Annotated in this window: 51 protein-coding genes and 2 pseudogenes (2 of these 53 running past the window's edge); 38 read left to right on the top strand and 15 right to left on the bottom strand. The window is 67.3% G+C overall.

Annotation, left to right across the window (positions count from 1 at the left end; all coding sequences use genetic code 11):
• A protein-coding gene (locus tag RYH79_RS16965; protein WP_370901802.1) for an arsenic resistance protein crosses the window boundary here: on the bottom strand, positions 1-545 show its 5' portion. The gene continues 451 nt to the left of window position 1, outside the view; 545 of the gene's 996 nt are visible here — the first part of the coding sequence; its start codon is at positions 543-545; its stop codon lies off the left edge, out of view.
• A gap of 166 nt (positions 546-711) precedes the next feature.
• On the opposite strand from RYH79_RS16965, the gene RYH79_RS16960 reads away from it, so the two are divergent.
• The gene (locus RYH79_RS16960; protein ID WP_370901533.1) at positions 712-894 is read left to right on the top strand and encodes a DUF8073 family membrane protein; all 183 of its coding nucleotides are present in this window, start codon (positions 712-714) and stop codon (positions 892-894) included.
• 70 nt (positions 895-964) lie between these two features.
• Here RYH79_RS16960 and RYH79_RS16955 read toward each other — a convergent pair whose 3' ends face one another.
• Positions 965-1,360: a helix-turn-helix domain-containing protein gene (locus RYH79_RS16955; protein WP_370901531.1), complete on the bottom strand. Its 396-nt coding sequence runs from the start codon at positions 1,358-1,360 to the stop codon at positions 965-967.
• A gap of 191 nt (positions 1,361-1,551) precedes the next feature.
• On the opposite strand from RYH79_RS16955, the gene RYH79_RS16950 reads away from it, so the two are divergent.
• From RYH79_RS16950 to RYH79_RS16920, 7 genes are all read left to right on the top strand, one after another.
• Complete coding sequence (locus tag RYH79_RS16950) at positions 1,552-2,988, top strand: cytochrome ubiquinol oxidase subunit I (RefSeq protein WP_370901529.1); 1,437 nt, start codon at positions 1,552-1,554, stop codon at positions 2,986-2,988.
• Positions 2,981-3,976, top strand: a complete 996-nt coding sequence (gene cydB / locus RYH79_RS16945) for a cytochrome d ubiquinol oxidase subunit II (RefSeq protein ID WP_370901527.1) — start codon at positions 2,981-2,983, stop codon at positions 3,974-3,976. Before RYH79_RS16950 ends, cydB begins: the two co-directional genes overlap by 8 nt.
• Positions 3,976-4,242, top strand: a complete 267-nt coding sequence (locus tag RYH79_RS16940) for a hypothetical protein (RefSeq protein ID WP_370901525.1) — start codon at positions 3,976-3,978, stop codon at positions 4,240-4,242. Before cydB ends, RYH79_RS16940 begins: the two co-directional genes overlap by 1 nt.
• Positions 4,243-4,244: 2 nt before the next feature.
• Positions 4,245-4,958, top strand: coding sequence for a helix-turn-helix domain-containing protein (locus RYH79_RS16935; RefSeq protein WP_370901523.1), 714 nt, complete (start codon positions 4,245-4,247; stop codon positions 4,956-4,958).
• 195 nt (positions 4,959-5,153) lie between these two features.
• On the top strand, positions 5,154-6,941 hold the full coding sequence (locus RYH79_RS16930; RefSeq protein ID WP_370901521.1) for an L-aspartate oxidase: 1,788 nt from the start codon (positions 5,154-5,156) through the stop codon (positions 6,939-6,941).
• 82 nt (positions 6,942-7,023) lie between these two features.
• Positions 7,024-8,106 (top strand): DUF4367 domain-containing protein, encoded by a 1,083-nt coding sequence (locus tag RYH79_RS16925; RefSeq protein WP_370901519.1) that lies wholly within the window; start codon positions 7,024-7,026, stop codon positions 8,104-8,106.
• A gap of 101 nt (positions 8,107-8,207) precedes the next feature.
• Complete coding sequence (locus tag RYH79_RS16920; protein ID WP_370901517.1) at positions 8,208-9,014, top strand: transcriptional regulator TbsP domain-containing protein; 807 nt, start codon at positions 8,208-8,210, stop codon at positions 9,012-9,014.
• A 154-nt stretch (positions 9,015-9,168) separates the two neighbouring features.
• On the opposite strand, the gene RYH79_RS16915 is transcribed toward RYH79_RS16920, so the two are convergent.
• Positions 9,169-9,747, bottom strand: coding sequence for a hypothetical protein (locus RYH79_RS16915; RefSeq protein ID WP_370901515.1), 579 nt, complete (start codon positions 9,745-9,747; stop codon positions 9,169-9,171).
• Entirely contained in the window at positions 9,744-11,432 is a 1,689-nt protein-coding gene (locus tag RYH79_RS16910; RefSeq protein WP_370901513.1) for a hypothetical protein, read from the bottom strand. Before RYH79_RS16910 ends, RYH79_RS16915 begins: the two co-directional genes overlap by 4 nt.
• Positions 11,433-11,596: 164 nt before the next feature.
• Here RYH79_RS16910 and RYH79_RS16905 point away from each other — a divergent pair, with 164 nt between their 5' ends.
• Entirely contained in the window at positions 11,597-11,956 is a 360-nt protein-coding gene (locus RYH79_RS16905; RefSeq protein ID WP_370901511.1) for a hypothetical protein, read from the top strand.
• A gap of 13 nt (positions 11,957-11,969) precedes the next feature.
• On the opposite strand, the gene RYH79_RS16900 is transcribed toward RYH79_RS16905, so the two are convergent.
• From RYH79_RS16900 to RYH79_RS16890, 3 genes are all read right to left on the bottom strand, one after another.
• A complete protein-coding gene (locus RYH79_RS16900) occupies positions 11,970-12,905 on the bottom strand; it encodes a hypothetical protein (protein ID WP_370901509.1) in 936 nt (311 codons plus the stop codon).
• 179 nt (positions 12,906-13,084) lie between these two features.
• Positions 13,085-13,804, bottom strand: coding sequence for a hypothetical protein (locus tag RYH79_RS16895; protein WP_370901507.1), 720 nt, complete (start codon positions 13,802-13,804; stop codon positions 13,085-13,087).
• 156 nt (positions 13,805-13,960) lie between these two features.
• The gene (locus tag RYH79_RS16890) at positions 13,961-15,385 is read right to left on the bottom strand and encodes an SMC family protein (protein WP_370901505.1); all 1,425 of its coding nucleotides are present in this window, start codon (positions 15,383-15,385) and stop codon (positions 13,961-13,963) included.
• Positions 15,386-15,997: 612 nt separating this feature from the next.
• Between RYH79_RS16890 and RYH79_RS16885 the strand changes: the two genes are divergently transcribed.
• Positions 15,998-16,777 (top strand): hypothetical protein, encoded by a 780-nt coding sequence (locus RYH79_RS16885; RefSeq protein WP_370901503.1) that lies wholly within the window; start codon positions 15,998-16,000, stop codon positions 16,775-16,777.
• A 330-nt stretch (positions 16,778-17,107) separates the two neighbouring features.
• Entirely contained in the window at positions 17,108-17,569 is a 462-nt protein-coding gene (locus tag RYH79_RS16880; RefSeq protein ID WP_370901501.1) for a zinc ribbon domain-containing protein, read from the top strand.
• 4 nt (positions 17,570-17,573) lie between these two features.
• Here the strand turns inward: RYH79_RS16880 and RYH79_RS16875 are convergent, their stop codons facing one another.
• Positions 17,574-18,446: a double zinc ribbon domain-containing protein gene (locus tag RYH79_RS16875; protein ID WP_370901499.1), complete on the bottom strand. Its 873-nt coding sequence runs from the start codon at positions 18,444-18,446 to the stop codon at positions 17,574-17,576.
• Positions 18,443-19,804 carry a DUF4112 domain-containing protein gene (locus RYH79_RS16870; protein WP_370901497.1) on the bottom strand — a complete coding sequence of 454 codons (1,362 nt, stop codon included), beginning with the start codon at positions 19,802-19,804 and terminating at the stop codon, positions 18,443-18,445. Before RYH79_RS16870 ends, RYH79_RS16875 begins: the two co-directional genes overlap by 4 nt.
• Positions 19,805-19,931: 127 nt before the next feature.
• On the opposite strand from RYH79_RS16870, the gene RYH79_RS16865 reads away from it, so the two are divergent.
• From RYH79_RS16865 to RYH79_RS16835, 7 genes are all read left to right on the top strand, one after another.
• On the top strand, positions 19,932-21,026 hold the full coding sequence (locus RYH79_RS16865) for an ABC transporter ATP-binding protein (RefSeq protein WP_370901495.1): 1,095 nt from the start codon (positions 19,932-19,934) through the stop codon (positions 21,024-21,026).
• On the top strand, positions 21,023-21,832 hold the full coding sequence (locus tag RYH79_RS16860; protein ID WP_370901493.1) for an ABC transporter permease: 810 nt from the start codon (positions 21,023-21,025) through the stop codon (positions 21,830-21,832). Before RYH79_RS16865 ends, RYH79_RS16860 begins: the two co-directional genes overlap by 4 nt.
• 117 nt (positions 21,833-21,949) lie before the next feature.
• Positions 21,950-22,477, top strand: coding sequence for a ferritin-like domain-containing protein (locus RYH79_RS16855; protein ID WP_370901491.1), 528 nt, complete (start codon positions 21,950-21,952; stop codon positions 22,475-22,477).
• A complete protein-coding gene (locus tag RYH79_RS16850; protein WP_370901489.1) occupies positions 22,474-23,091 on the top strand; it encodes a metal-dependent transcriptional regulator in 618 nt (205 codons plus the stop codon). Before RYH79_RS16855 ends, RYH79_RS16850 begins: the two co-directional genes overlap by 4 nt.
• A 92-nt stretch (positions 23,092-23,183) precedes the next feature.
• The gene (locus tag RYH79_RS16845) at positions 23,184-24,392 is read left to right on the top strand and encodes a putative manganese transporter (RefSeq protein ID WP_370901487.1); all 1,209 of its coding nucleotides are present in this window, start codon (positions 23,184-23,186) and stop codon (positions 24,390-24,392) included.
• A gap of 179 nt (positions 24,393-24,571) precedes the next feature.
• Positions 24,572-25,723 (top strand): acyl-CoA dehydrogenase family protein, encoded by a 1,152-nt coding sequence (locus RYH79_RS16840; RefSeq protein WP_370901485.1) that lies wholly within the window; start codon positions 24,572-24,574, stop codon positions 25,721-25,723.
• A 150-nt stretch (positions 25,724-25,873) separates the two neighbouring features.
• Positions 25,874-27,979, top strand: coding sequence for an HsdM family class I SAM-dependent methyltransferase (locus tag RYH79_RS16835; protein WP_370901483.1), 2,106 nt, complete (start codon positions 25,874-25,876; stop codon positions 27,977-27,979).
• Positions 27,980-27,986: 7 nt separating this feature from the next.
• Here the strand turns inward: RYH79_RS16835 and RYH79_RS16830 are convergent, their stop codons facing one another.
• Entirely contained in the window at positions 27,987-28,730 is a 744-nt protein-coding gene (locus RYH79_RS16830) for a M48 family metallopeptidase (protein ID WP_370901481.1), read from the bottom strand.
• 55 nt (positions 28,731-28,785) lie between these two features.
• On the opposite strand from RYH79_RS16830, the gene RYH79_RS16825 reads away from it, so the two are divergent.
• The 4 genes from RYH79_RS16825 to RYH79_RS16810 all read left to right on the top strand — a co-directional run bounded on the left by RYH79_RS16825 (position 28,786) and on the right by RYH79_RS16810 (position 34,125).
• Positions 28,786-31,191, top strand: a complete 2,406-nt coding sequence (locus RYH79_RS16825; protein WP_370901479.1) for a sensor histidine kinase — start codon at positions 28,786-28,788, stop codon at positions 31,189-31,191.
• Positions 31,184-32,224, top strand: coding sequence for a hypothetical protein (locus RYH79_RS16820; RefSeq protein WP_370901477.1), 1,041 nt, complete (start codon positions 31,184-31,186; stop codon positions 32,222-32,224). The genes RYH79_RS16825 and RYH79_RS16820 overlap by 8 nt, the downstream gene beginning before the upstream one ends.
• Positions 32,225-32,228: 4 nt before the next feature.
• Positions 32,229-33,071, top strand: a complete 843-nt coding sequence (locus RYH79_RS16815) for a hypothetical protein (protein ID WP_370901475.1) — start codon at positions 32,229-32,231, stop codon at positions 33,069-33,071.
• 262 nt (positions 33,072-33,333) lie between these two features.
• The gene (locus tag RYH79_RS16810; RefSeq protein WP_370901473.1) at positions 33,334-34,125 is read left to right on the top strand and encodes a hypothetical protein; all 792 of its coding nucleotides are present in this window, start codon (positions 33,334-33,336) and stop codon (positions 34,123-34,125) included.
• 28 nt (positions 34,126-34,153) lie between these two features.
• On the opposite strand, the gene RYH79_RS16805 is transcribed toward RYH79_RS16810, so the two are convergent.
• The gene (locus RYH79_RS16805) at positions 34,154-34,825 is read right to left on the bottom strand and encodes a cupin domain-containing protein (protein WP_370901472.1); all 672 of its coding nucleotides are present in this window, start codon (positions 34,823-34,825) and stop codon (positions 34,154-34,156) included.
• Positions 34,826-35,154: 329 nt separating this feature from the next.
• Between RYH79_RS16805 and RYH79_RS16800 the strand changes: the two genes are divergently transcribed.
• Genes RYH79_RS16800 through RYH79_RS16790 form a run of 3 tightly spaced genes read left to right on the top strand, consistent with a single transcriptional unit; the run spans position 35,155 to position 43,507 of the window.
• Positions 35,155-38,898, top strand: a complete 3,744-nt coding sequence (locus tag RYH79_RS16800; protein ID WP_370901471.1) for a PD-(D/E)XK nuclease family protein — start codon at positions 35,155-35,157, stop codon at positions 38,896-38,898.
• Positions 38,895-43,022, top strand: coding sequence for a UvrD-helicase domain-containing protein (locus RYH79_RS16795; RefSeq protein WP_370901469.1), 4,128 nt, complete (start codon positions 38,895-38,897; stop codon positions 43,020-43,022). The genes RYH79_RS16800 and RYH79_RS16795 overlap by 4 nt, the downstream gene beginning before the upstream one ends.
• 38 nt (positions 43,023-43,060) lie before the next feature.
• Entirely contained in the window at positions 43,061-43,507 is a 447-nt protein-coding gene (locus tag RYH79_RS16790) for a hypothetical protein (protein WP_370901467.1), read from the top strand.
• 6 nt (positions 43,508-43,513) lie between these two features.
• On the opposite strand, the gene RYH79_RS16785 is transcribed toward RYH79_RS16790, so the two are convergent.
• The gene (locus RYH79_RS16785; RefSeq protein WP_370901465.1) at positions 43,514-44,221 is read right to left on the bottom strand and encodes a hypothetical protein; all 708 of its coding nucleotides are present in this window, start codon (positions 44,219-44,221) and stop codon (positions 43,514-43,516) included.
• A gap of 95 nt (positions 44,222-44,316) precedes the next feature.
• Between RYH79_RS16785 and RYH79_RS16780 the strand changes: the two genes are divergently transcribed.
• The 4 genes and pseudogenes from RYH79_RS16780 (at position 44,317) to RYH79_RS16765 (ending at position 48,828) form a co-directional block, all read left to right on the top strand.
• On the top strand, positions 44,317-44,766 hold the full coding sequence (locus RYH79_RS16780; RefSeq protein ID WP_370901463.1) for a hypothetical protein: 450 nt from the start codon (positions 44,317-44,319) through the stop codon (positions 44,764-44,766).
• A gap of 409 nt (positions 44,767-45,175) precedes the next feature.
• Positions 45,176-45,496 (top strand): annotated as a pseudogene (locus tag RYH79_RS16775) (cobaltochelatase subunit CobN); the annotation flags it as partial.
• Positions 45,479-46,326 (top strand): annotated as a pseudogene (locus RYH79_RS16770) (hypothetical protein); the annotation flags it as partial. The pseudogenes RYH79_RS16775 and RYH79_RS16770, both read left to right, overlap by 18 nt.
• Before the next feature lie 246 nt (positions 46,327-46,572).
• The gene (locus RYH79_RS16765) at positions 46,573-48,828 is read left to right on the top strand and encodes a Piwi domain-containing protein (protein WP_370901461.1); all 2,256 of its coding nucleotides are present in this window, start codon (positions 46,573-46,575) and stop codon (positions 48,826-48,828) included.
• A 277-nt stretch (positions 48,829-49,105) separates the two neighbouring features.
• On the opposite strand, the gene RYH79_RS16760 is transcribed toward RYH79_RS16765, so the two are convergent.
• Positions 49,106-49,744 carry an HhH-GPD family protein gene (locus tag RYH79_RS16760; protein ID WP_370901459.1) on the bottom strand — a complete coding sequence of 213 codons (639 nt, stop codon included), beginning with the start codon at positions 49,742-49,744 and terminating at the stop codon, positions 49,106-49,108.
• A 418-nt stretch (positions 49,745-50,162) separates the two neighbouring features.
• Here RYH79_RS16760 and RYH79_RS16755 point away from each other — a divergent pair, with 418 nt between their 5' ends.
• The 8 genes from RYH79_RS16755 to RYH79_RS16720 all read left to right on the top strand — a co-directional run bounded on the left by RYH79_RS16755 (position 50,163) and on the right by RYH79_RS16720 (position 55,791).
• Complete coding sequence (locus RYH79_RS16755; RefSeq protein WP_370901457.1) at positions 50,163-50,318, top strand: hypothetical protein; 156 nt, start codon at positions 50,163-50,165, stop codon at positions 50,316-50,318.
• Between the two features lie 27 nt (positions 50,319-50,345).
• Positions 50,346-51,686: a cobyrinic acid a,c-diamide synthase gene (locus tag RYH79_RS16750; protein WP_370901455.1), complete on the top strand. Its 1,341-nt coding sequence runs from the start codon at positions 50,346-50,348 to the stop codon at positions 51,684-51,686.
• 111 nt (positions 51,687-51,797) lie between these two features.
• The gene (locus RYH79_RS16745; protein WP_370901453.1) at positions 51,798-51,968 is read left to right on the top strand and encodes a hypothetical protein; all 171 of its coding nucleotides are present in this window, start codon (positions 51,798-51,800) and stop codon (positions 51,966-51,968) included.
• A 78-nt stretch (positions 51,969-52,046) separates the two neighbouring features.
• The gene (locus RYH79_RS16740; protein WP_370901451.1) at positions 52,047-52,490 is read left to right on the top strand and encodes a DUF7342 family protein; all 444 of its coding nucleotides are present in this window, start codon (positions 52,047-52,049) and stop codon (positions 52,488-52,490) included.
• A 196-nt stretch (positions 52,491-52,686) separates the two neighbouring features.
• Positions 52,687-52,920 (top strand): toxin-antitoxin system TumE family protein, encoded by a 234-nt coding sequence (locus RYH79_RS18085; RefSeq protein WP_489753362.1) that lies wholly within the window; start codon positions 52,687-52,689, stop codon positions 52,918-52,920.
• Positions 52,921-53,027: 107 nt separating this feature from the next.
• On the top strand, positions 53,028-53,408 hold the full coding sequence (locus RYH79_RS16730; protein WP_370901447.1) for a hypothetical protein: 381 nt from the start codon (positions 53,028-53,030) through the stop codon (positions 53,406-53,408).
• 113 nt (positions 53,409-53,521) lie between these two features.
• Positions 53,522-54,952 carry a PQQ-binding-like beta-propeller repeat protein gene (locus RYH79_RS16725; RefSeq protein WP_370901445.1) on the top strand — a complete coding sequence of 477 codons (1,431 nt, stop codon included), beginning with the start codon at positions 53,522-53,524 and terminating at the stop codon, positions 54,950-54,952.
• A complete protein-coding gene (locus RYH79_RS16720; protein WP_370901443.1) occupies positions 54,949-55,791 on the top strand; it encodes a hypothetical protein in 843 nt (280 codons plus the stop codon). The genes RYH79_RS16725 and RYH79_RS16720 overlap by 4 nt, the downstream gene beginning before the upstream one ends.
• 104 nt (positions 55,792-55,895) lie before the next feature.
• Here the strand turns inward: RYH79_RS16720 and RYH79_RS16715 are convergent, their stop codons facing one another.
• Positions 55,896-56,120, bottom strand: coding sequence for a DUF7860 family protein (locus tag RYH79_RS16715; protein WP_370901441.1), 225 nt, complete (start codon positions 56,118-56,120; stop codon positions 55,896-55,898).
• A gap of 280 nt (positions 56,121-56,400) precedes the next feature.
• On the opposite strand from RYH79_RS16715, the gene RYH79_RS16710 reads away from it, so the two are divergent.
• Positions 56,401-56,802 carry a hypothetical protein gene (locus RYH79_RS16710; protein ID WP_370901439.1) on the top strand — a complete coding sequence of 134 codons (402 nt, stop codon included), beginning with the start codon at positions 56,401-56,403 and terminating at the stop codon, positions 56,800-56,802.
• Positions 56,803-56,900: 98 nt separating this feature from the next.
• Here the strand turns inward: RYH79_RS16710 and RYH79_RS16705 are convergent, their stop codons facing one another.
• Positions 56,901-57,671, bottom strand: the end of a protein-coding gene (locus RYH79_RS16705; RefSeq protein ID WP_370901437.1) for a cobyric acid synthase. Its footprint extends 1,044 nt past the window's final position; the window shows 771 of its 1,815 coding nt (coding positions 1,045-1,815); the start codon falls outside the window, past its right edge — the gene reads right to left on this strand; the stop codon is at positions 56,901-56,903.

Below are 57,671 nucleotides of genomic sequence, written 5' to 3'. Positions count from 1 at the left end.
GTCACGACGGCCACGACCATCGGGGCGACGATCACCCGCGCGAGTTGGGCGTACAACCGATCCGGCTGGAACGTGACGCTCCCGGGAACGAGCACAGAGAGATACACTGGCAACACCGCGACGGCGACGAGGAGATTGACGGCCGTCGCCACCACCGCCGCCTCCAGGTCTCCGTCGGCCAACCCCGTCCACGCCGCCGTCATCCCGGAGGTCGGCACGAGCGCGACGAAGTACAGTCCGACGGCGTAGCCCGGCGAGCCGTCGAAGAACAGCCGCGCCAGTCCGACCGCCAGGACCGGCGTGAACAGGAAGTTCATCGACAGACTTCCGCCGACGGGGGCGGCGTGCTCCCGCACGGCCAACACCTCCCGCAGAGAGACGTTGACGAGCATCGGATACACCATCACGAACAGGATCGGTACGACCGCCGCTCGCAACGCCCGGGGGTCGGCCAGCAACTGCCCGGCCGCCAGCCCCGAGGCCAACGACCCGACGACGACGTACACGAGCCGGTTCTTCAGCCCCGTGAGCAGCCGTCGGATCACCGCCCGTCCACCCCAACGTCCCACCTGTCTAGTGTGCATTTTGAATTTTTCACAATACTACTGAACGGCGGGAGGTCAAAAGAGCCGGTCGGGGTTCCCACTCGGCTGGAAGCCACTCGGCACGCGCCAACCGACGACTGAGGTGGGTCACACGACGAGTTCGACCGTGGAAACCAGACACGCAGTGCTCGCTCTCGTCGTCGCAGTGACGGGGGTGATGGCGGTCCGTGGCGCCGTCGCAGCCGCGGCTGGCGACTTCGGGACGGTCGCCCGTCAGGTCGCCGTCGGCGGGATCCTCGCTGTCTTCGGCGTCGCGCTCGTGCGGAACTGGGACACCGTCGGTGCCTGACGACGGCGGTGTCCGGGCCGCTCGACTCTCGTCGCGCCCGGACGGGCGAGAGAGACAGAAGAGAGAGTCGTCACTCCGATCGCTCGGCGGCGGCACCGTCGTACTTCTCTCGGAACTCCGCGATCAGCCCGCCCATCTGGGCGTACCACTCGTTGAGCAGGCGTTGGAACTCGCCGGCCGCCTCCTCCCCGTCGACGGGGGAGAACACGTGGTAGTAGCCGCCGTCGTCGTAGTTGATCTGTTCGCGCTCGACGAGCCCGGTGTCGACGAGGCGACGGACGGAGCGGTACGCCGTCGAGCGTTCGCGGTCGACCGTCTCCGCCACCTGATCGACCGTCAGCGCCGTCTCGGACTCGACGAGCGCGCCGAACACCTCTCGGTCCAGCTCCGTTAGCCCGTACAGACACTCCAGTAACCCCTCACACTCCATCTCCGTCCGGAGCTGATCTGCGACTGGTTCCGACATACCCGAAACTACACTGTTGGCTCCAAAAGACTTGTGCAATTTTCGAAACACTACGATCCGTCGACGAGCGTTGGCGTACGCCAACCGAACAAGCAGGGTCGCGTGCCGCGAACGCCGTCTGAAGTCGTCCGTCGACGAACTGGCCGTTCGACCACTTCCGACCCATCGCCCCCGATCCACCACACGCCACTATGATCGACCCAGTGCTCGGCAGTCGGCTGCAGTTCGCGCTCACGACTATCGTCCACATCGTCTTCCCCGTCGTGAGCATGGGACTCGCACCGTTCTTGATCTACTTCACCGTCCGAGAGATCCGGACCGGCGAGCCGATCTACGAGCAGTTGCGTCGCTTCTGGACCAGAATCTTCGCCGTCTCCTTCGTCGTCGGCACCGTCACCGGAATCGTCCTGGAGTTCGAGTTCGGCACCAACTTCGCCGCGTTCTCCCGGACCGCCGGCGAACTGTTCGGCGGACCGCTGGCGATGGAAGGGATGATGGCGTTCATGCTGGAGGCGACGTTCCTGGGCGTGTTCGTGTTCGGACGCGACCGGGTGTCCGACCGGCTGTACGTCGTCTCCTCGCTCGCGGTCGGCGTCGGCACCTGGCTGTCTGCGGTGTGGATCCTGATCGCCAACTCCTGGATGCAGACCCCGCGGGGGTACGAACTGGCGACCGAGAACGGCCACGAGGTCGTCCACCTCGTCGACCCCATCGCCGCCTATTTCAATCCCCGATTCGGCTACATGTACGTCCACATGCAGAACGCGGCGGTAGAGTCCGTCGCGCTGCTGATGGCCGGAGTCGCCGCCTACTACGTCTACCGTCACCACGTCTGGGGGAACCCCGTCCAGAACGTCGCATTCTGGCAGACGACGCTGAAAGTCGCGCTCGTCGCGCTCCTGCTCACCGCCCCGCTCCAGGTGTTGCACGGCGACATGTACGCCCGCCACGTCGGCGAGACACAGCCGCAGAAGTTCGCCGCGATGGAGGCCGTCTGGGAGACGGAGTCGTACGTTCCGGAGTACCTCGTCGCCGTCCCGACGGACCTCTCGGACGTGACGGACCCCCGCGCCAAGGAGTTGTTCGGACTCGGCATCCCGGGCGGTGCCTCCTGGCTCGCGTCCGGGGGTGATCCGACGGCCGAGATCACCGGGCTCGACGAGTTCGAGACGGAGGCACCGCCCGTGGCGGTCGTCTTCTGGGCGTTTCGCGCGATGGTCGGGCTCGGCTTCTGGTTCGTCCTGCTCGCCTTCTGGGGTGGCTACCGTTGGCTGACGGGCGGACTGTACGAAGACGGGCTGTTACACGCCAGTCTGATGGCCTCCACCGTGTTGGGAGTCGTCGCAGTGGAACTCGGCTGGGTCGTCACGGAGGTGGGACGCCAGCCGTGGGTGATCCAGGGCGTGATGAAGACCACCGAGGGCGTCACGCCGGGACTGACGCCGACAGAGGCGACGATCACTCTCGCCGGATTCGTCGTCGTCTACGCCGGGCTGTTGTCGCTTTACACCTACGTCGTCGTTCGGATCGTCCGGGCTGGCCCGCCCGGCACGGAGGAGTTGTCGTCCCCGGCCGTCGATCACGACCGTCCGGTGGAGCCACCGGCGGGGGTGGCGAGCGATGACTGACCTCTACGGGCTCGCCGACGGTCCCCTGTTCGGGCTGCCGTTACCGGAGCTGTGGTTCGGACTCGTGTTCGCCATGCTGGCGACGTTCCTGTTCCTGGACGGGTTCGACTTCGGCGCCGGTGTCGTGTTCGGACTCGTCGGCGACGACGAGACGGCCCGCGAGACGGTGTTGTCGGCCGTCGGCCCGTTTTGGGACGGCAACGAGGTGTGGCTCGTCGTGTTCGGCGGTGCCCTGTTCGCCGTGTTCCCGGCCGCGTACGCCTCCCTGTTCGGGCGGCACTACCTCCTCCTGTTCGGGGTGTTGGCGGCGCTGATCGCCCGCGGGCTCGCCCCCGAGATGTACGAGCAACGCCACGACGACCGCTGGCAGCGGTGGTGGGGGCACGCGTTCGTCGCCGGCAGCGTCGCCGCGCCGGCGCTGTTGGGCGTGTTCGTCGGCGACTGGGTCGCCGGCACGGGCTCGTTCTCGCCAGCCGGACTCGTCGCCGGCCCGACTGTCGTCGCGCTGACGATCGTCTCCGGCGTCGCCTTCCTCCGGGTGAAGACCAGGGGAGCGCTCCGAGACCGGCTCCGCCCGTGGGGTGAGCGTGCGCTGCTCGCGTACCTCGTCGGCGTCGGCGCTACGCTCGTGGCGCTGGCGACGACCGCCGGGCGCGCCGACGCCGTCGTCTCGCCGACGGTCGCGGGGTCGGTGGTCGTTTCGCTGGCGCTTGCGGCGGGCTACGTCGTCGCGCTCCGGCGTGACCGCGACCACGCCGCGCTCGTGGCCGCCGCCGGACTCACCGTCGGCCTCGTCACCGTCGTCGCGTCGTCGTTGTACCCCACTATCGACCCCGCCAGCGGGCTGACGGTGTCCGAGGCCGCCGTGTCGACGCTGCCGTTGAACCTGACGAGCCTGGGCGCGGCGCTCCTGTTGCCGCTCGTGGCGACGTACTTCGTCGTGTTGTACTCGGCGTTCGCCGGCCCGGCCAGAGCGGAGGGGTACTGATGGTCCGCGTTCTCTCGCGGGCGATCGTCACCTGGGTGGAGTTGGTGGTCGTCGGCTTCGCCGGCGCCGCGCTCGGTAGCGCGACGAGCGGCCCACCACAACTCGTCGTCTATCTCGCCACCACGCTCGTGTCTGTAAGCGTCCTGTTGTACAACGTCGACCGGCTCGTCGCCGCCCGGGTGGCGAACGCCGGCGGCGACGAAAGAGCGGAGACGGAAGCGCGGAGCGACGACGGAACCGATACCCATCGTGACGGTGTGGTGTGACTGTGCGCGAGTACGTCTTCCAGATCGAGTCCGACTCCGGTGCCGACGACTACGTCGACGCCTTCCGGGCAGAGCGGTCGCTACACGCCGAGGCGCTGTACGTCCCGTTGGACGAGTCACGGGTCTGGCGACTGGAGCGCGTCGAGGGCGATCCCGCGGCGCTGAGCGGCCTCCAGCCGTTGTTGCTCGACGAGGAGACTGACCGTGAGTCGGTGGGCGAGCGGCGCTGTGACGCCGACCGGGCACACAGTCTGTTGACCGAGCGGGCCCGCCAACGGATCGTGTTCTCGTACCTCGACGGCGTCGAGCACTGCGACACGGTGCCGTCGCTGGCGAACCGCTACACCTCCGGCGGGCTGTTCCTCCGACACAGCCAGCGTGGCGCGACGGCAGAGTGGCGCGTGTTCCTCCAAGACGACCAGAAGGTGGGGCTGCTGTACGACACCCTCACTGGTCGCCTGGCCGACGACCGTACGTTCTCGTTCGAACGGTTCTGCGAGGTGGAGTCGTTCCAGCCGGGGCTACTCGGGACGGAACAGCTCCCGACGGAACAGTACGAGACGCTGGCGCTGGCGGCCGACCACGGATACTTCGAGACTCCCCGCGAGGTGACGGTCGGCGAACTCGCCGAAGAGACGGGCGAGCCGCGCTCGACCGTCTCCTACCGACTCCGTCGGGCCGTCGCGGCCGTCGTCGAACGGTTCCTCGACGCCTGACCGTCCCCAGCTCACCGTCGAACGGTTCCTCGACGCCTGACCGTCCCCAGCTCACCGTCGAACGGTTCCTCGACGCCCGACCGCCCTCGGTTCGCCGCCGGCGTACGACCGACTGTCGGTGTGTGAGTGAGGCGCCGACTCGGGCACACTCACACACGCGACCCCATTTATATTCGTTCGGCACGTAGACGTAACGTGAAGAGACAGAGGGAGCCCGGTGACGCGGTGTCGTACCAGACGGAGTCGGTCGGCGTGCTCGTGATCGGGGCGGGCGCGGCGGGCGCGAGAGCGGCCATCGAGTCGGTCCGGCGGGGGGTGGACACGTCGGATCTGCTCGTTCTCGGGAAGCGTGGTCACGGCGACGCTCACACGACGTGGGCGCGTGGTGGCGTCAACGGCGCGCTCGGCACCCGCGACCCGGAGGACAGCCCGGCCATCCACGCCGCGGACACGCTGAAGGAGGGACACTTCCTCAACGACCCCGCGAAGGTGGAGACGGTGGCCTGGGAGATGCCGGGTCACCTCCGCGAGCTGGACGACTGGGGGATGGCGTTCTCCCGGACGGACGACGGCGAGATCGACCAACGCTACTTCGGCGCACAGTCGTTCCGCCGGACCGCCTTCGCCGGCGACCACACCGGGGAGTCGTTGCTCGACACGCTCGTCGCCCGTGCCCGTGAGTTGGAGGTCCCCTACCGCGAGAATCTGACGGTGACGAAGCTCGTCGCCGACGGCGACAGAGTCTACGGTGCCGTCGCAGTCGACCTGGACGACGGGAGCGTCCACCTGATCGGTGCCTCGGAGGTCGTGCTCGCGGCAGGTGGCTACGCGGCGATCTACGACCGTCACACCTCCCGCGACGACGAGAACACCGGCGACGGCCCGGCGCTGGCGCTGGACGCCGGCGCGGCCGTCACGGACACGGAGTTCGTCCAGTTCCACCCGACCGGGATGGCCGTCGACGAGTCCGACCCGGAGTGGGAGCCCTGGCGCGGCCGGCTCGTCACGGAGGCCGTCCGCGGCGAGGGTGGTCGACTGTACAACGCCGAGGGCGAGCGGTTCATGGAGCGGTACTCTCCCGACCAGATGGAGTTGGACGCCCGCGACGTGGTCGCTCGCGCCATCGCACAGGAGGTGCGCGAGGGCCGCGGCACGGAGAACGACGGTGTCTACCTCGACATCTCCCACCGGGACGCCGACTTCGTCCGGGAACGGCTCCCCCGGATGTACGAACGCTTCCAAGACCTGGGCGTCGGCCTCTCCGAAGAGCCGGTGGAGGTGGCGCCGACGGCCCACTACGGGATGGGTGGCGTCGTCGTCGACGACTACGGGGAGACGGACGTGTCGGGACTGTTCGCCGTCGGCGAGACGATGGCGGGCGTCCACGGCGCCAACCGACTCGGCGGCAACAGTCTGGCGGAGACCCTCGTGTTCGGCGCCGTCGCCGGCGAGCGAATCGCCGCCCGCGACCCGGCGCCGGGCACCGTACCCTCGCGACTCGTGGCGTCCGTCGTGGAGCCACACGTCGCCGGTCTCGCCGCGCTGGCCGACAGCGACGGCAGCCACACCCCCGGAGGGGTGCTCGCGGACCTCCAGACGCTGATGTGGGACCACGCCGGCATCCTCCGGACCGGCGACAGTCTCCGCACGGGGCTGGACCGACTGGGGGAGATCCGGACGGCCAGCGAGGACCTGGGGGTTGGCCCGCTCGGCAGCGAGTCGTTCGAACTCGCGCTCGACGTCGGGTTCGCCGTCACCGCCGCCGAGACCGTGCTCCGGGGGGCGCTCGAACGCACGGAGTCGCGGGGGGCTCACTACCGCACGGACCACCGGGACACGGACCCCGACTGGCGGCGACACGTCCACTACCGCGCCGCCGACGTCGGACTCGTCCGGTCGACTGCGTCCGTCGGCGAACCCAGCGACACCGTCCAGGCGGCCGTCGACGCCGACCACGAGCTCGACTACCACCAACTGGAGTGAGGCCGGAGGAGTCCGTGGGGTGTTTCTGAGATTGAGAACCGTTTGGACTGCCTTTGTATCAGTACAATAGACAGAGGAGACGATGGGACAATCGAGACTCGTGGTCGCCACGCTGGCGGTGACGCTGCTCGTCGTGACGGCGGGCTGTGCAGCCGTCGGCGGCGGCGACCCCGACCCGGAGCGAATCGCACAACAGGTACAGGAGCGCCAGGGGGACATCGACGTCGTCCGCGGTGTGCGCGTGACGACCGTCGAGAGTGACGGCAACGCCAACACCACCGTCAGGGAGTACGTGAAACGGCCGCCGAACCAGTCCCGGTCTCGCGTCGTCGAGACGGACGGCGGGTACGCCGGAGCGGGTGACCTGATAGTCCGGAACGAGGGGGAGTTCGTGAGCTACGACGCCAGCGAGAACGCCTACAGTGTGGTGGAGTCGGACACCCCCAACGGTGGACAGGTGGTGACGGCCGAGACGATCAACCGGACGCTCTCGAAGGGTGACGTCTCGTTCGCCGGGACCGACACCGTCGCCGGGCGGAGCGTCTACGTCGTCGAACTCACGCGAGAGACGGAGTACGGCACGAGCAACACGACGCTGAAGGTCGACCAAGAGCACTGGTACCCGCTCGCGTACGAGACGACGACCGTCTACGAGCTCGACAACGAGACTGTCACGACCACTATCTCGATGACCCACCGGAACGTCAGCTTCGACGCGGAGGTCGCGGCCGACGCCTTCGAGTTCGACCCGCCGGCCGACGCGACGTTGGAGCGACGCACCACGTTCACGACGGAGGAGTTCGACTCCGTGGCCGCGCTCGAGGAGGCGGCGCCGTTCGAGCTGTCGGAGCCGGCACTGCCGGACGACTACCGACTCGACACGGCCAGGCTCGTCGTGACGAACGGAAACGCCACGGCGTCGACCGTCTACACCGACGGTGACGACGGCTCGATCCGACTGTCCGTCACCGAGGCGACGGAGTCTCGACTCGACGGCGAGACGGTCGAGATCGACGGGACGACCGCGACCGTCCGGACGTTCGGCAACCAGACGTCGCTGGTCTGGCGCTGTGACGACACCCGGTACAGTCTCTCGGGGACGCTCGACCGCGACGCGCTCGTCGACGCAGCCGGACCGCTCGTCTGTGCTGCGAGCGACGGCTGACGGCGGCGCCCGGCCCGGGAACGGCCTCGTCGCGCCGACCGCCCCTTATCTGTCGATCGCTGGCGACGGATTCTTGTAGCTCCCCAGATGATTGCTCCTATATGAATCGGAATGTACTCGGACAGAGCGCGGCCGAGGTGTTGCACGAGGTGTTCGGTGGCACGGACGGTCCGGTGTTGGCGGCCACGCCGACGGGGAGTCTCGTCAGGCCGTTGGCACAGGTCGCAGACGACCTGGACGACCCGCCGCCGGTGGAGTTGTTCACGACAGAACAGAGCGCCAAAGATCTCCGGGGACAGGCGCCCGTCGCCACGAAGGTGGCGGAGCTGTTGGCGTCCGACGACGACCCGGTCCGACTGCTACCCCCGGGTCTGCGGGCTACGGCCGTCGTCACGCCCGACGACGTGGTGGCGATCGCCCGGACGGCAGACCAGGCTGCCGGGCTCCCGGCGGCGTCGTCGCTGGCGTCGTCGCTACGGACACAGTACCGCGAAGCGTTCGCCGACGCCAGGTCGGCGTTGTTCCGGGTCCCACCGCGGTCGACGGTGCTGAACACCGTCGCCACAGAGCTGGGCGACGAGGTGGCCGCCGACGTGGACGCCTTCCTCACCGTCATGGAGTCACTCGACGCCGTCTCGCTGTCGGAGGCCAGCACCGCGTTCGTCCTCGGGGGCGCCCGCCACGAGTGTGAGCTGTATCGAATCCGCAACACGGTAGAGGACGCGGGCTTCGCCTCGCAGGCGACCGTCACACGCCGGAAACAGCTGCTGGAGCGCGCCGGCTTCGTCACCACCCGCAAGCGTGCCGCCGACATCGGTCGCCCACGACAGGTGTTGGTGGTCCCGGACGACGCCCCCGCCGACGACCCGGAGCGTATCGTGGAGTCGGTCGACGAGATGGAGGCGTGAGCGTGGCTGGAGGGTAGCTCGTCGTCGCATCCTCTCCTCGTAGCTCCTCGGCGTCGTAGCTCCCGAATGAGGCGGCGAAGAACGCGGTGAGTGTGACGGCGACGACTGTGCCGATGGCACCGTCGAACTCCGGCCGTATCCAACGAGGCGCCACTCAGAGACTGTCACTGTCGGCGACGGTGGTCACGTCCGCGACGCTACCGGCCCGCACGGCCACGACACGCGGCGGCGCCGAGACCGTCCCGACGAGCGCGACGGAGTCACCGCGTCGCCCTCCGGCGAGTTCGATAGTCTGCCCCTCGACGGTCGTCTCCGTCGTCGTCTCCGATCCGACCCCCCAGACGTCCCGGAGCAGTTCCGCGAGCTCTCCCGCCGCCTGGTCCGCAGCGGGCGTGATCACGAGCGTGTCGCCCGACGGGGACTCGCTCGGCTCCGCGACGACACGGCCGAAGTAGTCACTGTCGATCTCCTCGAACGTCGTCGGCTCGTAGGCGAATTCGAACGTCTGCGGAGCGGGAACCGTTGCCGCCGGAATCTCGTCGATGAGTGCGGCGGTCGTCGACTCGTACGTGGCGCTGGAGTCGTCGTTGACCACGGGAAGCGATCCGTCCGCCAAGTCCGTGGCAGCGGCCTCCAAGCGACCGTCGACATCTACAGCTCCAGTGTACTCGAGAGCGCCCGCACCGCCGGCAGCACCGATTCCAAGCACGGCGAGCAGCCGTCTTCGGTTCACGACTCGACACCCCCGAATACGGCCGTGTTCACCGATTGGCGCGTCTTCTGGTCCGTGTCGATCCAACTGTGACCGTATGTCAGATCCTCGTATCGGAGCATCTGTCGCATCGTGTCGGCAGTCTGGGCGTATCTGTTGGCGTTCGATTGGGCGTCTGCGAGCACGTCCCAGACACCACCGGTTGGACTGTCGCTGATCGCCTGCCAGTATCGACTCGCAGTCTCGAACAGGAGTGCGTTCATCTGGTAGTTCGTTCGGAGGTACGTGTCGTACGCGAGCACGTCGCCGATTGTCCCGACTCCGTCGGCGAGGCGGTCGTCGAGTGCTTGGAGCGTCCGGACGATCGGGAGTCGAACGGTCGCGTAGTCGTACGTGATCGCGTGGAGCGTCGTCTTGGTCTTCACCACGTCTTCGATCAGTCCGACAGTGCTACTGACCGCGTAGCCAATGAACAGACCCTTGGTTGCCCCGAGAGCCGTGTTCACCGACGAGGTGTACGCTCCAGTGTCGTCCAAGGCGGTGTACATCTCGTCCCACGCCTGCCCGAGTTGTGCGAGGTCGCTGACCTCGCTGGCGAGCCCGACTGTGGCGCCGACGCGCCGACCGAGCGCGTCGCCCATCTCGTCGCGTCGCCGGATCTCACCCGCGAGCCGATCGACGGAACGCCCGTTGTCGGCGCAGGTGACGAGCTTCTGGAACACTTCGCGGTACGGACGTTCCACATCCGACACCGTCCACTCGATGGCGTCTGTACCGAGATCGACGATCGGACCGATAGCCGCTGTCGGCACCCCCGCCACGAAGAACACGAGAATCTCCGTCAGATCCCATCCGACATCGACAGCCCGACCCATCAACTTCAGCCGCTCGGCGTCCCGTCGGAGTCTTCTGGTCCGTTCTTCGGCGGCCTCCCAGTCGACCGTCCACGTCGAGTCTTTCCAAGTGTGAAGTGTCAACACATCCCGAGCAAGGGTTGGCGGAACTAGGTCGAACGACTCCGTAGTGACCGCGAACCGGTCGGCCGAGACACCCGGGATCTGACTCACGATTTTGTACGTCTCTCCGTCGAAGACGACGGGTTCCGTCTCCCCCTCTCGGAGGTCGTACCTCGAGGGAGCGACTGGTGTCTGTGGCTCGGTCGGCGCCACTGTCGTCGCCGGACCGGTGCCATCGGCTGGGGGGGTCACGGCAGTGTCAGTGCGAGTGACAGTCGCGGGCGTCTCGTCGGGGCTTCCCGGGGGTGTCGTCCCGATTGCTTCGAGATTCTGCTCGACGCCGGGGAGTTCGAACGTCTCACCTGCCTCCAAGTCGTCCGTGTTGTTGATGAGTATCTCGTCGCCAAACAGAATGTCGTTGCTCATGCCGGAGTGCTCAACGACGAACTTCAGTGTGCTGTGGGGAGTGCCACGCTTGAATACAAAGTACTCGTCGTTCGTCGGCTCTGTCCCGTCAGTTCGAGCGATCAGCTCTCCGTCTTCGATGCGAAAGGCTCGCCGAGGCTGGTCTTCTGGCGGCTCTTGACCGAAGTCGGCGTTGTCGGCGAACACGACGATCCACAGCGGCGGGTCAACCCCTTCGAGCGGCTCGAAGTGCCGTTCGATGTAGTGCCAGGGGTTCCGTGCTGGGATTGTCTCACCGTCTTCCGTCCGGGTTTTCAGCCGACGGCTAAACGGAAACGTTGGCATGCGATCAAGTGCAGTGTTCCCATTCACCTAAGCTCGGTGGCCACGAAAGTAGTGAGCAGTAGTGCCGCCCGTCCTGACGACGCACACGTCATCCCCGCCCGAGGCCGACCACGAGCGCGACCGCTATCCCCAGACAGAAGTGACAGCCGGGCGTGAGATGGGTCGTGTCACAGACATCTGCCTCGCGGTTTCTGATCGCCGCGACGGTGATCGCCGCCGCGAGCTGTCTCGCCGCGGGCGTCACGCCGCTCGTCACCGGTGCCAGCAGGGCGTTCACGGGGAGCATCACGACCAGCGGGCTGCTGGGTGTCGTGTTCGGGGCGCGGAGCGTCCAACTGTTGCGGGCCGACGGCGTGGTGTCGTTGCCGCCGGCCGTGTTGACCACGATCTTCGGCGGGTGGTTCATGCTCGCACCGTTGCTGTACGAGGTCGGGTTCCTCCCGACCGCCGGGACACAGTTGGCCGGGACACTCGTCGCCACGTTCGGCTTCTACGCCGTCGTGGCGGGGCTCGACGGGGAGTAGCCCGCCGGTCGCCTCAGGGCTCGTCGATCCAGACGAGCCGCCAGTCGTCGTCTTCCGTGGCGACGAGCCACTGGAGCGTCGGGCCGCCGGTGTCGTCGCTCGCCAGCGTCACGTCCACGAGCGCGTTCTCGTCGGCGACGGCGGCGAGGTCGTCTTCCGAGAGCCAGCCGTCGAGGAAGCCCGACAGCGACGACACCTCGTCGGCCGTCAGCCCGCGGTCGGCGAGTGCGGTGTCCGTGAACCGGAGACTCGTCTCGCTCTGGAGTGCCATCGCGGGCACGCCGTCTTCGGTCGCCAACGGCGAGACCTCGTGCGCCAACTCCCGGACCTCGAGCGCGAACGCCTCCCCGTCCGCGGCCGTCGCGGCCTGGCGGTAGTACTCCCGCACGGCCGACTGGGGCGTGTTCGCGCCGACGGGCCACAGGAGTCGCCAGTTCCGTTCCTCGTCGTCGCCGTCGCTGCCCGCCGGCTCGGGGGCGACGAGCCACCCGACCTGGAACGTTCCGCCGACGATCTGCGGGTCGGTGAGCGTCGCCGTGACGACGACGGTCTCGGCGGCGACACGCCGGAGTTCGGCCGTCGAGAGCCAGCCGGCGAAGAACGACGACATCTCGCCGATCTCCGTCGTCGTCACTGCCTCTTCGGTGACCGACGCGGCAGTGACGCGCTGGCGGAGGGCGTCGTCGAACAGCATCGGCGGCGTCTCGTCGGGGTCCGACAGCGGGGACACACGGTGTGAGAGCCGCCGGGCGTCGACAGCGAACCCGTCGACGCTCGTCGTCTTGCTCGACAGCCGGTAGTACTCTCGGACGGTCGCGACCGGGCCGTCCGTGTCTGTCTCGTCCGAGTCGTGACCTTCGTGCGTCACAGCCGCCGCGGCTGGTGTCGATCCGAGCGTGACCCCGAGCGCGGCCGTCCCGCACGCGGAGAGGAGGGATCTACGTCGCACGCTTCCGTGCGGGAGCCCAACCGACATATGTTTCGTGGCCGTGTTTCCGGCTGTGAGACGGGTGTGCCGGCGAGTTGTCAGGTCGGCGAGGTCGTCCCGAGACGGGCCGGTGGTGAGACGGGCGGTTACGGAGCGCGGGCGTCTCGGTCGCCGTCGGCGAGCGACGCCGTCGGTGAGCCCTACAGCAGCGCCCGCACGATCACCTCGTCGCGGTAGACGAACAGCGCCCGACGGAACGCCTCCGAGAACCCCTCCGTGGTCGCCACCGCGTCGTCGTCCGTCGCGCCCGGCGTCAGCAGTGCCCGGAGTTCGTCGGCGGTGACCGTCCAGCCGCCGTCGCCGCCGGCCGGAAGCGACCCGTCGTCGTCCGCTTCGACACGCTGGAGCGACAGTCGGAGATCACCGTCGTGCTCCACACCGTCGGCCGTCTCGTACGCCAGCCGGTCGTACTGGTCGCCGTCGCCGACGGACACGGCACCGGCGGGTGCCGGCTCTTTGACCCCTGGGTCCCGGCCGACTACCTCCGTGTCGGCCTCGTCGTCGGAGACGGACGACACGTCGGTGGGTGCGGGCTCTTTGACCCCTGGGTCCCGGCCGACCACCTGGGGGTCGATCTCCCCGTCGACGAACGACCGGCGTACGAACGAGTCGTCCGCGGGGCCGAACGTGGACTCCTCGACGGACTCCAGCAGGGAGACGAACCGGTCCCACTCGAACGTGTGGTCGAACGACTCGCCGTCGCCGGCGGCGTAGAATCGGACGGTCGGGCCGTCGCCGTCGTCCGTCACCTCGATTCCTCGCTCCAGTTCGCGGTCGCCGTCCGTACGGGTGTACCGCGCCGTCTGCGTGCTCTCTTCGTCGGTCGCTCCGGGGTTGACTTCTGTGTTCGTGTCTTGCATCACTACACCAACTGAAACAGGGGAGATACAAGTGCTTTCTCGCGTGTCACGCGACCTGGGACGAGCTCTCGGACCAATACACACTGACGGTGAGGGGGTAGTGAGCAGATCTGAACAGTAGAGAACGGGTAGCGAGATGCACTCCGACTCAGATCGTCATTCGGATTCGTCGTCCTCCATTCGGTCCGTATCGTCCAGCGTCCACTGTACGTCGCTCTGCTCTAGCCGCACACACTGTTCGTCGGGCACTCGGTCGCGGACGCTCGGATCAGAGGACGTGAAGATGTACTGTCGTTCGTCGTCTTCGAGAACAAACGACAGGACCTCGGGACGAACATCGTCGTCGAAGTGAGTGAACGGCTCGTCCACGACGAGCGTGTCTAATCCAGCACGCTCCGAGTCCACGGTCTCGTTCACCGCAACAGCGAACGCCAAGTTCAGAACGTGTCTCTCAGACGTACTCAGGTCCTCCGAGCTGTAAGTTCGGTCGGAATCGCCACCAACACGGATTCCTTCCTGTGTGATGTCGAGGCTGCGGCGGATCGACTCCGTCATCTCCTCCAGAACCCGACGCCACGTCTCAGTGAACGTCTCAACACCCCGTCGTGCCTCTCCTTCGAGTTGGCCGATGGTGTCTCTTATCTCGTCGATGTCGCTCTGAACTTCTCGCTGGCGTTCGGCGAGCCTGTCGCGTTGCTCGGAGAGCGATTCGAGTTCGTCTCTGAGGTTGGAGAGTCTGTCCTCGGCCTCGTCGCGAGCCTCACGGGCGTCACGGACGACAGCCGACAGCTCACGGTCGTGATCTTCGAGACGGCGGCGAACGTTCTCGTCGAACGCGGACAGTTCGGGCTGTTGTTCACGGACGACCTCGATCTCCTCGTCCAGCTCGTCACGTTTCTCCTTCAGTTCGTTTTTCTCTGACTGGACACCTTCGATCTCGCTCTCGGCAGCCCGTTTCGCTTGGTCGAACTGCTCGCGGTAGTCTTCTATCGAATTCTCCTGGGCACAGAGCGGGCAACGATCGTCTTCAATCCGGTCCCGAGCATCCTCTCTGGAGACGGTTTCGTCACAGATCGGGCACGACTCACTCTGCTCGACTGACCGGGCGACCTGGTCGATTGGATCGATCAGTTTACTCTGAAGTTCTTCCTCACGATTTTTCGCGTCGTCGAGTTCCTCCTGAACCTCCTGGCGCCTTGCCAGGAGGTCGTCCAGTTCGTCTGCTGCCTCCTCCTGTTGTTCGAGGGCGTTTCTGATTGTCTCCAGTTCTCCCGTGGTGTCGAGTCTGAGAACGTTCTGTGCTTCGTCGCGGTCGGTCTCGGCCGTGTCGATCCGCTCGTTCGTCTCTTCGATCCTCGACTCGACCTCTCTCCTCTCGTCGGTGACCTCCTCCTGCCGATTTTTGCACTCTTGAAGTTCCGCCTGCTGCTGTGCGATACGACCCTGGAGGTCGGGGACAGTGACGGACCGGACGACATCCAGTATTTCGTCCGTCTCGAGCTTCGAGAGTGGGAGTTCGCTCGTCTCGGAGTGGAGAAAGTACGTCTGGAGAATTGGACGATTCCCGAGCACTTCGTCCATCCGAGCCCTGACGTTCTCCGAGTCGGTATCGTGACGGTCCGTGGTGAAGGTGGTTGCGGGAACGCCGCGGTGGAGGTGGCTCCCGTCGGTGAACCCGATACCCACCGACGCTCCGTTTCCAGGTCGGACTGTCATCGGTTCTTCAAGTACGGCGTGTGAAAGTGCACAGAACGTCACTGTCTTGCCAGTCACGTTCGAGCCGTACAGCAGGGTCGTCGCTCCATCGAGTGGTGTCTCCAAGCCGGGATACTCGTCGTTCCGCGAGTACTCCGATACGTTGATTCGCTTGATTTCCATGTTGTGTCGAGGTGTTCTCCAAATGGTCGAACCTACGGTACTGGCCGCCAGGAGGTTGTCTCCTTTCTGTGTCTATTCAGTGAACTTCCACTTACCCAATTCGAGCAACTCCTATATAAACATCTAGGAGACGAGCACCGGCTACAGTCGGGAGGTTGTCCATATGCGTCGGCGCTCCGGCCACCGCTACACCGCTACGTATTCGTGTCCGAGCGCCCGTGGCGGTAGATAGTCACGCCAGTGTGACAGCACTGCGGACGGTGCCCGGCACACACGCGTCACCGCCGCTTGCCCTCGTTGGCGGGAGCGACAACGATGAGTGATCGGTCGCGGCTCGCGGCGGTCGTCTGGCTCGTCTTAGTGTCACAGGTGTTGCTGTACCCCGGGATCACGGAGACGGTGGCCGCGCTGGGGGGTGACAGCGGACTGTTGGCGAGCGCGTGGTTCCTGATCGCGGAGTTCGGCGCGTTCGTCGTCTGTGCGGTCGCCTGGGGCGTCGTGAGCGACGCCGTCGACGTCCGGACGCCGTTGGTCGTCGCGGGCGCCGTCGGCGGGGCGGCGACGTACCTCCTCGTCGCCGTCGCGCCGGTGCTGGGGCTCCCGTTCGGCGCCGTCCTGCTCGTCCGGGTGGTCGGCGGTGCGTTCACCGTCGGCGCGTTCTCGCTGGCGATCACGATGCTGATGGACCTGAGCGGCGGACACGGGCGGAACATGGACGCGGCCGGCACCGCAGTCGGGCTCGGAGCGGCGCTGGGCTCCGTCGCCGGCGGCGGGTTGGCCCATGTCGACCCGTTGGCGCCGCTGTACGGCGGCGCCGCGCTGTTGACGCTCGCGGTCGGGCTGGCGGCGACCGTCTCCGACCACGCGGCCGGCGGCGGGCTCTTCGTCGGGACCGTCACGGCTCGGGTGCGGTCGGAGCCACGACTGTTCGTCCCGTTCGCGTTCGGCTACGTCGACCGACTCACCGCCGGCATCTCCCATGTGACAAGCCATCCGAGTTCCCACGGTACTTACTATGACCCAGCAACGGGGGAAGTGGACAACAGTTGCGAGCGACCAGAGATATCGTTGAATTTGAGTTTGACGAAGAGATAAGCATGCGTGCGCTGGGTGACCGGCTCGGAAACGACAATAAATTGACTAGCACTGAAGAAGAGTGATTTAATCATCAAGTCGAGTTCGAAGTTACGTCGTCGTTCGAATTTGTCACTCACTTTCTCACTGAGAACGAGTCCTTCCAGAGTATCTCGAACTGATTGACCAGCATGTCGACGCGTACAGAGAAAAAGAAACAGTCGTTCGAGAACCGAATTGAAGGCGGTCTGTAGACGGTTCCGACGGTGATAACACTCCTCCTCATCTCTCACTCCCGAATCCGCCGGAGGGGAAAGTTTGATACGCCGAGCGACTACTCAGTCTGGCAACATGTCACGGGAGGCGGGAGAGGGAGAGGTGTACTGTGTCGAGTGTGGGAACGTCGTCTCCGAGCGCGCGGAGATCTGTCCGGACTGTGGCGTGCGACAGCCGGTCGACACCGGGCGTGGCGGGCGGGGTCACGGCGGCGGTGCGGCGGGAGGCGCCGCGACGGCGGGGGGTGGGCGCGGCCAGGCCGCCGGCGGTCGACAAGGCGGTGCCGCGACGGTCGAGAGTCGGGAGCGACGCGGCCAGCGTCAGCGCGAGGACGTGGGGCTGATCTTCGCGCACGTCGACGCACAGAGACGGAAGCGTCTGTTACGGAACCTCGTCGACCTGGTGTTGGCGTTCTCCTCCGTCGGGTTCTACCTCGGGCTGATGCTCGTGGAGGGGATGCGTCACTACTACAAGCTCAAGCGCGGCCACCGCGAGCCGTTCGACTCCGAGCGACACACGAAGACCTGGTTCGTCTGAGGCGTCAGCGACGACCGCCGCGACTGTCGGACGCCTCCCGGGCGGCGTTGGGGACGCCACACGAGGGACACACCTCCGCGCGGCGCGGCATCGTCTCCCCGCAGTCGCGGCAGTAGACGGTGTCGGTGTCGTCGCCGGCGTCCCCGTGGGCGGCGTTGGGGACGCCGCACGACGGGCACACCTCCGCGCGACGCGACATCGCCGTCCCGCAGTCCCGACAGTGAACGGGGTCGTCCGAGTCGTCTGTGGGCGTGCTCGTCTCGTCTGCCCGCGACGACGCCGTCTCGCCTGTCGTCGACGCTCGCTCGGTCGTCTCACTTGTCGTCGACGCTCGCTCGGTCGTCCCTTCTGGTCGCCCCCTCTCTCGTCCGTCGCCGCCACTGGCCTGTGCGGCGTGGGCCCGGACGAGGTCGACGAGCCGGTCGTGTCGCTCGCGGCCGCTGCCGCGGTTCCGGTTGCCGTGACCCAACTGGACGACGAGCGACCCGCGGACGGTGCGGGTGTCGATCCGGACGGCGAACGTCTCCGTCACTCCCGGAAGCTCGGAGCCGTCCCACGACAGCAGTTCGGCGTCGGCGACGCTCGCGTACGGCACGGTGATCGTCTCGTCGCGGGAACGGGCCTCGGAGAGTCCGAACCGCTGGGGGTCGAACGCGCCGGCGAACAGCCGACGCAGCACCGACCCGGAGTGGTCGTCGATCGCGCCGGCGTAGCCGCTCGTCAGCGCGCCGCCGCCGGCGCCACAGACGAGCCGGTCGTCGGCGACGAACAACCGCCCCTCGACGAGTTCGCCGGGCTGTCGTTCTGGGCGCTCCGTGACCGTGAAGTACGCCGGCGTGTCCGTCTCCGGATCGACGCCCGAACCACGCCGGCTCAAAGCAAGCTCACCACCGCGAGGAACGTCAGTATCGACGGGGAAAACAGGATCAGGACGAACACCCAGTTGGTCGAGCCGTCGAGGTTCCCCCGTTGGGCTCGGAGGTACCCCACGTTCTGGACGTTCGCGGACCAGTACGCCCCGACGAAGTCACCCAACACCGGGACGACGGACACCGCGAACTCCACGAACAGGACGAACGACATCTTCATCAGCGTCCACGTGGACGCCCCGAGCCGCAGACCGTGGTAGACGAGCGACAGCGCGACGAGGAACATCACCCCGTCGCCGGCGCCGGGCAGCAGCCCGACGATGCTGGAGACGCCGATTCGGACGTTCGTCCCCGGAATCCGGAACTCTCGATCCAGCCACACCGCACGGCTCTCCAGTTCGTCGAGTCGTTCGTCCACCCGGACGGTCTCCGCGAACGCCTCACGGGCCGTCGCTGGCGACGGCGTGTCTGCCGCCGCCGGCGTCGCCGCAGCGGCCGTTCCCGGGGTCGTCGCCGTCCCGTCCGTCTCTGTTCGTGAGCCCCCAGTCGACTCGGGGGTGGCGGTGTCGGCGCTCGTGGTGGCGTCGTCGGCACCGGTGCTGGAGCCGGCGGTCGTCCTCTCGTCGTCCGCGGGCGTCGTCTCGTCTGGCCGGCGTGCTCCCGTCCGCCCGGTCTCGTCCGTGCCGTCGGTGTCGTCGGACGGCCCCGTCGACTGGTCTCGTGTCGACTCGTCCGTCGCCGAGGCGCTGGTCGACGAGGCCTCCGTCGTCGACTCCTGGGACGAGGTACTGTCCGTCGACTCCCGTGACGACACACCACCCGTCGACTCCCGTGACGACACACCACCCGTCGACTCCCGTGACGTGTCCGTCGTGGACCCGGATCGATTGCGGTCGGACCCCGTCGAGTCCAGTTCCCGTCGGTCGGGGGTGTCTCCGCCGCCGGTCCAGGGGTCGCTGTCGCCGCCGTCGTCGCCCCAGTCGTCCGCGTCGGCCCCGAAGGCGTCCGTCGCTCCGGCCGTGTCGCTCGGTTCACTCGTCCCTGTCGTGTCGGTCGGGTCGGACCCCGTTGCGAACGCGTCCGTCACGGTTCCACCGGGGAGGTCGACCGACACGCCGTCGCGGGCGACGACGACCGTCACGTCGCTCGGGTCCGTCCCGCGGGGGACCGTCGTGACGCTCCGATCGTCGTCCGCGTCCACCCGCAGGTCGAACCCCCCTCTGGGTGCCCCCTGCCAGACGAACACGGTCCCGGGGTCGAGACGGCGCGTCGTCGACGCCCCCCCGGCGTCGAGGTCGACTCGCTGAGTCACGTCCGTTCGATTTTCCACGCGGATGCCCTCACGGGCACCGCCGGCGCTGTCCATACCCAGGTCGTTTGCTGGACGGGGCTAAAACGTACCGACGGCGGCGAGACGAACGTCCGCGAAACACTGTCGCGCGACTGGAAACACACGACCCCCGTTTATTCCACGTCGTGACAGAGAGCTACGTATGCCTGGTCCCCCGGCGATCCAGACGAACGACCTCACGAAGCGGTTCGGCGACGTGACGGCCGTCGACGAAGTGAACCTCCGCGTCGAACGCGGCGAGGTGTTCGGCTTCCTCGGACCGAACGGCGCGGGTAAGTCGACGACGATCAACGTCCTGTTGGACTTCGTCACCCCGACCGCGGGGTCGGCGGAGGTGCTCGGCCACGACGTCCACGCGGACCGCGAGGCGGTCCACCAGCGAATCGGCGTCGTCCCCGAGGACTACGGTCTCTACGACCGACTCAGCGGTCGCCGCCACCTGGAGTTCGCGGTCGAGCTGAAGAACGCGAACGACGACCCTGCGAGACTGTTGGACCGGGTCGGTCTCTCGCCGTCGGACGCAGACCGTCCGGCGGGGGAGTACTCCACCGGGATGGCCCAGCGGCTGGCGCTCGGGATCGCACTCGTCGGCGACCCCGACCTGTTGATCCTGGACGAGCCGACGAGCGGACTCGACCCGAACGGTGCCCGAGAGCTCCGGGAACTCGTGCGCTCGGAGGCGGACAGCGGGACGACGGTGTTCTTCTCCTCGCACGTCCTGGCGCAGGTCAGAGCGGTCGCAGACCGGGTCGGGATCGCGAACGAGGGGGAGCTCGTCGCGGTCGACACGGTCGACGGGCTGCGGTCGGAGCTGGGTGTCGGCGCGCGTGTGACGCTGACGCTCGCGGACGGCGAGAACGCAGGCGACGGCGTCGGAGGCGTCGAGACGGAGCGGCTCCGGGAGCGGTTCGCCGACGACGGGGAGATCACGGACGTAGAGACGAGCGGCGGCGAGGTCAGAGCCACGTGTCTGGAGCCGGCGGCGAAGCTCCGGTTCGTCGACGGCGTGCGTGAGACGGCGACGGCGACCGACCTCCAGGTCAGTGAGTCGTCGCTGGAGGACCTGTTCGCCAGCTACACCGGCGCAGACGGGCCGGAGACGGTTCGGACGGACGCCGACGATGCCGACGAGGCAACGACGGCAGCGAACCGACAGACCGCGACCGCCGCCGTGGGCGAGACGGGGACGGACCCGGCGACGGACGGCGCGGACGCGACGACGGAGGTGGACGGATGAACGGGCGTGCGGTCGCCATCGCACGGAAGGACGTCGCCGACGCCGGGCGGTCGTGGGCGCTGTGGGCGGTCGTCGGGGCGTTGGTGTTGTTCACCGGCGGGACGGCGGCGTTGTTCGGCGTCGCCGCCGACGCGGAGCCGGGGCAGGTGATCGGGGTGGTCGCACAGCTGTCGGCGACCGTCTTCCCCATCGTGGCGTTGTTCGTCGCCAAGGGGTCGATCACCAGTGAACGGGAGTCGGGGTCGCTCCGGACGCTCCTCGCCTTACCGCCCTCGCGGCGGGAGGTGGTGATCGGGAAGTTCCTCGGTCGGACGGCGCTCGTGACGCTGGCGACGCTCGCTGGGGTTACGGTGACCGCAGTGGCGCTCTTCACCACCGGTAACGGCGTCGGCCCGGGGCTGTTCGTCCCGTTCGCCGTCGCGGTGTGGGCGATCGCCGTCGGGTTCGTCGCCGTCGGGATCGGGATCTCCGCGGCCGTCCCCACCGACGGCTGGGCGACCGGTGTCACCGTCGGGACGTTCCTCGTGACGGTCGTCCTGTGGTCGCCGCTGACGCAGGGTGTCACCTGGCTCACGGCGGAGCTCGGACTGGCGAGCAGCCGCGCCGAGGCGTGGTGGATCGATCTGTTCGGCATGCTCGTGCCGAACGAGGCCGCCGTCGCCGTCTTGGAGGCGAGCCACGCCGGGCGAGTGTTCGCTACCGACCCGCTCGCGTCCGTGTACCTCCCGGGTGCGATCTTACTCCTCTGGACGATCCTCCCGGTCGCCGTCGGCTACACACGGTTCCGCGGTGCCGACTTGGGGTAGTCGACGGTGACACCCGTCTGTGGGAATCGGCAGTCGGTCGAGCCGAGTCGACGGGTCGCCAGCGGTCGTCGTGTGCCAAACGGTCGCTTAGGTCTGTGACAGCCCAACTGTAAGTCGATGTCACAAGAGTTCGAGACCGAGACGACGACACGAGCGGAGACTGCCGGCGGCGACGAGAGGGAGACCACGGCCGCCGAGACGGAGGTAATCTCGCTGCTCCAACGGGCGTACCTCGGTGAGCTGTCGACCGTCGTCGACTACCAGACGAACGCGGTTGTTCTCGACGGCCTCTTGGCGCAGGAGGTAGTCGAGAGCCTCCAAGCTGACGTAACGGAGGAGTTGGAACACGCCCGATTGATCGCCGAGCGGCTGTCAGAGCTGGGTGCTCGGCCGCCGTCGTCGGCGGAGTTCACTGCCGGCCCGGAGTCGCTGCGTCCGCCCGAGGACTCGACCGACGTGGCGTCCGTCGTTCGGGGCGTCCTCGACGACGAGGAGGCCGCAATCGAGACGTACCGTGACCTCGTCGCGGCCGCCCGTGACGCAGACGACCCGGTGACGGAGGACCTCGCCGTCAGGCTCCTGGGCGAAGAGGAGAGCCACCGCGAGGAGTTCAGCGGGTTCGCACGCGAGTTCGACGAGTCGTGACCGGCGGCGAGGCGACTCCCGACGACGACCGTGCGCGTGTCACGGACGGGGATCGATCGTACGTGGCCGACGGCGATCGGTCGTGTGTCGCGGACGGCGACGCCGTGGAGATCGTGTCGGTCGAGCCAGCGGCCCCGACGGATGCCGTCGACGACCCGGAGACGGGAGAGCCAGTCGTCTCTGCGGCCGGTGGGCGCCACCTCCGGGCCGTGTTTCTCTCGTCGGTGTGTGACGAGTCGCCGGTCGGGACGACGGTGCTCGCCGACCGACTGGGTGTCGCGCCCGCGACCGTCACCGAGCGGGTGACGACGCTCGCCGACCGCGGGCTGCTCGTCCGGGAGCCGTACGTCGGTGTGGAGCTGACCGACCGCGGAGAACGGATCGCCCGCACGACACAGTGGCGTCAGTGTGTCGTTGAGCGCTTCTTCGAGGCGACCGCCGGCGTTCGACTCCCTCCACGCCAAGCCTACCGCGTCGGCGTCGCTCTCCCGACCGACGCGGTCCGTCGGCTCCACACCCGACTCCACGACGACGGCGCGGACGACCCGCCGACGGACTACTGCGAGGTCGAGAGCCCCGAGGACTGCCGGCGGATCGACTGCGCGCTCGGCTGAGGAGACGGCGACGAATCCCGGACGCGACGGCAGTCTCGCCGGCTCTTGAGGAACCTACGACGCTTTTTTAGGCTAGCCTAAAAAGTGCGCTCGTGAGTGATCACGGTTCGACGCTGGTGAGCGTAGTGGTCGACGGGTGGACGGCAGTGGGTGTGTTCGTCGTCGTGTCGGTCGCGGCGGCGGGAGTCGTCTCCCGGACCGTCTCCCGAGAGACGCTGGCGGCGGCGACGAGCCGTCGTGGAGTCGGCCCAGTCGTGGGCGCGCTCGTCGGACTCGTCCCGGGCTGTGGCGGTGCGGTCGCGGTGGCGACGCTGTACGGTCGCTCTGCGGTCGGGCTCGGCACGGTCGTGGCGGCGCTGGCGGCGACTGCCGGCGACGCCGTCTTCGTCCTGCTGGCCGTTGCCCCCGGTGCCGCGCTCGCGGTCTCCGTGATCGCGTTCCCGACGGCGATCGTCACCGGCGTCACCGTCGACGCGCTCGCCCCCGGCATCGACCGTGTCGAGCGGGCGCTGAGCCGGCGTGATCCCGTCGCCGACGGCGGTGCGGAGCCCGAGCGCGGCGGTGACGACAGCCGAGAGAGGGTCGTCGCGGACGACGGCTGTGTCGTCGCGGACGATCAGGAGTGTGTCGTCACCGACAGCCGGCAGTGTGCCGTCGATCATCAGTGTTACGTCCCCGACGGGCCGGACGGAGCCGAGTCTCCGGTCGTCGCCGCGCTGTTGGCGGTCTGGTACCTCGCGGTCGGGGTCGGACTCGTCGCCGGCGTCGCCGGACTCGTCGGCGTGTCCGGTGTCGTGCCGGAGCCAGTCGTCGTCTCCGTCGCTGTCATCGGGGTCGGCGGTGCCGTCGCGGCGACGCTCGCACCCGACACCGTCGCCGTCGGCGGTCGGTGGCGACCACTGGCCCGGACGGCTCGAACCGCGTCGCCGACGGTCGTCTGGGCGGTCGGTGGCCTCGCCATCGTCGGACTACTCCCAGGAGTCACCCGTCACGCTGTCGGGGCCGTCGCCGGCGACGGCGCGCTGGCTCCCGTCGCCGGCGGACTGTTCGGGCTGCTCCCGGGGTGTGGGCCACACGTGGCGTTCGCCGCCGCCTATGGCGAGGGTGCCGTCTCCTTCTCGGCGCTCGTCGCCGTCACGGTCGCACAGGACGGCGACGCCATCTTCCCGTTGGTCGCCGTCGACCGCGTCGCCGCGGTGCTGGCGACCGTGTACACGACCGTACCGGCGATCGTCGCCGGGGCTGCGGTTCACGCCTTGGGAGCCGTCTGTGGCGTTCCCGTCTCTGGGTCAGTGGGGTGACTACGTGGGGCGAGCGGAGCAGTCTCGGAACTCGGGGCTCGTCACAGCGGGAAGGAAACCCACCACGGAATCGAGACACGGCTTGCCGCCACACGAGTACGTCTGGGGACACGACGCCAGGCCACCGACGACCCGTGCCGTCGAAACACACAGTACTGTCGAGTCCGTGATAGAACGTGATGGATCTACTGTCGAAGCGGGTCGTTCCGGAGTCGGCACACGAGGCGAAACGACGGGCGCGGGCGTTCGCAGACGAGACGGTGCGGCCGGCGGCGGCCGAACACGACGCCAGCGGTGAGTATCCGGCGGCGGTCGTGACGGCCGCTCAAGACGAGCGGCTGGCGGGTCAGTACGTCCCCGAGACGTACGGCGGCGAGGGGTGGACACTCGCCGATCGGCTGGCGGTCGTCGAGGAGCTGTTCCGTGCGGACGGGGGGATCGGACTCGCCGTCCAACTCGTCGACTTCGGCGCGAAGGTGGTGACGATGTACGGGACGGAGTCGCAGCAGGATCGACTCCTCCCGCCGGTCGCGGCCGGCGACGAGATCACGGGGCTGGCGGCGACGGAGCCCCGCGGCGGCTCCGACCTCGCCCGGATGGGGACGACCGCGCGCCGCGACGGCGACGAGTACGTCCTGGACGGTGAGAAGTACTGGACCAGCAACGGTGTCGTCGCCGACTGGATCGTCGTGTACGCCCGGACCGGCGAGGCCGACGGCCACGACAGCTACTCGTTGTTCGTCGTCCCGACGGACGACCCCGGCTACGAGGCGGAGCCGATCACCGGCAAGATGGGGCTACGCGCCAGCCAACAGGCTCGGGTCGAACTCGACGGCGTCCGGGTGCCCGTCGACAACCGACTCGGCGAGCCGGGCTCGGGGTTCTACAACCTCGCGCAGTTCTTCAACTACGGGCGAATCGCCGTCGCCGGCCACGGTATCGGTCTCGCCGCGGCCGCCATCGAGGAGGCGTGGGCGTACGTCCACGACCGCGAACTGTACGACGCCAGCGTCGCCGACAACCAGACCGTCCAACACCGCCTCGTCGAGATGCGCGAGCAGTTCGAGGCCGCGCGGGCGCTGACCTGGACCGCGTGTGAACGGGTCGCCGCCGGCGACGACCCCGCCTTCTGGGCGAGTCTGGCGAAGGCTCGCGCCACCCGGACGGCGGAGACGGTCGCCCGCGAGGCCGCACAGCTCCACGGCGGTGAAGGCCTCCGGATGGAGACGCGCGCCAACCGCGTGTTCCGGGACGCGAAGTACCCCAGCGTGTACGAGGGACCGAACGCGGTTCAACGGGATATCGCGTACGGGCACTGGCCCGAGGAGTAGGCGGGAGCGGGGACGTGGGGCGGGCTTATCGACGGTGGCCTTCTTCGGAGACGACGCGGCAAAGCACCCAATCAGTGTATAGTTCGACACTGACGAACCGCTTGGCATATAACCGAACCCGCCGAACCGGGCACAGTCGGAAACCAACGAATGAGTGATGTCGACAAGCTCCGTCACGCTGTCGAGGATGTCGGTTACGGCTTCGAAGAGCGACTCCAATCCGCGGCAACTGTCGACACCGAAGCCGTGCTCGACAGGCTCGGTCTCGAAGAGGCCAACAGTCCCGACGAGACAGTGTCTGTCCTCTGTGCGTTCAACCTCCTGTTGAAGTCGACGCTCTACCGCCGTCACCGCGAAGAGTTCGAAAGTCTGGATCCGCTCGAAGACCCGAAAGAAATCGTGTCGGACTTCAGAGCAGCGGCTTCACAGACTGGCGACGACGGGCTCGACCCGTGGAAACTGGACGAACTTGCGATGCACCTCGACACAGAGGCGTTCGAGCGACTGCTGGACTCTCGGGACGAACTCGTCGACGCCGCCGATCCGACGCGGCTGATCGGCGAACTGTTCGAGCGACTCGTCGTCCAATCGGCCCGTCGCCGGCAGGGACAGTTCTACACCTCCAGCACAGTGAGCGAGCTGATGGCGAGGTGGGCAGTTCGCGACGGAGACGACACGATTCTCGACCCCGGCGTCGGTACTGGCGTCCTCTCTGCGAGCGCGTTCGAGGCAAAGCGTCGCCAGGGCGGGAAGCGGGCGTCAGTTGAGGATCTCTACGGGGTTGACCTGAGCCCGTTGGCGGTGACGATGGCTGCGACCGGGCTGAAGCTCGACGACGGGGTCGGTGCGCCCAATCTGGAAGTAACGGACTTCATGGACGCCTGCCCCCGTGGCAGTGAGACGACAATCGGACAGCAGGACCCCGTCGCGCTTCCGGAGGTCGACGCGATCGTCTCGAATCCGCCGTACTCTCGGAGTGGAGCGCTCGACGACGACCGGAAGCGGTTCAACCGGATCGTCGACGCCAGGGCGGGGCTGTCGGTCACGGAACACACTCCGTTGTACGTCTACTTCTTCGCTCACGCGACCCAGTTCCTGCGCGAACAGGGTCGGATGACGTTCCTGACGCCCGCTCGATTCTGTGACACGAACTACGGCGAACGGCTGCGGTCGTTCCTCCTCGAACAGTTCCACGTCCGAGGGGTGATTTTCCTTGAGTCTGGTCTCGAAGCTTTCGACGGTGCACGGGTCACGCCGTGTGTCACCCTGTTGGAACGCGATCCGGGAGAGACGACCGCGCCGACAACGTTCCTCAGCGTCGAACACGAGGCAGAGCCGGCGACGATTCTCGACTGTCTCGAAGCCGAGCCGTCGGGACCGACGGCGTTCGGGTACGCGAGGACACTCGAACAGGCAGAGCTAGAGGCCGACGAAGACTGGCGGAACTACGTCCGTCCGGACTCGTTGGACTCGCTCCCGGAACTCCGGTCGTTCGGGGAAATTGCCGACATCAAGCGCGGGATTGCGACCGGGATGAACGACTTCTTCTGTCTGACTCGGGCGGATGTCGAAGCGTACGGGCTCGACGAGGAGTATCTAGTTCGGACTCTCCGCCGGACGGACGGGATGGAGGCGCTTCGGGTCGACGAGGATCACTGGGAGCGACGGCGCGACGCTGGCGAGACAGTCTGGTTACTCTACTGTTACGACGAAGACGGCAACCCAGTCGATCGAGACGCCGACGATGCGCTGGCGGCGTATCTTGACCGTGGTGAGGAACTCGGCGCGAGAGACACCCACCTCGCGGGCTCTCGTAGTCCGTGGTACGCCGTCGACCGCCGGGACCCGCCGGACATCCTGGCGACGTACATGAGCAAGTCCGGCTTCGACTTCTTTGTGAACGAGGCCGACGTTCGGACGCTGAACAACCTCCACAACGTCTACCTCCACGACGGCGACGCAGACGCAGCCAGAGCGGTCCTCGCGTACCTGAACAGCACCGTCGCGGACCGGGTCACACGACACCTGAGCCGGAAGTATGCCGACGACCTCGGGAAACTCGAAATCTCCGACCTGGAGGATGTACCCGTGATCGACCCCGCGCACCTGACCGAGAGTCAGGTCGAAACGTTGTCGTCCGCGTTCGAGCAGCTGTGTGACAGCATCGCCGCGGGGGAAGATGTCGAAGCGGCCCGAGAAGAACTCGACGCGGTTGTCGAAGACGCACTCGACAGGCTCCCCTCGCTCGCGGCCTAACGTGGCGTCACCACTCGGCGAGGATCTCTCCCCACACCTCGTTCCGTCCGAGTGCCGCCGCGAACCCCTCCAGTTCTGTGGATCGCTGGCGCGGGTCGTCGACGACCGTCTCGACGAGCGACCAGAACGCGGCGTCGTGTGAAGTGTTGACCGAGTGTGCGAGTTCGTGGGCGACGAGATACCGGACGTATCCCAACGGGAGGAAGCCACACCGGACGTTGAACGAGAGTGTTCCGGTCGTGGAGTAGCTCGCCCACTTCGTCGCCTGGTTACGGATCTGAACCGTCTCGTAGTCACCGTCGAGCTTCGGAGCGACCCGGTCGGCCATCGACACGACGGTATCACGGAGTCGACTGGCGAGCCTGTTCTTCAGGAACGCGAGTGGACTCCGCCCCGTCGGCGCCGAGACGGTGATCCTGCCGGAGTCGACTGTGAGGTCGTACTGGCCCTCGCGCGTCTCGAAGTCGAACGTGTACCCCCAGACGACGAGGCCAGTCGTGAGGTCGCCGAACTGGCGCTCGACGCGACCGAGCCGTTCGTGTTGGCGTTCGTACTGTCGCTCGATCCAGTCCCGGTTCGCTTCGAGAACGTCGTCGACGGGCGGAGCGTCTCTGTCCGGGAGCGTGACACGGACGGCACCGTCGGGTGTGAGCCTGAGCCGTGGGTCGTCGCTGTCGCCGTGCTGGACGACACACGGCACACGCCGTTCGTCGGACGTGGTGAACGTCGCGTCCGCACGGTCGTCTCTCACGTCCGCATCTGTCCCCACACACTTTTAATAGTTTAGCGCCGAAATTCACATCTAGATGCCCGACAGTCCTGAAGAGGTTACGTTTACTGTCGATAGCCGACTGCTAGAGGAATTAGGGGAGAACCTCGTCACGCGGAACCACGTCGCGCTCGCAGAACTCGTGAAGAACGCCTACGACGCGGACGCGACGGAGGTTGATCTGATCTTTGAGAACGCGCGCGAAGGCGACGAAGACAGCAGAATCATCGTGAGAGACGATGGAACCGGGATGACGACCGACGATATCCGAGACGGCTGGATGCGAGTTGCGACTACGGATAAGCTCCAGAACCCACGGACCGAGAAGTACGGCAGAAAGAAGGCTGGTGACAAGGGAATCGGGCGGTTCGCTGTTCGCCGGCTGGCAGACGAACTGTACCTCACGTCGGTGTCGAAGGACCCTGTGACCGACCAATACCAGCGGATTCGGATGAACTTCGACTGGGAGAGGTTTGAGCGACAACTTGACCTCGACGAGATTCCAGTTCGAATTGAGGTGGAGCGACTAAACTCGACAGCAGATGTCGAGGCCGGGACGACACTAGAACTCGTTGACCTCCGGGACGAGTGGAACAAACGCCATTTCAACACGCTTCGACGGAATATCGTCACGCTCTCGCTCGTTGAGTCGGCAAATCGGGACAGCTACGAGCCGGATCCAGGGTTCGACATCAACTTTGACGCTCCGGAGTTCGACGCCGCAGATGCGAGTCTTCTAGAACAGGTCCACGACGCCAGTTGGGGGACGCTCACCGGACAGATCAGTAACGGAATGGTGTCTGTGAACCTCGAAGCAAAGAAGATTGGCGAGCGAAACTACGAATTTTCGTTCGATACGGACGGGCTAGATGGGACGGCGTTCAAGATCTCTTGGCCGCCAGAAGAGCGGAAACACCTTCGTGACACTGGAACGCTGAGCTTAGAGCGGATCGGTGATATTCGAGATGAGTACGCCGGTGTTCGAGTGTATAAAGACGGATTCCGCGTCCACTCGTACGGTGGACCAGAAGACGATTGGTTGGGACTCGATGAGAAAGTTGCAGCACGGAAGCGTAATCCGGATAAAAAGTTTCATGAGCTAAAAAGTGAAACAGAGTACCACAGAGACTTTAGTAACATTTTAACTATACATCCAAGAAACAACCAACTTATCGGTCGGGTGAACGTTTCACCGGAGTCGGTTCTCGAAATGCAGGCAAACCGTGAGGAGTTCACTGCCGAGGGAGATGGCTTCAAGAACCTGAAGCAAGCTGTCCGGCTCTCTATCGAGTGGATGGTGCTTCAGTACAGTAACTACAAGCACAAGCTAAAGATGGAAGAAGTAGAGGAGGCGAAAGAGGAGTTCGAGAAGAGTGCCGGATCAGACTCTGATGACGAAGAGGCTGGAATCGATCAGTTCACTGATTCGTCTGACGACGGTTCGGACACGACATCCTCCGAGGAGGAGGTCGTCGACGCTGCGATGAATTTCCTCGAAAAGACAGCCTCCACAGTAGCCGAAAGCGGTGGATCCGCCTCTACCGCGGACGGTGAAAGAGACGGGACAGATCAAAGCGATGGGGAGGAAGAAGGGGAGAGCAGCAGCACGGCCAGCACAGTCGACACGGACACCGTCGAGAAAGCGACAGACGTGATCCGTAGTTCTCTCCAGCAAAAAGACGGCAAGATCGACTTCTTCCGGTCGGCGTTCTCAGTGAATCAAGTCGTGTTCTCGCTGTCTCACGAACTCCGGAACATGACACACGAACTGAGCCAGAACGCGGTTCGGATCGAGAACAACCTCAACGACCTTCCACAGGAGCAGCGCGATGAGTTTAGGGAAATTTCCGAGTCGATGCAGGAGGTTCAGGGGCGACTGAAACAGCACATGGACCTGTTCGGGACGTTCGCGGGAGTCGCCGACGATCAAGAGCAGTCGGCGGTCACGCTCGCCGACGCGACCGACCAGATCGTAGATGCTGTCTCGTACATCTGCGAGTTCTACGGCATCGAAGTCGAGGTGTCCGTTCCCAGCCTACTCCAGACACCACCGATGTACGACTCGGAGGTGTCCTCAATCTTGATCAACCTCGTCACGAACTCGATCAAAGCAATCGCAGCAACGGGGAACAACGCCGGTCGGATCGAGGTCCGTGGAGAGAAGATCGACGACGGCGTCGCAATCCGTGTCCTTGACGATGGAATCGGGATCTCGGACGATGTCGCCGACAGGGTGACGGAGCCACTCGTCTCCGACCCCTCTGGGGAGATGTACGACAGTCTCCAAGACAACATGCCGGAGGAACTCGTAGATCAGTTGGGTAACGGGAGCGGATTAGGCCTTCACATCGTTAATAATATATCTTCGAAATACGGAGGTACAGTAAGATTCCCAGAGATGAACGGTTGGAGTACTTGTGTCGAGGTGACACTTCGTGAGTGAGGTATACACTGCGTGGTGGATTGACGACGATCCAGACCGTGAAGAGTCGGCAGAGGTATTTGAGGAGGGTAGTAATCGGCTCGTGGTCAAGTTCGAGAGAGCCTCCGAGGTAGCTGAAAAACTGTGGTTCGAATCAGAGTCGACTGATGGTGAAGACAGAACGACGAGCGCGAACGGGGCAGCTCGTGTCTCAGACGAGAGTGTCGATATCATCCTACTAGACTGGAAACTCTACGAGGACGGTCGCTTCGGTGGAACCGGGAAGTCGATTGTCGGAGTCCTCCGGGAGGAGTTCTCCGAGACTCCAGTGTATGGGCTCAGTTCACAACCGGATTTCATTGACGAGTCGGTGTTCGACGACACGTTCGATGTGGACAGGCTCGTCGGTGCGGCAGAACAAGTTGTCTCTGACATCGACGACTACCGACGAATCGAAGCGAACGGCGAGTCCATCGAGACACTCGTGGGCTGCCTGAATCCACCAGAGACCGACACTCAGCAACTGGAGCGACTCGTCCCACGTAAGTTCACCGGTGGACTAACCGACGCAGACACCGAGACTGGAGTAGAGTTCGCGGGGTGGGTGCGTGACGACCTTCTTCCCCGCCCAGGACTTCTCCTCAACAGAACGTGGACAGCGACAAAGCTCGGCGTTGAGCAAAATGTACTCGATGATCGGGAACACGTCCTCACCGACGCAGACGTGGAGAATCAGACGTACAGCGGCGTGTTCGAGCCGTCGGAGACGCTGTGGTGGAAGTCGAAGCTGATCGACACGTTGGTCGATGTCGATATTGAGGAAGGAGGGAGTGGCCAGTTCACCAATACCTGGGAGAAAGGTGCGGAACTGTTAGACGCAGATGCCGAGGAACGGTCAACGTGTGTCGTGTGTAATGAATCGTTCCCCGAGACGGTAGCGGCGGCGACCGCCGGTGAGGAGTATGCACAACACCCGGTCCACTTCCGTTGTAGCGACGTGTACAAGTCCCGAATGGGCGCGTACGCAGACTTCCGGGTTGCGAACAAACTGTGAGAATATGAGTAACGACAGTTCAAGTCAAAAAACCAGGATTGTTGATCAGGTCCCTGATCCGAGTGACTTCGGAACTCAGCTGTTAGACGCAGTCAGATACTTATCTTACCAAGATAACACTGCTCTCAGCTACCCCAGTGGAAAGAATCCGCTTGAACAACAACGAGCTTTGTTAGACAGAATCGACTTCGAAGGCGATTGGCAGTTTGAACTTGACCCGCCGTGGGAGGTTGTACTCGGCGAGGTAGACGACAGCCGTGACGAAACGGGGGTTCAGCGTCCGGACTTCGAGAACGCTAGAGGGTATGCTCAGATTTCTGGCGAGGTCAGGGTTGCCGACGGTGAATTTGAGCAGTACAGTTTCAGCCTTTGTCTTCTTAGCCAGGAGAGGACAGAGCGGAGGTCCGCCTCAAGCACCGACGACGAGGCGTGCCCCTGTTGCTGGAACGGTACGGACCGACGTTGGCGAGTAGCAAGGCGACTTCACTTCGACATCGATGTAGGTAAGAATGATGACGAGCCGAAGCCGATGGCACATCTCCAAGTCGGTGGGGAGACGCCGCGGACAAGTATCAATTACACCGAAGAGGAGTACCACTACTGCGATAGTCCTCTCGACAAGCCACGAATCCCGTTTCCCCCGACAGATCCTGTCATACTCCTTAACATGCTCATACAACAGTACCCAGGGATTAGTTCGGCTGACGGTGAGTCTTGGCGGGGGAAAGTCAGGGAATCCGAGAAAGTTCTTCGTAAGGACTACGACAAATTCGTTGGAGGTGTGTACAGTCGTGAATCCCGAGATACCCTGTTGAGTTACCTGTCGAACGGCGAGAAGAGTGTCTGACCTAAATGGAGTCTGATACGGAGACAGTCCAGTAACGGGATTTGGCCGCGTAACTTTTATATAAAATCACAACTATAACTCAACACAACGCAGACAATACGACTCCGGCCGAACGGCGTCTACTCCCGAGTCTGTTGCCGCTCGCAGCCATGAGCGGGTTAGCGGGTTGTGCCAGCGACGACGTTCCCGGGGCGGAGACACCGACGATACATCGGCGAGCCACCACACCGACCCATGTGCGTTGACGGTGACAAACACCTGGATGCCGACCACAAGTCCGACACCCACGCCGACGGCGACACCGCGTCGGTACGACCCGCTCACGAGGACGGGCGGGCTCCCGATTCAGGAGACGGCGGGACTCCCGGCAGAGCCACAGTCGAGTGGGATCACGGGCGACGACGAGGTACACGAGTTGGCGAACCGCGCGACGTTCGACTCCAACTCGAGGACCCACCTGGAGGTGGACGGCGCGCTCGTCGGCGACGGTCGTCTGGGCATGAACGCGGCGAGTGCGTTCCGGACGTACTGGCGGGCGCCGGAGACGGGGACGTACCGACTGTCGGCGGCCTACTGGGGCAACGGCGGCTACGAGTACGCTCCGAGAGCGACGGACGGCCGCGACTACGCCCTGTGTTCGGAGACGAACCTGGCGGTCTTCGACGGCGACCGCGCGGTGGCACACGAGACACACCCGGACCTCCAGCACCGCACCGGCGGGCCCGGGGCGAGTGTGGCCGAACAGTTGTTAGAGTTTCTGGCGTACCGCCTCGTCGCACCTTACCTCGGCTTAGTCGGCGGACTGATCGCTCGTGTTCTGATCGACTGGGCAATCGATCTAGAGCCACGTGACCCGACAGAGGGAGGATTCCTCGGGGATCCGTTCGACCCGACACGGATCACGACCGAGTTCGACGCCATCGCCGGTCGGGTGTACCGACTCCAGGTCACACCGTCCGTTGGGTTCGCCGGCCGGTCGACGATCGACTGGCACACGGCTGCGCGGGTGGAGTCTGTCTACCGGTTGGAGGAACTGTCGATCCAGACGGTATGAGACACTGTCGTGACACGCGCACACCCCCTCAGATCGACGGCTGTTCGACGTGTGCCCGCCAGAACGCCGGCGTCCGGTACTCGGCGTAGGCGGCGCGGTAGCCCGCCGCGCGCCCCAGCGGCGCGAGCAGGTCGGTAGCGAGGCCGGTGACTCCACCGTCTGCGGCGGTGAACACCGTGTTGTCGGCGAGTCGGTCGGCGATCACGGCCTGTTGGAGCGGGTGCTCCGGGTCGCGGTCGTCGTCGTGGGCCAGCCCGCCGAGCGTCGGCAACACGTCTCGGAGCCGCCCGGGGGTGTCGATCTCCGTGACGACGAGCACGCGGTCGTCCGTGTCGGCACGGAAGGAGTGTTCGACGCCGGTGGCGACGGTCTCCGTCTCGCCGGCGGTGACGACCCGGTCCCGACCGTCCAGTTCGAGCGTGAGTTCGCCGCGTTCGACGGAGAAGCGCTCGCGGCTCTGCGTGTGGTAGTGTGGCGGCGGCCCGCCGTACCCCCCGCCGACGACGGAGACGGTTCGGACGGTGTCGCCGTCGGCCGCGACCGGCACGCCCCAGACCGATCGTGTCGGGTGTGACTGGATCGGGCCGACCCGCTCGCGGATCCGGTCGGCCAGCCAGGAGCCCGGCTCCACCTCGAACCCCGTCCCGGGAATCGGGTCGCCGTCGCCGTCGAGTGTGCGGCCCGTAGTGATCGTGGACACGACCGACGTACGGACGGCGACAGTGTGAAAGCTCCGAATCGACGGCGGCACGCCCGCGGGAGCACACCGACGCTCGTCCGCTGTGACGCCGGCACTCGCGAACGGGGTCCGACCCTCGAGAGCGGACCCACCAGCGACGGCCGAGTCCCCGCTAGTCTACTCCGGGAGACGGTGACGGGGAGCGGGGAGACGGCGAACACGGAGACAGTGGACGCGAACACGGCGAACAGTGTGGTGCCGGCGGGCCGGGTGGGTGTGACCGGCCGGCACACCGATCCCACCGCACCGCGAGGCGTACATCTATGTGGCCCTCTCACGATACGGGCGGTGTGACAGTCACAGTTCTGACGGGAGTCGACCCGACGGCGCTCGAACGACGGGCGTTCGAGCGGGCGAGTGCCGTCGCGGACGACGAGCCGGGGTCAGTCGTCGTCGCGGCGGCAGACGGCGGGCAGAGTGGTGCCGTCGCGGACGCCTGGGCGGCGGCTCACGACCCCCTTCGGGTGCGGGTGACGGACCTAGACCGGCTCGCGGGTGACGCCTACGAGCGGGCTGGCGGCCCGGGGACGCGGCTGGACACGCCGACGCGGCGCCAGACGATCGACCGGGCGCTGCGGGCGGTTGCAGCGGAGACGGGGCTGTCGGCGGCACACGCCCACGGACGGGAGGTCCGAGAGCTGTTGTCGGAACTCGCGGCTGCGGGCTACGACGACCCGGCCGAACTCGCAGACCACGTCGACACACACCTCGACGACCGGACGGCGACGGTGCTCTCGCGAGTGGCCGAGACGGCGGCGACACTCCAGCAGTCGGCCGCGCCCGCGTCGTACACGCTCCCGGAGGCGTACCGGGCGGTCTGTGACGCCGACGACCCCGAGGCGCTCGTCGACGCCGACGCGCTGGTCGTCTCCGGCTACACCGACCTCGCAGACACGCAGATCGACCTCTTGGAGTGTCTCGCGGCCCGGACGACGACGGACGTCGTCGTCACCCTCCCACTCGCGGAGACGCCGGACCGCCGAGGCGACGAGACGACGAACGACGAACCGGGAGACGACGAGACAGCGTCGCTCGACGGCGCGAACGCCTACGTCGCCGACACTTACACGACGCTCGTGGCGCTGGCGGACGAACACGTCCACGTCGGTGCCGACGCCACCGACGCGAGCGACCCTACCGACACCAGCGCCGGCGACGCGACCGTCACCGACGCGAGCGACCCTACCGACACGGCCACACCCTCGCTGGCGACGGCGGTCGGTCGAACGTTCACTCGAACGGCGACCGTCGACGACGCGGTGCCGTCCGGGCTACGCTGGGAGTCGGCGGCGACGCCGATGGCGGAGTCACGGGCGGTCGCACGACGGGTCCGTCGGCAGATCGCCGACGGCGCGGCACCGGAGGACGTGCTCGTCGTCGTCCCGGAGCTGTTGTCGTACCGTGACCGCCTCGCCGACGCCTTCGACGCCGTCGGCGTGCCCGTCTCCGACGCCGGGCGCCCGCCGCTGGGGCAGACCTGCGTCGGTCGCGCCGCTATCGACCTGGTCGACTGCTGTCTGTCGTCGCCGACGGCCCGCGACCTGGCGAGTCTGGCGAGCAACCCGGCCGTGGATCTCGACTACCGCGACACCACCGACGACTCCGACGGTCACCCGGACGGCGACTCCTCCGGCGACCACCCGCTCGACGCCGACGAGCTGCTCGCGGTCGTCGACAGCCTCCCGACGGACGGGCTCGCCGACCTCCGTGCGGAACTCGACGCCGAGGCGGACGCCGCCGTCGCGGCGTTGCTCGACCGGGTTCGTGCGGTCCGAACCGCCTCGCGTGAGGCGACGGTCGCGCGGCTCCGCGAACTGTTCGCACACGTCGGTCTCGCGGTCGGCGACGATCGACCGACGACGGACGGGACCCACGAGGCTGGCGCACGAACGGCCGTCGACCGCACGCTCGCGGCCGTCGGGCGCGTCGGCGACCCGGACAGCGAGCGTACCGACGACGACGGCGACGCCAGGGAGGCTGCGGGGGACGCGACGGACCCGCTCCGCCGGGTCGCAGACGCCCTGGAGGGGCTGCGTGTCGCACCTGGCGGAGGGCGACCGGGGACAGTCGAGATCGTCGGGGTGCAGGACGCGCTCGGGCGGTCGTCCGACCACCTCCACGTCGTCGGACTGACGCGGGCGGCGTTCCCGCCGGAGGACCGTCGGTCGCGGTTCTTCCGTCGGGCGTTCGAGGCGTTGCCGAGCGTCACGGCGACGGACCACCAGGCCCGGGCTCGCTACCAGTTCGCCGTGCTCGTCGGCGCCGCAGAGACGGTGGCGCTCGGCCACCCCGAGGTCGGCACGGACGGAGACGAACGACTCCCGTCGCCGATCCTGACGGAACTCGCCCGAGTGACCGGGCTCGACCCGGAGTCGCCCGCCGACTCCGCTGATCCCGCTGCTCCCGTCGACTCCGCTACTTCCACCGACTCTACCGACCCCGTCGACTCCGCTACTCCCACTGACTCTACCGACCCCGTCGACTCCGCTACTCCCACTGACTCTACCGACCCCGTCGACTCCGCTACTCCTACTGACTCTACCGACCCCGTCGACTCCGCTACTTCCACCGACTCTACCGACCCCGTCGACTCCGCTACTTCCACCGACTCTACCGACCCCGTCGACTCCGCTACTCCTACTGACTCTACCGACCCCGTCGACTCCACCGTTCCCCCGACGCCGTCGATTGCGAGCGCGGGCGACCTCCAGCGTGCGCTGACTGGCCACGACGGCGAGACGCGCGAGACGGCGCTGACGGAGGCGGTGAGGGACGGGGTGGTGTCGTCCGCGACGGCAGAGAACGTCCGGCGCGGGGCGGCCTGTCTCGCCGGACGGGTCGGCGACGGGTTCGGTGAGTTCGACGGCCACGTCGACCCAGCGACGGTCGCGGCACACCACGACCCGGCGCCGTTCAGCCCCACCGGACTGCGGTCGTACGCGCGGTGTGGCTTCCGGTACTACGCCGACCGGGTGCTGGGGCTACCGGAGGAGCCGGAGTACCCATTGGAGCCGACGGCACTCGACCGCGGGACGCTCGTCCACGACACGCTGGAACGCTTCTTCGACGGACTCCTCGTCGAGACGGACGGCGACCCGGTCGACCTGACGACGTTCGACCGCGCGAGCCTGGAGCGACGACTGCTGGACGCCGCGGAGACGGAGCTGTCGACGCTCGACGCGCCGACGGACGACGCCTTCGGCACGCGGTGGCTGGAGACGCTGCTGGCCGGGCTCGCAACGCCGGCGGCCAACGACCACTACGGCGACGACCACCCTCACCGGGGGACGGACCGTGGGGTCTTCGTCCGGTTCCTCGACGAAGAGTTCGACAACGACGACCGCGTGCTGGCGGTGGAGTCGCCGCTCGACTTCACGACGGACCCGGACGCCCCGACGGGTGCAGAACGCGACGACGACGCGTACGCCGTCGAACTCGAAGCGCCGGACGGCCGAACGGTCGCGGTCCGGGGGCGCGTCGACCGTGTCGCGGTGGAGGTCGACGACACAGACGGTGGCGAGTCCGGCGTCGAGTCGGTCGGCGGACGGGTCCACGACTACAAGACGAGCGACCCGACGACGAAACGGACGTTCGGAGGGATCGACTTCCAACTGCCGATCTACACCGTCGCGGCGCGGCGCGAACTGACCAGACGGTACGGCGACGCGCTCGACGAGGTGGACGGCGGCTTCTACACGGTCGAGCCGCCGGCGACGGTCAGACGAAAACGGACACTCCTCGAGACGATCTACCGCAACGGCGGCGACGCGACGGAGTTCGAGCAGTTCCTCGACGCTGAGATCCCAGAGCGCGTCGCGGACGTCGCCGACAGCGTCGCCGACGGCGCGTTCCACACGACGACGCTCGACGCCGACACGGCCGGCTGTGACCACTGTCGGTTCGCGGACGTGTGCGGGGTGCGACACCACCGGCGACGCGAGCGGGCCGAGGCCGCCGACGACGCCGGGCACTACGTCCCGCAGGCGGCGCGTCCGACGAGTTACTACGACGAGATTGGGGGTGAGGAGTCGTGAGCGACTCCGATCCGGCGAGCGCGACGGACGCCGACGAGACGACGGCGGCGACAGGCACGGGAGACGGCGAGGAGCCGTTCAGCCTGACCGACGAACAACGTGCGGCGACGGCGACGGAGGCCCACGTCGCGGTGACGGCCGGCGCGGGCACTGGGAAGACGACGACACTCACCCGGCGGTACCTGAAGCTGCTCGGGGACGGCGTCGACCCCCGGGAGATCCTGACGATCACGTTCACGAACGACGCCGCCGGCGAACTCCGGGAACGGGTGCGGGCGGCCGTCGACGACGAACTCGACGCGGCGATCGCGGGCGACGGGAGGGGGGACGGCGACACGGGTGGGCGTGCCGACACCGACCGCGCCGACTACGACCACTGGCGGGCGGCCGCCGACGCGATGGGCGACGCCTACGTCCACACGATCCACGAGTCGTGTGCCAGGCTGCGGTCGGAGTTCGCCGTCGCCGCGGGGGTGAACCCCTCGGCAGAGACGCTAGACGAGAGCGACGCGGGAGTGTTGGCCCGCCAGACGGTCCGCACGAGCGTCACGGAGATGCTCGACCCCGACGACGACCGACACGGCGACCTGACGCGACTCGGCCGTCTCTGGAGTCGGTCGGAGCTGGAGACGGTGCTCGTCGGACTGTTGGAGTCCCGGCCGGAGAGCCGTGCGTGGGTCGACCGCTGGCGGGACGCCGACGCCGGTGCCCACGCCGACGCGGCCTGGCGGGCGCTGTACCCCGTCTCGGTCGCCGAGGCGCGGGCGCGACTGACCGACGACGCCGTCCAGTCGGCGCTGGCGACGATCACCGACATCGACCCCGCGGCGCTCGGGATCGACCCCGACTCGGACGACGGCGCGGAGTTCGTCCGGACGGTCGAGTCCGTCTGTCGGGAGACCGACGTCGCCGACGGCACCGCGTCGGGCCGCGACTGGCAGCTCGCGCTCGACAGGCTGTGTGACAGGCTGACGACCGGAAACGGCGACCCGTACACCGGACGGTCGGTCCACTACTACCGCGGGGCCAAGAGCACCTGGAGCGCCCACGAGGCGACACAAGAGCAGTTGGAGACGGCGGGGAAGACGCTGATCGACCGTCTCGACCCCGCGGAGACCCCGTTCGTCGGCGGGCGCCACGCGGACGGCGACGCGGCGCCGTACCTCCGAGCGCTCGCCCGGGTGACGGACCGCGTGTTGTCGGCGTACGACGCCCGCAAACGGGACCGGACGGCGTTGGACTTCGACGACCTCGTCACCGACACGGTCTCGCTCCTCCGCGAGGAGCCCGCGTTCCGCGCGGCCGTCTGCGACCAGTTCGAGTACGTGATGGTCGACGAGATGCAGGACACGGACGACGAGCAGTGGGAGCTGATCCAACTCCTCGCCGGCGCCGACCCGGCAGCGCTCGGCCACCCGGACGCGACGCCGACGTTCGACACCAACCTCTTTCTCGTCGGCGACGAGAAGCAGTCGATCTACCGCTTCCGTGGCGCCGACGTGACCACCTTCGGCGACGCGCGGGCGACGCTCGCGGACGCGAACGCGGTCGACGGGGGTGACGCGGGTTCGACCGGAGCGGGCGACGCGGAGACGGACCACGCCGACCTCGAACTGTCGGGGAACTTCCGGACGCTGGACGGGCCGCGGGCGTTCTGCAACGAGGCGTTCGAGCGGGTGTTCGCGCCCGCCGGCGACGAGCGCGCCGCCTTCGAGGCGGCGCCACAGGCGTTGTCGGGCGAGCGGGGTGACGACGACGACAGCGAAGACAGCGACGAGCCCGACCGCCCGGGCTCCGTCGAGTACCTGTTCGTTCCGGACGACGACGTTCCCGGGTTCCACGGCGACGGCTTCCTCGACGACGGCAACGCGCTCCCGTTCTTGGGCGACACGGCGACGCGGGAGGCGGCGGCGGTCGCGGCACGGCTGAGCCGGCTACTCGCGTCGCCGCCGACCGTCGAGGACCCGGAGACGGGCGACGAACGGCCGGCCAGACCCGAAGACGTGACCGTGTTGCTGCGGGCTAGAACCCGGCTCCCGGCGTACGAGCGGGCACTGGACGCCGTCGACGTGCCGTACACGGTCGCGTCCGGGACGGGCTTCTGGCAGACGCCGGAGGTACGGACGCTCGTCGGGCTGCTGGAGGTGCTCGCGGACCCGACGGACGACACCGCGCTGTACGGCCTCCTCCGCTCGCCCGTGTTCGGCCTCCCGGACGACGACCTCGCGGCCCCGACTGCGAGTGAAGGGTCGCTGTGGGCGACGATCCGGGCTGGCGAGCGGGGAGACTCCGAGACGGGGGATTCGGACGAGCCCGAGACGGCAGTCACCGACGAACTCGCGGCCGCCGGCGACCGGATCGCCGACTGGCGCGAGCGGATGGCGCTCGGTGATGGAGGCGGGGAACCCGAGCGCGGCGTCGACACGCCCTCGTGGGGACAGTTCCTCTCGCGGGTGTCGACGGAGACGGGCTACCTCGGTGCGCTCGCGGCCGGCGAACGCCCGCGGCAGGCCGTGGCGAACGTCGAACAGTTCCGCGAACAGGTGCGCGACTGGGCCGACGGCGGCGCGGTGACGCTCGCGGCGTTGCTCACCCGGGTGCGGGACCGTCGGGCGGTCGAGACCCACGCCGACCAGGCGAGCGTGCCGGACGACGCCGACGGCGTCCGACTCCGGACGATCCACTCCGCGAAGGGGCTGGAGTTCTCCGTCGTCGTCGTCCCCGAGGTCGGCCGGGAGTTCGTGTTCGGGTCGAGTGTCGACGACGACGGGAAGCTGTACCTCGACCGGGTCGCTGCGGACGCGACAGAGGCCACAGCAGGTGACAGCGGAGCGGGTGACGGCACAGCGGGTGACCGCGACACGACCGCCGAAACCGTCCCGCTCGTCGGGATCAAGGCGCCGTCACCGGGCGACGGCTACGACCACGTCGGCACGTTGGCGCGCCGTGGACTGCGCGAACGCGACCGCCGGCGGGAACGTGCCGAGCAACGACGCCTGTTGTACGTCGCTCTCACACGAACCCGGGATCACCTCCTGCTTTCCGGGCACCACTCCGTCGACGACGTGGGCGGCGGCGACGACAGAGGCGGCGACAACGGCAGCAGCGACGACGCTCCCCTCGCGGGCGCTCTCGACGACCCGAAGCCACACGCCGACGCGCGGCGCTGGCGGGACTGGCTCGCGCCGCTCCTCCTAGGTGACGGCAGTCTCCGGGAGCCCGAAGAAGACGACGCCGCAGCGGACGCCCGTGCCGCGGCGACGGCCGACACTCTCCGCGCACTCCAGGCCGACGGCGCCGTCACCCGCTCGCTCGGCGACGCCGACTACACCGTTCGCGTCCCGCCGGCGCCGGCGACGGACTGGCGCGAGCGTCGGTCGGACGACTTCGGGACGGTGGAGGAGGCTGTGCCGCGCCGCGACGTCGCGCCCGTCGACCCCTCTCCGCCGCCCGTTGCGACGACGGCGACGGCGTACGCCGAGGCTGTCGCGCCCGAAGTGGAACGGAGCGGTAGAGGAGAGGGGAGTGAGGGGGACGACGTGGTGGACACCGACTCGGCGTTCGGCCTCGCCGCCAACGACCGCGGCACGGCCGTCCACGAACTGCTGGAGCACCGCCCGCCACGGGAGGAGTGGCGCGAGAGCGCCCGCCGGCGCGCGACCGGACTCGGCGACCCGACCGACGCCGACGTGGACGCGATCCTCGAACACGCCGACCGCGGGCTGGCGACCCGCGAACGCCTGTTGGAACGGGTCGATCCGGCGAGTGTTCACGCGGAGCTCCCGGTGACCGCCCGGTTCGACGCCGGCCGGATCGTCGGCGAGATCGACCTCCTGGTCGTGACCGACGAGCGGTACGTCGTCCTAGACTACAAGACGGACGCGACCGAGGGGGTCGCTGTCGACGACTTGGCCGCGACCCACTGGCCGCAACTGCGGGTGTACGCCGCCGCGCTCGCCGAGCGTGAGGACGGGCGGGACGTGGAACTCCGGCTGTGTTTCACCGACGCTGCGGGGGAGAACGGTGGTGGGGTCGTTCGACGGCGGCGCTACACCGCGGCGGAGTTGGTGGCGATTCGGGAGGAGATGGATCGGGGGCTCCCGCGGCTCCGTCGGCGGCTGTAGTCGAAGGTGACTCGTGTCGGGCGGTCTCCGTCGCGGCCGTGACGCAAAGCGTGCGGGCGAAACGGCGGTATCTGGCACTCCGGAACCTCGAAGACCGCGCCCAGAGAGCCTCGGTAGGCGTGACGGTGTTGGCCGCCCGCGCCGAGGGAATCGACCTCGACCACGAAGGCGACGAGCTTCGGCGACGGCTCACGACGGGACGTAACCTGTTTCGAGACCTTGCGACGGCACGCACGGGCGTGACAGCGTTCGACGTGGCCGAGACGGACCGTTCCTTCGAGGAGACGCAGGTGCTCTCCCGTGTCGCCGCCGAACTACCGGCAGACTGGCGGTTCGACGTCACCGCAGCGCGACTCGACGCCGCCGCAGCGACCTGTGGGTTCCCGGACAGGGAGATCCGTGACCAAGTCCAAGAGCGTCTGGAGTGTGTCCAGTCGATCCTCCGCCGGCGAGCGGAGCGAGCGGTGGCGGAGACGGGGCCGTGATCTGTGTCAGTCTGTGCCGCCCACTCGCTCCAACAACCGTCGCGCGGCCGCGTCCGCCTCCCGGCCCGTCAGGCCGTGGTCGGCGTAGGCGTTTGCGACAGCGATCCGGATCTCCTCGGACGAGTGCGTCTTGCGAGTGTCGAGGTACCACCCCTCGCGGAGGTACTCGCGGAGTTCTTCGATCTTCTGGGTGCGGAAGTGGTTCACGCCGGGGAGCCCATCGAGCACGCGCTTCGGGTCGCCGTCGACGCGCTCGGCAAGTTCGCTGACCTCGTCGATGAAGGTGTCAGACACGGCCCCGCTGTGTTTCAACACTTCCCGATCGATCGGTTCGCCACGGCCGACGGTGTACACCTCCGTGAACGCCTCCAGCGCGGCGCCGTGACGCCGGATGCGGTCGCGGGCGTCAGTCGAGAGCAGTTCGTCGACGTGTCCCGCGTCCAACAACGACTTCAGCTGTCCCCAGCTGTCGACCCGGACAGACAGGAGGTCGTGCAACACGCTCGGCTCCTCGGTGACGTACCAGAGGTGAGCCTTCTGTGCCCCCTCGTTCGGGTCGAACGTCGGCACGTCCAGCCGCTCGCGGTAGGCGTCGTGATCGTCGCCGTCCGGCGCAGGCACGTCGACAGTCGACGGGCCGACGTCGACCTGTGGCTCCCGAGCGGTCGGATCGTCGTCGTAGACGCCGTGGAGGGAGTGGATCGCGTGGTCCACACCGGCCCCGTCCAGTCGCTCGTGGAGGCGATCACGCTCGTCTCGTCTGCGAGCGCTCGGCGACGCTCGCGCAGTGATCGACTCCCGCCTCGTGGTTGTCGATCACACACGTCGTCGAGGTGGCACGGACGACGTACCGACAGCGCCCGGCGCTCACCGACGCCGTCGATGGCGTCTCCGGTCCCGCGCTCGACGACCCCGGTCGCGGCGACGCTCCTAGCCTCGACATCGACTACGCCTCGTTGTCGCCCGACGGTGACGTCGACGACCCTCGTCTCCACCTCGCCACCTACCGACCGAGCTGTGCCGACGACGGTCGGGCCGAGGTGTTCGCGGAGTATCTCCGTGGGGGACTCGAAGAGGGTGTGCTCGGTGATGTCGACGACACCGCCGCCGAGCAGGCCGGCGGTGTCGCGGCCGCGCTGGACGGTGACGCGACGCTCGACGACGACGCCGCGCGCCTCCTCGAAGAACTGAGGGCACTCGCAACGGACACCGCCGAGCGCGCCCGGTGCTCGCCGACGGCAACTCAGCGTGTGCGCTAGCGGCTGGGGACGCGGGAGACGGAGTTCGCGCTGTTCTCGAAGGCGGTCTCGTCGCCGACGCTGGCGACTCCTGGTCTCCGGTCAGACCGCGCGAACTGGACGACCTGCCGTCGTTCGGGCGTGCCGTGGTTCTGTTCTGGGGTCGACCGGCCGAGTTGGGGAGCATCTCGGTCGGTCGGTGCTCCGGGGTGCTGTCGCGCCGCGTTTCCGTCGACCCCCCGGGGGTTCGGGGGTGATTGCGGGTCGACGGAAATGATAAGTGCTAGGCGGGCAGTAGCACACTGTACGTGTCCGATTCGGGCACGGTTTCGGATGAACCCGTTGTGGGGTTGAAGCCGGTGCCAGTCCGAGCGGTAGGCGCAGTCCGTGCGTGTTCCAGACGAACCCGTTGTGGGATTGAACCCTCGACACGCTCGACCCGCGGAAGGTGCCCGCCAGGACCGCCCGAGACGTGAGCCGAGAGGTGGCCGACGGGGTCACGCAGCGTCACGTCGACGAGGAGAGGGTCTTCCCCGAGGAGATTGGTGTCGTCGCCCGGGGGAACCTGTCGAGGCAGTCGTCGCGTTAGACCAGCCACCCGACCGCAACTACGTGAGGAAACACGTCGAGGGAGACGAGGGACACCTCCGGACAGAGTGTCGACGAGCCCGAGGCGGCGGCGCGACACCGGGTGTTCACCACTCGATCGGGTGGCTACGGCGCGGGGACGAACGAGGCCGTCGATGTCGGGGTCCGAAAGATCTGTGGGATCAGAGAGTGGGACACCTGTTTCCCGTGCGCGATCATCGACGCCGAGAGAGGCAAGATCCAGAGTTGGAGTCCGATCCGGAACTACTGGGGCGACTGGACGCCGACGAGCGTCGACCAGCCGTGTCTGATCTTCACGACGAACGACAGTCTCCCGAAGTCGGAGTTCCGCAACCGGATGAAGATCCTCTCGATGGACGTCGCGTTCCCATCGAACCCGGAGGACCCGAACTTCCACGAGGCACAGGAGGCGCTGACGGACGTGCTCGAACGCCGGAGCCCGATCCTCAGCTATGTCGCCCGGCGGATGCTCGATAGACGACCGTGGACGGAGGGGAGCGGGACAGTGGAGGACGTACGCCGTATCGTCAGGGAGTTCTACGACGAGGCCAGCCGTCCGATGCCAGACTACTTCCCGGCCGACGAGGCCGCCGAGAAGCGGTTCGACACCGGCCGGTTGAATTGGCAGAAGGATATCGAGGGTGGACGAGTCACGTTCGAGCGGGAGTCCGAGAGGATCCGCGCGGGGTTCGACCACGGGGACTGGAGGGGTACGACTACGAGAAACGTCTCGACAAGCGGTTCATTACACATAAATCTGGACGATCGGTGTACATCGGTGCCCCCGAGGCGTTCGCCGAGTGGGCGGGGTACACCGTCGAAGAACTGCTCGCCGGTACCAGCGAAGACAGTGAGGGAGCAAGAGGGGCGTCGGCAGATTCCGACCGGGACAGCTCCAACGAGGGCACGGATGCTTCGGAGGAACACGTGGATGGAGAGTCCGGAGGATTCCTCTCACGACTGTTTGGGTAACTCTTCACAGACACAACCCCGACGGCAACGAGCGAGGTACAATCTGTGTGAGGCCGCAGAGCAACGCGGCGTCTAGAAGAGCGACGGGCGTTCGGGCGGACGCTCGCTGCCGATAGGTAACTGAACAATTCGATGCACGGTCGGTACACATTCAGGGCTCCGTTCTTTTCCGGAATAGAATCTGACCTACGTCGATAAGATAGGTCCAGTGAAAAATTTTTATGTGCTGGTGTCGAGGTGCGATATATGGAAAAGCGAGAGGAGACTGGTCTGGGTGAAGAAGATGCACTCTCTGGGGGTGTACACATTCTAAACTGGGCAGGTGATCGGAGTTTGGATGGACTTCGGGTAGTCGTTCACGAGCTGAGTACGAGTGAGGGGCTGGGCCACGACGACGACGTGGAACGGTTCACCGAGATGGCGGCCTGGTATCTCGGCCGTGAACACGCTACACCAGTGGCTACTCGCGGCGATCTCACCGTCGTTGCGCCCACGGAACTGTCCCGGTCAGTCACTGTGTGGGGCCAATCTGTCTCGCCTCGGTCGAGAGAGGCAGTGACACTCGATGCGAGTTCACCGCGGGGTAGAGGCCAGCTCAAGGCGCTCGTGCAGACTGGTCTCCGGCTGGCGATTTCAGCCGAGGAGTACGAAGTCCCAACGTTAGATCGTGTCGTCAGTCACACACCTGCGCTCCGCTCCGAAGACGAGAAGTTCGCACTCTACCCGAAGTTCGATCTCACGGTGGATGTCCCTGCCTCCGGAACTCCACTACTGCACGTGGAGGCCGGCCACACCGTGCGGACGACTCAAGTACTCGCCGACACACACAGCCCCGGCGACGACGTGAGCGGGATCACAGTCGAACACGATACGACAGTCTACGACGACAAGAGTCGTGGAACGGTTCAGGGATGGTCCGACTACCGCTACACCGACCACGTTCCGGGTCTCGACCAGTCGGTCGCATCGTACCACGAAGGTCTCCTGAACGAGCAGATGCGACAGGAGTTGATCGGCCAGAATCCTCGACTCGTCCGTGTGAAGTACGGCCCTGGATTCGAAGGGCATCAAGCGCCTCAAATTCTCCGCCGGAGCGTCCGCGAAGAGGACGTACAAGAGGCGAACCCCGAGTTCTACCGACAGTACCAGGCGAAAAAGAGTCTTCTCCCGGACGACCGCGTGAGCTATGCTCGGTCGTTCATCTCTGATCTCAGCCGGATTCCCGTCCTCGACTTCGACTTCTCGGTCGGCAACGGCCCCGATAGCACCGGCTACGACTGTGTCCCGATTCGGGAAGGCGGGAGACGGTTGGCGTTCGGGGACCAGAGTCTCCACAGTGTACCGACGGAGGGGCTACGAGAGCACGGCGTGTTCAGCGACCCGGGCGACTACAGTCTCGGTGTCTTGGCCCCGAGCCGTGTTGCCGACCTCGGCGAGGAGATTACGCAACTGTTGCTCAAAGGGCTCCAAGAGGTAGGCGCTCCAACGAGGACGCGGTTCATCGAGTACGAACTCGGGGCGACTAGCGACTACACCGAGCAGGCAGCACAGATCCGCGGCGAGATCGACTGTGCGCTCGTTTTAGTGCCAGACGAGGACCAGGTCGCTAGCTTTGATATGTTCGACGACCCGTTCGACGAACTCAAACAGACACTCATGAGGGGTGGCGTCGCGAGCCAGATGCTACAGAAGTCGACCGCAGACGACCTGAGCCAGTCGAACGCCGATCTCTCGAACGAGAAGTTTGCGAACATCCTCAGCGCACTCGTTGCGAAGGCCGGGGGTACCCCGTGGCAAATCGCCGACCTCCCTGGAGAGACGGATGCGTTCCTCGGTTTGGACGTGACGTACGATTCAGACACGGGCCAGCACACTGGCGCGAGTGCGAGCGTCGTCCTCGCCGACGGGACGACGTACGCTGCCGAGTCGACGACGACGCAAGGGGGTGAGGAATTCTCGGTCGACGACGTGCGTCAGTTCATCCGCGAACTGGTCTTCGATCACGGCACCGTCATGGGAGAGTCGATCGAACACGTGACGTTGCTACGAGACGGTCGCATGACCGAAGATGTGGAGACGATCAGAACAGCCGCCCAGGAGATGAATCTCGAGGCTGACGTTGTAGCAGTTCGGAAGTCCGGCCAGCCACGGATCGTCGAGTACGATGCGTCACGCCGACGGCTCGACCTCGCCGACAAGGGGGTGGCGTTCGTGGACCGCGACCGAGATCGGTCTGTACTCCTCTCCTGGGGGCCGCCCGAGGTACAGCTCTCGAGCGCTCGTGGAACTCCGCGAACACTCGGGATTCGCCACCACTCCGGGCCGAGTGATATTGAAACACTGACACGGCAGGTGTACTGGCTATCGGAGGTTCACGTCGGATCACCCGCCCGGAGTGGTCGGAACCCCGTCCCGATCGAGTACGCTGACAAGGCCGCAGAGTACGTGAGAGACGGATTCGTATCCAGTGGGCAGGTTATCCACGGGCCAGCGTACTTGTAGCGTACACCAGTTTTCGTCGAGGAACGCGACCAGCGGCATTCCTGACAGTGAAGCATTATTTATTCCCCCAGGGTGGAGCCGGATACTCTGTCCGATTGTCGATTCAGATCTATTTCGATTGGAGTGCATGTCTCGCCGAAGTGAGTTCAAGCCGTCACTGGTGTGATGCCCACACGACTCCAACAGCTGTGAGTGACCTCAGTCGACAGGACTGTTCGAACACCCGAGTTCGGCACCGACTTGGCCGAGTGAACGCGGTCCGATTCAACTGTTGTCTTCACCTCTCTCTGTGCGTCACGTACTCGCACCGCTCGCGGAGGGGACAACTCGGACACGCCGGCTCGCGCTTCGTGCACACCGTCGCCCCGAAGTCGAGCAGCGCGAGGTTGTACGTCCGCGCTCGCTCGCCGTCGGACGGGAGGAGTTCGGCGGCGAACGACCGCCGCTCGGCGTCGGCCGTCGGGAACTCCTCGCCGGACAGACGCTCGTACACGCGGACGACGTTCCGGTCGACGATCGGGACCGACTCGGCGAGTGCGAAGCACCGCGTCGCGTCGGCGACGTACGGCCCGACGCGCGGGAGCTCCCGGAGCTCGTCGCCGTCGCGTGGGAGCGAGTCGTGCGTCGCGGCGACCTCGGACAGCGCCGCCGCCCGCATCCGCTGGAACCCGAGCGGTTCCAGCGCCGACTCTAGCTCCGACTCGGACGCTCTGGCGAGACTGTCCAGGTCGGGGTACCGATCACAGAGCTCCGGGTACACGTCGGCCACGTTCTCCGCTGGCGTCTGCGTGAGGAGGAACTCCGCGAGGAACACCTCGTAGAACGACCGAGAGCGGTCGCGCCAGGGGAACTCCCGGGGTCCGTCGTCCGCCCACGAGAGGAGCGTGCGTCGCGTGGAGGATCCGTCGTAACACATCAGTCTCGACTACGCTCCTCCGGTGATTCGAAGTCTCGGTCTGGAGGGGAGAGGCCGCGAGAGGGTAGCCCTCCGAGGGAGGCCGGTCGTGTACACTGGACGGCCGGTGTGAATCTGTATACACACTCGTCTCCAGTCGCGTCGTCGGGGTGTCGGGGGAGTTGGTCGCTGTTCCCGTGGCGATCCTCGCCGGCGGTGCGGCGGCAGCAACGCTCCAGCGACGCGGGGGGTGAGCGACCGTGGCCGATTGCACAGTCGAACGGCACGACGACTCCCGATACCGCCGTGTGCGAAGTGAAACTCTGGGCGTTCGACGGACCACGGCGACGACGAGCTGACGCGACTCCCGACCGGTGACGACGGCTTCGACTACGAACTCCGGAGGGCACTGTTCTGGGAACGAGACGGAGAGGCCGTCGTGGACGCGATACAGAACAGAGACGAGTCGCCCTCCGACACACACCCCGAGATTGAAGACGCCGACGACGAACGTACGCTGGATGACACGGCAGGAGCTGGGATCGAGACCACGCCGGAGTTCGAGCCGGAGCGTGACGACGGTGCCTGTGCGTGACGCCGCCTTCGTCGACGGGGGCAGCCCGTGAAGGGGTTCGTCCTGGCGGGGACGAGTTCGGGCGTCGGCAAGACCGTCGCCACGCTGGCCGTCCTGCGCGCACTCGACGACGCCGGCTACGACCCACAGCCGGCGAAGGCGGGGCCGGACTTCATCGACCCGAGCCACCACGAGGCGGTCGTCGACGCTCACTCACGCTCGCTCGACCCGTGGCTCGAAGGTGAGACGGGCACTCGGCGGACGTACTACCGCGGCGACGGCGACGTGTGCGTCGTCGAGGGGATGATGGGGCTGTACGACGGTGACGTTTGCAGTACCGCCCGCGTCGCCGCGACGCTGGATCTCCCGGTCGTGCTCGTCGTCGACGCGAACGCCGGGATGCAGAGCGTCGGCGCGACCGCACTCGGGTTCCGCGAGTACGCCGCCGAGGTCGACGCAGACGTGGACGTCGCGGGCGTGATCGCACAGCGCGCCCACGGCGGTCGCCACGAGTCCGGGATCTGCGAGGCGCTCCCCGACGGGATCGACTACCTCGGGCGTGTCCCGCCGGACGACGGCCTCGCCGTTCCGGATCGCCACCTCGGGCTGGAGATGGGCTCCGAGTCCCCGGTCGACCCGGCGGCGCTGGATCGCGCCGCCGAGACGATCCACACGGAGCGGTTGCTCGGACTCGCCAGAGCGCCGCCAGGACCGGGAGAGACGGCGACCGCCGACGCGGGCATCGGAGGAACGCCCGACGCCGACGACCGTCCACGGGTCGCGGTCGTCGACGACACGGCACACTGCTTCTCGTACCCGTCGACCAGAGAGCGACTCCGTGAACTCGGCGAGGTCGTCACGGTCTCGCTGCTCGCGGGCGACGACCTCCCGGCGTGTGACGGCGTGTACCTCCCGGGCGGCTACCCCGAGCGGTTCGCGGCGGAGCTGTCGAGCGCGCCGGCGCTGGACGACATCGCCGCCCGCGCCACCGACGGGCTCCCGGTGTTCGGGGAGTGTGGCGGACTCATGACGCTCGCAGAGTCGCTGACCACGACCGACGGCGACACCGTCGAGATGGCGGGCGTCCTCCCCGCAGATGTACAGATGGAAGATCGCTACCAGGCGTTGGATCACGTCGAACTGATGGCACGCGACCGGACGCTGACGGCCGACGCCGGCGAGACGCTGCGTGGCCACGAGTTCCACTACTCGGCCGCGGACGTGGCCGGCGACGCCCGGTTCGCGTTCGACGTCGACCGCGGCGACGGGATCACTGGAGACGCAGACGGCCTGACGGAGTACCAGACGCTCGGGACGTACGCACACGTCCACCCGGAGTCGGGCGCGTTCGACGCGTTCTGTGCTCGGCTGTCGGCGGGCGGTCGCTGACGGCGCTCTGACCGGGATCGTCACTGTGTCGTCACGGGCCGAACGCCGTCCGACGAGACGGAACAGTCCGTCGGAAGAAGGGCTATTCCGCTGGGACGGAGATGTGTAGGTGTGAGAGAGCCAGCCGAGGAGCTTCGAGCGGACCCGGACGCGACCCCGCCGGCGTTCGACGGCCTGGCGTCGCCGGCGGAGGTGGTGAGCGGCGACCGGACCCACGACGACTTCTTCGACGCGGTGGTGACGCTGGCGGAGCCGGCGACGACTTCTTCGACGCGGTGGTGACGCTGGCGGAGCCGGCGACGACCTCTTCGACGCGGTGGTGACGCTGGCGGAGCCGGCGACGACCTCTTCGACGCGGTGGTGACGCTGGCGGAGCCGGCGACGGTCGGCGAGGTGGCCGACCGCGCGGGCCACGGTGTCGACGCGGCACGCGAGTCCCTCGCGTGGGTCGAGGCCATGGGAATCGTGCGTCGGCGGTCGGAGACGCCCGCGACTTACGAGCGCAACGAGTCGTACTTCGAGCGGCGTCGTGTCGACCGTCTGCGGGCGACGCACACGACCGAGGAACTGCTCGACCGGCTCGAAGCAGACACGGAACGGGCGGCGGCGTTCGCCGAGCAGTTCGACGCCGACTCGCCCGCCGAGGTGTCGCCGTCCGCGCACGCGACCGAGACGGGCCGCTCCGTCGAAGCTGTCTGGGAGGACATCTCGGCGTGGCGGACTGTTCGCCGTCGGATCGAGTTGGTCGAGCGTGCGTTGGAGTCTGACGGCGGCGACGCGGCCGAACGTCGACGTGTCGCGTGAACGGCCGCGGTGACAACCGCCGCGACGACGCGCCGGTCAACTTCGAACTGCTTGCCACGGTCCGTGACCGACTCGTGACCGACGACCGATTCCGACGGGTGACGCTTCGCCCCGAGACTGCCCTCGACCGACTCCGCTGTGTGTTCCGTGACGACTTCTATCCCTCGGCAGTCGAGCGTGCTCGTGTCGAGCTCGTGTGGTACGAGAACGGCGACTCCTCGATTCACTACCACGAGACACACCGCGACGAGTCGTTCGCCATCGGTGGGATCGCCACCCGTCGGATCACAACAGTCGTGACCACATCCACCCCGGGCCGGACGCGCCGACGCCCGGCCGCGACGAGCCGCACCCGTCACACTGGCGGGACAGCTTGACGGCCGTGTTCGAGGAGATCGACGAGCGACAGCGGGCACCCTGGCAGAGCTGACGGGTATCCCACCGCCGAACGGCCGTAACGAGTCGAGTCACGCACACGAGTACGAGCGCCAGCAGAGACCGGAAGATTCGTCTCCCGTCGGGTGGAGTCTGTCTCCGATGCAACGGAGACAGTTTCTCGCGGGTGTCGTCACCTGCGGCGCGACCGGCGTGAGCGGGTGTACTGCGTCCGGCACCGACGAGTCGGCGACCGTCCGGGTCCGCAACTGGGGTGACTCGTCCGTCCAGGCCAGACTGTCTGTGACGCCCGAGCGGCCTGGCACCCGGGCGTACCGGAACCCCGAGACGACGCCGACGAACGAGGCCGTCACCGTCGGGTCGGAGGAGTTCGTCGAAGTGACGACGATCGAGCCGGGCGCGTACGGGACGGTGTTCCGCGGCGGCGGTCACGAGGCGACGCGGTGCATCCGGCACGAGGGTGACCGCTCGACGTACACCTTCGTCGTCGACGAAGCGAACGTGGTGTTCACGGCGGGATAGTCGCGGAGGGAGGAGGACACGGGTGCCCACGACTCGATCCCGGCGCGGCAGGCTGTTCCGAGCCTCCGAGACGAGTCGAAGACGGTTTCACACCTCCCGACGACGCCTCGCCGATGGACGACTCCCGCCCTCCAGAGCCGTCCGGCAGTATCGACGGACACACCGATACCGACCCTCCGACGGCCGAGTCGCCGGCGACGACCCGGACTCGGCGGCAGACGCTCGCGCTGGCAGTCGGCGTGACGGCGGCGACGGCCGGGTGCAGCGGCGTTCTCCCGGCGCGAACCCGAGCGGTCGACACCGGCGACTGGGCGACACCCGGCGGAACCCCCGCCGGGACGTACGCCAGCGACGGGGACGCATCGACGACGGCAGACGACCTCCGACGACGCTTCCACGTCGAGACACCGGATCTGTCGGGCTCGACCCGCGGTGTCGAGCCGGTCGTCCACGACGGGACGGTGTACGTCGGCTGGCACCCGTCGCCGACGTTCGACGCCGCGACCGGACGCCAGCGCGCCGCCCTCGGGCCGCTCGACGCCCCGCCCGCGGTGACGACACAGACCCCGTACCGCAACGCGACGCTCGTCGGTGTCCGAACGGTCGAACCCTCGACCGGGCCGCCGAACTACGGCCGCGAGCAGGCGCTCGTCGGGCTGAACCCCACGCCGAGCGTCGACGACGGCCTCCGCGTCCGGTGGCGGTTCCCCGACACCGGTGGCGCGTTCGGTCACTGGGGCGGCGACGGTGTCTCGCCGCTGACAGTCGCCGACGGCACCGTGTTCGCCGGCGGCTCGTGGCAGCACCCAGACGGCACCCAGCGGGCGGGCGTCGTCGCCCTCTCGGCGGCCGACGGCGAACCGGAGTGGACCTACCCCGTTCCCGACGATCTGGCGACGGACGACTCGCCGGCGAGCGGTGACGACGACCGCGGCCCCGACTGGTACCCGGCGACGCGACCGGCCGTCCGCGACGGGACGGTGTACGCCGTCGACGCGCTCCGTCGCGTCCACGCGGTCGACGCCGCGACGGGCGCCCTCGAGTGGATCCAATCGTCGACGGCCGACGGGGCGCTGTCCGGCCGGACCGTCGTCGCTACGCCGTCGGTGATTCTCCTGCTGGGCGACGAGCGGGTCGTCGGGCTCGACCCGAGCGACGGCGGGGAGCTGTGGCGACAGCGACTGGACGGCCACCTCGCGGACGCGGGTGGGCGATTCGCCGGTGCCGTCGCCGACGGGCGGCTGATCGTGGTCGTCACCCCCGAGGACGGCTCGCAGGCGGTCGTCGCGCTCGACACGGAGTCCGGGCGGGAGCTGTGGCGGCGGCAGATCGACGCGCTCACCGGGCTCCCGACCGTCGCCGACGGCCGCGTGTACCTCTCGGCGTACGACGACATCCGGTGTCTCGACGCCGGCGACGGCCGACGGCGCTGGCGCGTGCTCGGCGACGAGGACGCGAGTCCGTACGGGACGCCAGTCCCGGCCGAGGGCGGACTGTACGTCGTCGGCTACGGGAGTCTCACCGCGTTCGAGAGGGAAGCGTGACCGACGGTACTGCAGGCGTCGACGACGCTGCGAGCGTCGCCGACACGCGGGTCACGTTCGGCGGCGTCCTCCGGGCCGTCTGGGTGTTCGTCCGACACCGACCGACCGTGGTGGTCCCGTTCCTGCTCGCTGGGGTCGTCACCGCCCTCGTGGACGTGATGCGGGTCGCCGGGCCGGTGCCGACGACCGGACAGACGGCGGCACAGTACGGCCCGCTCCGAATCGTCTTCCACGCCGTTCCGGCACCGGTGAGCGCCGTCGGGACCTCGCCGGGAGCGTGGCTCGGCCTCGAACTGTCGTGGCTCGCCGTCACCGGCGGGCTGGAACTCCTGACAGCCGGCTGTGGCGTGGTCGCGGCCGTGTGGGTGCTCCGTCGCGTCGGCGACGCCCTCGGACACGGCGACGCGACGGTGTCGACGTGGCCGGCGGCTGGGCGGCTCTTCGGCTACCAACTCGCCGTCAGTGGGCTGTTGGCCGGCGGTAGCGTCCTCGTGGGGGGCGGTCTCGGACTGTTCGGGCTCCCGGTAGTCCTGCTCGTGCTGTACGTCGCCGCGCGGACGTTCCTCGTGCCGGCGCGGGTGGTCGCCGGCGACGGCGTCCTCGCGTCCGTAGAGTGGAGTTGGGCTCGGACACACGGCCACGCCAGGACGCTCGCCGGCGTCGCCGTCGCGCTCGGCGTCGCCGCGAACCTGCTGGTGAGCCTGCCGGCGTTGCTCGCGCCGAGCCTGGCCGCCGCCGGCGAGGCCGGGAGCGTGCTGGCGACGACCGTCGTCGGGACGGCTCACGCCGTCGGTGTCGGGCTCGTCGCCGCTCGGCTCGACGACTCGGGCGGTGAGTGAGTCGGCCGAGCGCGAACAGTTCGCGTGTGACTGGTGGAGTGAGGCGTCGTCGGCACCGACGTGGGACGGAGACACGAGCTGCTCTGTCGAGTCACAGTCCGGTCTCAGCTACTCAACAGGGGGAAGACGATCCCGAAGCCGAAGACGGAGACGAGCTCCGAGACGAGACCGAGTAGCACGGAGTCGAAGAGCAACGTCTGTTCCCACCCCGGGAGCGGTCCGACGAGCGGAGGGAGGATCAGGTGGCCGAGAATCCCGGCACCGACGAGGAGGAATCCGAAGGCCATGCCACGCTTCGCGTACGTCGCGTAGTCGATCCCGTTGCTCACGCGCTCCCGTACCGTGGAATCGTACAACTTCGTTTCGACATCGGGCTGTGGACGGCGACTCGAACGCCGGCGACGCCGGACCGACCGTCTTCGTCGACGGTCCGTGTCGGCCGGTGACGAGTGACTCGGCGACGGACGGCGCGTCGACGACCACGACAGAGAAGAGTCGATAACTGTCCGAACAGAGGCGGCCGTGTGAGCGCTCACACAGAAGTACTGGATTCGATCGGCGACAGTCCCGGCATGGAGGAGGCGCTGGCTGTCGTCTACGACCAGACCGATGGTGGTGACGTGGTTCGACGCGCTGGCTGTACTGCGGAGCCGGGTTCGGGAGGGTGAGCGACTGTATCCCGCCGACGCGACACGGGTGCGCGAGCGGCGAGCCGCCGCCGTCGACGCCGTCGACCGGCTCGTGAACGGCGGCCACCCGCCGGAGCGGCGGGTCGCTCGGAAGGCCTGTGGGCTGTTCGAGACCCCGGACGACCGGCTCGCGGGCGTGACGGCGCCCCAGGTCGGCGACACCGACCGGGAGCTCGGCGACGGCGAGGCGGTGTCGCTGCGAGGGGTCGCCGAGTCGTACGCGAAGTACGACTGGATTGTCACGCTCGCCGACGCCGTCGACGGGGTGACCGCGACTGTCGCCGACGCCGTCGCGCGGGCACGCGAGTCGCAGAGTAGGTGACTGCGGGAGGAACGAGTCACTGCGGGGCGGAGTGGTCGGTCACAGTTCGCCGGTGAGAGACACTCGGAGCAGACACGAGAGAGCCGACGCTCGTGGCGTCACCCGTCGTCGCCGGGGCTCTCTGGCAGTCCCAGCGCTCGGAGATCGACGTTCTCCCGGACGAGTTCCGCGGCGGCGTCGTACGGTGACTGGCGGTCCGTCTCGCTCGTCGGTCGGTCGACACCCGCGGCGGCGAACACCGCGTCGAGGAACCGCTCGCGGGCGGGTTCGTTCTCGAACAGCCCGTGGAGGTACGTCCCGAGCACGTTCCCGGTCGCGGCGCTCTCCGGGCCGACGGGGGAGGGTGTCGGTTCGAGTTCCCGCGTGCGTCCCATGTGGATCTCGTACCCCGACACTGTGGCACTCTCGTAGCCCGACGCAGTCGGCGAGGTCGCCGACCGTCGGTCGTGATCGTCGCCCAACAGGGGACCGTCGAGCGAGCGCTCGACGGCCGCGACCCGTTTCTCCCGGTGGAACCGCGTCGCCACCGGGAGGAGCCCGAACGCCTCGACGGTGTCGTGGTCGTCGGTCGACTCGACGCCGGCGTTCCCGATCCGCTCGCCCAGCAGTTGGTAGCCGCCACACAGGCCGACGACCGGCCCGTCGAACGCGTGGAGTGCATCGCCGAAGCCGGCCGCTCTGAGCGCGAGCAGATCGTCGACCGTGTTCTTCGTCCCCGGGAGGATCACCGCGTCGAGCCCGTCGAGTGTCGTCTCCGGCGGGACGTACGCCACCCGGACACCGGGGACGCGAGCGAGCGGCTCCACGTCCGTGAAGTTCGAGATCCGTGGCAGCCGGACGACGCCCACCGTCACCGACCGCTCGGCGGA

Source organism: Halobaculum sp. MBLA0143 (genome assembly GCF_041361465.1).
Taxonomy (GTDB): Archaea; Halobacteriota; Halobacteria; order Halobacteriales; family Haloferacaceae; genus JAHENP01.
This window is presented reverse-complemented; position numbering and strand designations above follow the sequence as displayed.

What these genes read in the sequence shown, in the direction of transcription:
- RYH79_RS16955 (WP_370901531.1), bottom strand. Translation starts at nt 1,360, where the DNA reads ATGTCGGAACCAGTCGCAGATCAGCTCCGGACGGAGATGGAGTGTGAG.
- RYH79_RS16950 (WP_370901529.1), top strand. Translation starts at nt 1,552, where the DNA reads ATGATCGACCCAGTGCTCGGCAGTCGGCTGCAGTTCGCGCTCACGACT.
- cydB (WP_370901527.1), top strand. Translation starts at nt 2,981, where the DNA reads ATGACTGACCTCTACGGGCTCGCCGACGGTCCCCTGTTCGGGCTGCCG.
- RYH79_RS16940 (WP_370901525.1), top strand. Translation starts at nt 3,976, where the DNA reads ATGGTCCGCGTTCTCTCGCGGGCGATCGTCACCTGGGTGGAGTTGGTG.
- RYH79_RS16925 (WP_370901519.1), top strand. Translation starts at nt 7,024, where the DNA reads ATGGGACAATCGAGACTCGTGGTCGCCACGCTGGCGGTGACGCTGCTC.
- RYH79_RS16920 (WP_370901517.1), top strand. Translation starts at nt 8,208, where the DNA reads ATGAATCGGAATGTACTCGGACAGAGCGCGGCCGAGGTGTTGCACGAG.
- RYH79_RS16910 (WP_370901513.1), bottom strand. Translation starts at nt 11,432, where the DNA reads ATGCCAACGTTTCCGTTTAGCCGTCGGCTGAAAACCCGGACGGAAGAC.
- RYH79_RS16895 (WP_370901507.1), bottom strand. Translation starts at nt 13,804, where the DNA reads ATGCAAGACACGAACACAGAAGTCAACCCCGGAGCGACCGACGAAGAG.
- RYH79_RS16890 (WP_370901505.1), bottom strand. Translation starts at nt 15,385, where the DNA reads ATGGACGAAGTGCTCGGGAATCGTCCAATTCTCCAGACGTACTTTCTC.
- RYH79_RS16885 (WP_370901503.1), top strand. Translation starts at nt 15,998, where the DNA reads ATGAGTGATCGGTCGCGGCTCGCGGCGGTCGTCTGGCTCGTCTTAGTG.
- RYH79_RS16880 (WP_370901501.1), top strand. Translation starts at nt 17,108, where the DNA reads ATGTCACGGGAGGCGGGAGAGGGAGAGGTGTACTGTGTCGAGTGTGGG.
- RYH79_RS16870 (WP_370901497.1), bottom strand. Translation starts at nt 19,804, where the DNA reads ATGGACAGCGCCGGCGGTGCCCGTGAGGGCATCCGCGTGGAAAATCGA.
- RYH79_RS16865 (WP_370901495.1), top strand. Translation starts at nt 19,932, where the DNA reads ATGCCTGGTCCCCCGGCGATCCAGACGAACGACCTCACGAAGCGGTTC.
- RYH79_RS16860 (WP_370901493.1), top strand. Translation starts at nt 21,023, where the DNA reads ATGAACGGGCGTGCGGTCGCCATCGCACGGAAGGACGTCGCCGACGCC.
- RYH79_RS16855 (WP_370901491.1), top strand. Translation starts at nt 21,950, where the DNA reads ATGTCACAAGAGTTCGAGACCGAGACGACGACACGAGCGGAGACTGCC.
- RYH79_RS16840 (WP_370901485.1), top strand. Translation starts at nt 24,572, where the DNA reads ATGGATCTACTGTCGAAGCGGGTCGTTCCGGAGTCGGCACACGAGGCG.
- RYH79_RS16835 (WP_370901483.1), top strand. Translation starts at nt 25,874, where the DNA reads ATGAGTGATGTCGACAAGCTCCGTCACGCTGTCGAGGATGTCGGTTAC.
- RYH79_RS16825 (WP_370901479.1), top strand. Translation starts at nt 28,786, where the DNA reads ATGCCCGACAGTCCTGAAGAGGTTACGTTTACTGTCGATAGCCGACTG.
- RYH79_RS16815 (WP_370901475.1), top strand. Translation starts at nt 32,229, where the DNA reads ATGAGTAACGACAGTTCAAGTCAAAAAACCAGGATTGTTGATCAGGTC.
- RYH79_RS16810 (WP_370901473.1), top strand. Translation starts at nt 33,334, where the DNA reads ATGCCGACCACAAGTCCGACACCCACGCCGACGGCGACACCGCGTCGG.
- RYH79_RS16765 (WP_370901461.1), top strand. Translation starts at nt 46,573, where the DNA reads ATGGAAAAGCGAGAGGAGACTGGTCTGGGTGAAGAAGATGCACTCTCT.
- RYH79_RS16760 (WP_370901459.1), bottom strand. Translation starts at nt 49,744, where the DNA reads ATGTGTTACGACGGATCCTCCACGCGACGCACGCTCCTCTCGTGGGCG.
- RYH79_RS16730 (WP_370901447.1), top strand. Translation starts at nt 53,028, where the DNA reads ATGCAACGGAGACAGTTTCTCGCGGGTGTCGTCACCTGCGGCGCGACC.
- RYH79_RS16725 (WP_370901445.1), top strand. Translation starts at nt 53,522, where the DNA reads ATGGACGACTCCCGCCCTCCAGAGCCGTCCGGCAGTATCGACGGACAC.
- RYH79_RS16710 (WP_370901439.1), top strand. Translation starts at nt 56,401, where the DNA reads ATGGTGGTGACGTGGTTCGACGCGCTGGCTGTACTGCGGAGCCGGGTT.